The sequence below is a fragment of the Fusobacterium sp. FSA-380-WT-3A genome, from assembly GCF_012843705.1.
Classification (GTDB): domain Bacteria; phylum Fusobacteriota; class Fusobacteriia; order Fusobacteriales; family Fusobacteriaceae; genus Fusobacterium_B.
The window spans coordinates 1-57671 of record NZ_JABAFQ010000004.1 but is presented as its reverse complement, the minus strand read 5'-3'; the positions used below and the strand labels follow the sequence as shown (position 1 = coordinate 57671).

Annotated in this window: 50 protein-coding genes and 2 pseudogenes (1 of these 52 running past the window's edge); 11 read left to right on the top strand and 41 right to left on the bottom strand. The window is 26.7% G+C overall.

Annotated elements, in window-relative coordinates:
- Window positions 1-95 carry the beginning of an L-lactate dehydrogenase gene (locus HF862_RS04175; protein ID WP_170186671.1) on the bottom strand. It extends 859 nt beyond the left edge of the window, so the window shows 95 of its 954 coding nt (coding positions 1-95); it begins with the start codon at window positions 93-95; the stop codon falls past the left edge of the window.
- 500 nt (window positions 96-595) lie between these two features.
- Here HF862_RS04175 and HF862_RS04170 point away from each other — a divergent pair, with 500 nt between their 5' ends.
- Together HF862_RS04170 and glpQ are read left to right on the top strand one after the other, a co-directional pair.
- Window positions 596-2101, top strand: coding sequence for an L-lactate permease (locus HF862_RS04170; RefSeq protein WP_170186670.1), 1506 nt, complete (start codon window positions 596-598; stop codon window positions 2099-2101).
- Window positions 2102-2560: 459 nt separating this feature from the next.
- A complete protein-coding gene (gene glpQ / locus HF862_RS04165) occupies window positions 2561-3601 on the top strand; it encodes a glycerophosphodiester phosphodiesterase (RefSeq protein ID WP_240934781.1) in 1041 nt (346 codons plus the stop codon).
- Window positions 3602-3686: 85 nt separating this feature from the next.
- Here the strand turns inward: glpQ and HF862_RS04160 are convergent, their stop codons facing one another.
- From HF862_RS04160 to HF862_RS10010, 9 genes and pseudogenes are all read right to left on the bottom strand, one after another.
- On the bottom strand, window positions 3687-4451 hold the full coding sequence (locus tag HF862_RS04160) for an amino acid ABC transporter substrate-binding protein (RefSeq protein WP_170186668.1): 765 nt from the start codon (window positions 4449-4451) through the stop codon (window positions 3687-3689).
- Between the two features lie 23 nt (window positions 4452-4474).
- A complete protein-coding gene (locus tag HF862_RS04155) occupies window positions 4475-5125 on the bottom strand; it encodes an amino acid ABC transporter ATP-binding protein (RefSeq protein ID WP_170186667.1) in 651 nt (216 codons plus the stop codon).
- Window positions 5125-5751: an amino acid ABC transporter permease gene (locus HF862_RS04150; RefSeq protein ID WP_170186666.1), complete on the bottom strand. Its 627-nt coding sequence runs from the start codon at window positions 5749-5751 to the stop codon at window positions 5125-5127. The genes HF862_RS04155 and HF862_RS04150 overlap by 1 nt, the downstream gene beginning before the upstream one ends.
- A gap of 28 nt (window positions 5752-5779) precedes the next feature.
- Complete coding sequence (locus HF862_RS04145) at window positions 5780-6541, bottom strand: amino acid ABC transporter substrate-binding protein (protein ID WP_170186665.1); 762 nt, start codon at window positions 6539-6541, stop codon at window positions 5780-5782.
- Window positions 6542-6720: 179 nt separating this feature from the next.
- A pseudogene (locus HF862_RS04140) lies at window positions 6721-7328 on the bottom strand (copper homeostasis protein CutC).
- A gap of 18 nt (window positions 7329-7346) precedes the next feature.
- The gene (locus HF862_RS04135; protein WP_170186664.1) at window positions 7347-8915 is read right to left on the bottom strand and encodes a ClC family H(+)/Cl(-) exchange transporter; all 1569 of its coding nucleotides are present in this window, start codon (window positions 8913-8915) and stop codon (window positions 7347-7349) included.
- 111 nt (window positions 8916-9026) lie between these two features.
- Window positions 9027-11609 (bottom strand): single-stranded-DNA-specific exonuclease RecJ, encoded by a 2583-nt coding sequence (recJ, locus tag HF862_RS04130; protein WP_304205961.1) that lies wholly within the window; start codon window positions 11607-11609, stop codon window positions 9027-9029.
- Between the two features lie 13 nt (window positions 11610-11622).
- Window positions 11623-12300, bottom strand: coding sequence for a Fic family protein (locus HF862_RS04125; protein WP_240934780.1), 678 nt, complete (start codon window positions 12298-12300; stop codon window positions 11623-11625).
- Between the two features lie 54 nt (window positions 12301-12354).
- Window positions 12355-12543, bottom strand: a pseudogene (locus tag HF862_RS10010) (helix-turn-helix domain-containing protein); the annotation flags it as partial.
- 169 nt (window positions 12544-12712) lie between these two features.
- On the opposite strand from HF862_RS10010, the gene HF862_RS04120 reads away from it, so the two are divergent.
- Complete coding sequence (locus HF862_RS04120) at window positions 12713-14080, top strand: ATP-binding protein (protein ID WP_170186661.1); 1368 nt, start codon at window positions 12713-12715, stop codon at window positions 14078-14080.
- Window positions 14081-14164: 84 nt separating this feature from the next.
- On the opposite strand, the gene lysS is transcribed toward HF862_RS04120, so the two are convergent.
- The 6 genes from lysS to mutL are packed head-to-tail and all read right to left on the bottom strand — an operon-like array spanning window position 14165 to window position 20272.
- Window positions 14165-15661, bottom strand: a complete 1497-nt coding sequence (lysS, locus tag HF862_RS04115; RefSeq protein WP_170186660.1) for a lysine--tRNA ligase — start codon at window positions 15659-15661, stop codon at window positions 14165-14167.
- A gap of 53 nt (window positions 15662-15714) precedes the next feature.
- The gene (locus HF862_RS04110) at window positions 15715-17172 is read right to left on the bottom strand and encodes a tol-pal system YbgF family protein (protein ID WP_170186659.1); all 1458 of its coding nucleotides are present in this window, start codon (window positions 17170-17172) and stop codon (window positions 15715-15717) included.
- Between the two features lie 8 nt (window positions 17173-17180).
- On the bottom strand, window positions 17181-17549 hold the full coding sequence (locus tag HF862_RS04105; RefSeq protein ID WP_170186658.1) for a DUF1934 family protein: 369 nt from the start codon (window positions 17547-17549) through the stop codon (window positions 17181-17183).
- Window positions 17549-17887: a DUF1292 domain-containing protein gene (locus HF862_RS04100; RefSeq protein ID WP_170186657.1), complete on the bottom strand. Its 339-nt coding sequence runs from the start codon at window positions 17885-17887 to the stop codon at window positions 17549-17551. Before HF862_RS04100 ends, HF862_RS04105 begins: the two co-directional genes overlap by 1 nt.
- Before the next feature lie 24 nt (window positions 17888-17911).
- Window positions 17912-18379, bottom strand: a complete 468-nt coding sequence (rlmH, locus tag HF862_RS04095; RefSeq protein WP_170186656.1) for a 23S rRNA (pseudouridine(1915)-N(3))-methyltransferase RlmH — start codon at window positions 18377-18379, stop codon at window positions 17912-17914.
- Window positions 18380-18388: 9 nt separating this feature from the next.
- Window positions 18389-20272, bottom strand: coding sequence for a DNA mismatch repair endonuclease MutL (mutL, locus tag HF862_RS04090; RefSeq protein WP_170186754.1), 1884 nt, complete (start codon window positions 20270-20272; stop codon window positions 18389-18391).
- Window positions 20273-20407: 135 nt separating this feature from the next.
- Between mutL and HF862_RS04085 the strand changes: the two genes are divergently transcribed.
- The 5 genes from HF862_RS04085 (at window position 20408) to HF862_RS04065 (ending at window position 24885) form a co-directional block, all read left to right on the top strand.
- Entirely contained in the window at window positions 20408-21058 is a 651-nt protein-coding gene (locus tag HF862_RS04085) for a toxin-antitoxin system YwqK family antitoxin (protein ID WP_170186655.1), read from the top strand.
- A 67-nt stretch (window positions 21059-21125) separates the two neighbouring features.
- The gene (locus HF862_RS04080; RefSeq protein WP_170186654.1) at window positions 21126-21983 is read left to right on the top strand and encodes a KH domain-containing protein; all 858 of its coding nucleotides are present in this window, start codon (window positions 21126-21128) and stop codon (window positions 21981-21983) included.
- Window positions 21970-22392: an HD domain-containing protein gene (locus HF862_RS04075; protein WP_170186653.1), complete on the top strand. Its 423-nt coding sequence runs from the start codon at window positions 21970-21972 to the stop codon at window positions 22390-22392. Before HF862_RS04080 ends, HF862_RS04075 begins: the two co-directional genes overlap by 14 nt.
- A gap of 15 nt (window positions 22393-22407) precedes the next feature.
- Window positions 22408-24186, top strand: a complete 1779-nt coding sequence (locus tag HF862_RS04070) for a TIGR03960 family B12-binding radical SAM protein (protein WP_170186652.1) — start codon at window positions 22408-22410, stop codon at window positions 24184-24186.
- 24 nt (window positions 24187-24210) lie between these two features.
- Window positions 24211-24885, top strand: a complete 675-nt coding sequence (locus tag HF862_RS04065) for a uracil-DNA glycosylase (RefSeq protein ID WP_170186753.1) — start codon at window positions 24211-24213, stop codon at window positions 24883-24885.
- 155 nt (window positions 24886-25040) lie between these two features.
- Here the strand turns inward: HF862_RS04065 and HF862_RS04060 are convergent, their stop codons facing one another.
- Complete coding sequence (locus tag HF862_RS04060) at window positions 25041-25889, bottom strand: LysR family transcriptional regulator (RefSeq protein WP_170186651.1); 849 nt, start codon at window positions 25887-25889, stop codon at window positions 25041-25043.
- Between the two features lie 108 nt (window positions 25890-25997).
- On the opposite strand from HF862_RS04060, the gene HF862_RS04055 reads away from it, so the two are divergent.
- Window positions 25998-27020, top strand: coding sequence for a YeiH family protein (locus HF862_RS04055; RefSeq protein ID WP_170186650.1), 1023 nt, complete (start codon window positions 25998-26000; stop codon window positions 27018-27020).
- A gap of 51 nt (window positions 27021-27071) precedes the next feature.
- On the opposite strand, the gene HF862_RS04050 is transcribed toward HF862_RS04055, so the two are convergent.
- The 8 genes from HF862_RS04050 to HF862_RS04015 all read right to left on the bottom strand — a co-directional run bounded on the left by HF862_RS04050 (window position 27072) and on the right by HF862_RS04015 (window position 36020).
- Window positions 27072-27746, bottom strand: a complete 675-nt coding sequence (locus tag HF862_RS04050; protein WP_170186649.1) for a lipopolysaccharide kinase InaA family protein — start codon at window positions 27744-27746, stop codon at window positions 27072-27074.
- A 102-nt stretch (window positions 27747-27848) separates the two neighbouring features.
- Window positions 27849-28352 carry a TetR/AcrR family transcriptional regulator gene (locus HF862_RS04045; RefSeq protein ID WP_170186648.1) on the bottom strand — a complete coding sequence of 168 codons (504 nt, stop codon included), beginning with the start codon at window positions 28350-28352 and terminating at the stop codon, window positions 27849-27851.
- The gene (locus HF862_RS04040) at window positions 28345-31440 is read right to left on the bottom strand and encodes an efflux RND transporter permease subunit (protein ID WP_170186647.1); all 3096 of its coding nucleotides are present in this window, start codon (window positions 31438-31440) and stop codon (window positions 28345-28347) included. The genes HF862_RS04045 and HF862_RS04040 overlap by 8 nt, the downstream gene beginning before the upstream one ends.
- 9 nt (window positions 31441-31449) lie before the next feature.
- Complete coding sequence (locus HF862_RS04035) at window positions 31450-32574, bottom strand: efflux RND transporter periplasmic adaptor subunit (RefSeq protein ID WP_170186646.1); 1125 nt, start codon at window positions 32572-32574, stop codon at window positions 31450-31452.
- Window positions 32574-33977, bottom strand: coding sequence for a TolC family protein (locus HF862_RS04030; protein ID WP_170186645.1), 1404 nt, complete (start codon window positions 33975-33977; stop codon window positions 32574-32576). Before HF862_RS04030 ends, HF862_RS04035 begins: the two co-directional genes overlap by 1 nt.
- A 230-nt stretch (window positions 33978-34207) precedes the next feature.
- A complete protein-coding gene (locus HF862_RS04025) occupies window positions 34208-34828 on the bottom strand; it encodes a TetR/AcrR family transcriptional regulator (protein ID WP_170186644.1) in 621 nt (206 codons plus the stop codon).
- Window positions 34829-34838: 10 nt separating this feature from the next.
- Window positions 34839-35024, bottom strand: a complete 186-nt coding sequence (locus HF862_RS10005; protein WP_304205970.1) for a VOC family protein — start codon at window positions 35022-35024, stop codon at window positions 34839-34841.
- A 183-nt stretch (window positions 35025-35207) separates the two neighbouring features.
- Window positions 35208-36020, bottom strand: a complete 813-nt coding sequence (locus HF862_RS04015; RefSeq protein WP_170186643.1) for a Cof-type HAD-IIB family hydrolase — start codon at window positions 36018-36020, stop codon at window positions 35208-35210.
- 267 nt (window positions 36021-36287) lie between these two features.
- Between HF862_RS04015 and HF862_RS04010 the strand changes: the two genes are divergently transcribed.
- Complete coding sequence (locus HF862_RS04010; RefSeq protein ID WP_170186642.1) at window positions 36288-36452, top strand: hypothetical protein; 165 nt, start codon at window positions 36288-36290, stop codon at window positions 36450-36452.
- A gap of 43 nt (window positions 36453-36495) precedes the next feature.
- On the opposite strand, the gene HF862_RS04005 is transcribed toward HF862_RS04010, so the two are convergent.
- The 10 genes from HF862_RS04005 to ylxM form a co-directional block, all read right to left on the bottom strand.
- On the bottom strand, window positions 36496-37689 hold the full coding sequence (locus tag HF862_RS04005; protein WP_170186641.1) for a coenzyme F420-0:L-glutamate ligase: 1194 nt from the start codon (window positions 37687-37689) through the stop codon (window positions 36496-36498).
- A 106-nt stretch (window positions 37690-37795) separates the two neighbouring features.
- Window positions 37796-39865, bottom strand: a complete 2070-nt coding sequence (glyS, locus tag HF862_RS04000) for a glycine--tRNA ligase subunit beta (protein WP_170186640.1) — start codon at window positions 39863-39865, stop codon at window positions 37796-37798.
- A 46-nt stretch (window positions 39866-39911) separates the two neighbouring features.
- Window positions 39912-40787, bottom strand: coding sequence for a glycine--tRNA ligase subunit alpha (gene glyQ, locus HF862_RS03995; RefSeq protein ID WP_170186639.1), 876 nt, complete (start codon window positions 40785-40787; stop codon window positions 39912-39914).
- Between the two features lie 29 nt (window positions 40788-40816).
- On the bottom strand, window positions 40817-41281 hold the full coding sequence (gene lspA, locus HF862_RS03990) for a signal peptidase II (RefSeq protein ID WP_370456844.1): 465 nt from the start codon (window positions 41279-41281) through the stop codon (window positions 40817-40819).
- A 12-nt stretch (window positions 41282-41293) separates the two neighbouring features.
- Window positions 41294-44071 (bottom strand): isoleucine--tRNA ligase, encoded by a 2778-nt coding sequence (gene ileS / locus HF862_RS03985; RefSeq protein WP_170186637.1) that lies wholly within the window; start codon window positions 44069-44071, stop codon window positions 41294-41296.
- Window positions 44072-46504, bottom strand: a complete 2433-nt coding sequence (locus tag HF862_RS03980; protein WP_170186636.1) for an ATP-binding protein — start codon at window positions 46502-46504, stop codon at window positions 44072-44074.
- Window positions 46505-46521: 17 nt separating this feature from the next.
- Entirely contained in the window at window positions 46522-48693 is a 2172-nt protein-coding gene (locus HF862_RS03975; protein WP_170186635.1) for a Tex family protein, read from the bottom strand.
- 139 nt (window positions 48694-48832) lie between these two features.
- Window positions 48833-49093 carry a 30S ribosomal protein S16 gene (gene rpsP, locus HF862_RS03970; RefSeq protein WP_170186634.1) on the bottom strand — a complete coding sequence of 87 codons (261 nt, stop codon included), beginning with the start codon at window positions 49091-49093 and terminating at the stop codon, window positions 48833-48835.
- Between the two features lie 64 nt (window positions 49094-49157).
- On the bottom strand, window positions 49158-50510 hold the full coding sequence (ffh, locus tag HF862_RS03965) for a signal recognition particle protein (protein WP_170186633.1): 1353 nt from the start codon (window positions 50508-50510) through the stop codon (window positions 49158-49160).
- A gap of 9 nt (window positions 50511-50519) precedes the next feature.
- Window positions 50520-50831 (bottom strand): YlxM family DNA-binding protein, encoded by a 312-nt coding sequence (ylxM, locus tag HF862_RS03960; protein WP_170186632.1) that lies wholly within the window; start codon window positions 50829-50831, stop codon window positions 50520-50522.
- 140 nt (window positions 50832-50971) lie between these two features.
- On the opposite strand from ylxM, the gene HF862_RS03955 reads away from it, so the two are divergent.
- Entirely contained in the window at window positions 50972-51436 is a 465-nt protein-coding gene (locus HF862_RS03955; protein ID WP_170186631.1) for a CAP domain-containing protein, read from the top strand.
- A 68-nt stretch (window positions 51437-51504) separates the two neighbouring features.
- Here the strand turns inward: HF862_RS03955 and HF862_RS03950 are convergent, their stop codons facing one another.
- The 6 genes from HF862_RS03950 to HF862_RS03925 form a co-directional block, all read right to left on the bottom strand.
- Window positions 51505-52374 carry a YitT family protein gene (locus tag HF862_RS03950; RefSeq protein ID WP_240934774.1) on the bottom strand — a complete coding sequence of 290 codons (870 nt, stop codon included), beginning with the start codon at window positions 52372-52374 and terminating at the stop codon, window positions 51505-51507.
- 22 nt (window positions 52375-52396) lie between these two features.
- A complete protein-coding gene (locus HF862_RS03945) occupies window positions 52397-53437 on the bottom strand; it encodes a sugar phosphate isomerase/epimerase (protein ID WP_170186630.1) in 1041 nt (346 codons plus the stop codon).
- 18 nt (window positions 53438-53455) lie between these two features.
- A complete protein-coding gene (locus HF862_RS03940) occupies window positions 53456-54730 on the bottom strand; it encodes an MFS transporter (protein WP_170186629.1) in 1275 nt (424 codons plus the stop codon).
- A gap of 301 nt (window positions 54731-55031) precedes the next feature.
- Window positions 55032-55799, bottom strand: coding sequence for a DeoR/GlpR family DNA-binding transcription regulator (locus HF862_RS03935; RefSeq protein ID WP_170186628.1), 768 nt, complete (start codon window positions 55797-55799; stop codon window positions 55032-55034).
- Window positions 55789-57153 (bottom strand): sodium:alanine symporter family protein, encoded by a 1365-nt coding sequence (locus tag HF862_RS03930; protein ID WP_170186627.1) that lies wholly within the window; start codon window positions 57151-57153, stop codon window positions 55789-55791. The genes HF862_RS03935 and HF862_RS03930 overlap by 11 nt, the downstream gene beginning before the upstream one ends.
- 170 nt (window positions 57154-57323) lie before the next feature.
- Window positions 57324-57524: an adenine deaminase C-terminal domain-containing protein gene (locus tag HF862_RS03925; protein WP_240934773.1), complete on the bottom strand. Its 201-nt coding sequence runs from the start codon at window positions 57522-57524 to the stop codon at window positions 57324-57326.
- Between the last annotated feature and the right edge of the window lie 147 nt (window positions 57525-57671).

Genomic DNA, 57671 nt, shown 5'->3' with positions numbered 1-57671 from the left:
TCATCACAAGCCCCTTGTGTCACAAGTGAAAATCCTACATGAGAACCTACATGTCCTGCTCCAATAACAACAACTTTTCTACTTTTAATTTCCATAAATCAAGTACCTCCTATTGTAAAAAAAAATTTATTGTATCAATATTATCACTAAATAATTTTAATTTCTAGTGAACAAAGAATTTATTTTTTTGTTCGTATTATTTTTAAAAAAATATTATAAATAAAAGCTTTTATCTTATATTTTTATATTTTTTTGTTCTATAAATTCAATCAATAAAAAAAATCTCTTGTCAAAATAAAAAAAATACTGTATCATTATTTCCAAAGTAAAAATTTTAGGAGGAGACACAGATGTATTTAACTAGCATACTTTTAGCAATAATAATACTAATATTATCAATAATACTGCTAGCACTTATTGATAATAAATTTTTATATGCTAAAAAATATGTTAGGTTTAATAATAAATATTTTCTCAAGATATATAACTCTATAATTCTATAAGTTTATAATAAAAAATACTTTGAGAAATAGAAAAATTATCAGCCTACATAGGCTGTTTTTTTTTACAAATTTTTTTCGGGAGGGATATACCAATGATGTTATTACTTGCAGTTAGTCCAATAGTGGCAATTTTAATAGGAATGGTTATTATGAAAAAATCAGCAATGTATGTAGCTCCTATTGTTACAACATATGCTATTATACTTAGTTTAGTTTTTTTTAAGACAGATATAAATACAGTTATTATCCAAAGTAAATCTGGAATTATTGAGGGAATTAAAATAATTTGTCTTTTGTGGCCTGCTTTTATAATTTTAAAAATTATGGTATTCACAGGAGCCATTGGAAAAGTAAAAGAAGTTTTATCTGGTGTTACTTGTGATAAAAGAGCCCAGCTTATTATTATTTCTTCTATGTTTGTAACTTTTTTAGAGGGAGCTGCTGGAGCTGGAAGTCCTGCTGCTATTGCTGGTCCATTTTTAGTTGGATTAGGTTTTAATCCTGTTATTGCAGCTGCTGCTTCTTTATTAGGAGATTCTACTGCTGCTTCATGGGGAGGAGCTGGTTTAACCACTATTAATGGTTCTTCTGCTTTAATAAAAGCTGGAGTTATGACTGCTGCTCAATCTTCTGCTATGGTTGGAAGAATTCATATATTTGGATTATTTTTAATACCTTATATTTTAATTTATATGGCTTTTGGAAAAAAAGGATTTAAAAATTTTGCTCCATTTTTAATATTTAGTAGTTTATGTACACCTACAATATTATTTTTTATTTCTAATTTTATTGGACCTGAATTATCAAGTTTAGGTACAGGGATTTTATCTATAGCTGCTTCTGTTATATTTTTAAAATTTTATAAATTGGATACTCCAGAAGAATATCGTTATAAAAAGGAGGAGATTCCAAGTGATATAATTAGAGAAAAAATAAATTACAGTAGTTTCCAAGCCTTTGGTCCTTATATTATTCTATCTTTAGCTTTACCTATTGTTAGATACTCTTTTCCATTGAGTATTTTAGCTAAATATGGATATATTATGTGGGTTGCTGCTGTTGTATTTGTTAGTTCTTATTTAGGAGGATTAATTTTAAAATTAAAAACAAGTAGTTATTTAGTCCATGCTAAAAATGCTGCTATAAATGTTTTTCCAGCACTTATTACAATCTCTACTTTATTAGTTTTAAGTAATATTATGAAAGTTTCAGGTATGATAAGTATAATGGCAAATACAATTGCTATGGTCACAAGAGATTTATATCCTGCAATGGCTCCTGTAATTGGTTCTTTAGGAGCATTTATCACAGGAACAGGTTTAGGTTCTAATATAATGTTTGCTCCTATGCACTTAGAAGCTGCTACAAAATTAGGATTAAATCCAATAACAGTTTTTGCTGGACAAAATGCTGGAGCTTCTTTAGGAAATTTAATCTGTACTAATAATATAATTGCTGTTGCTATTACTGTAGATTTAATTGGAAGAGAGGGAGAAATTATGAAAAAAGTATTTAAACCTTTCTTTATAATTGTTTCAACTTATATGGTAGTAACTATGTTATACACTCATATTATTTTCTCAACTTGGGGATTATAAAAATATATTTATATAACAAAATGGAGTTATTATATTTTATAAACTATCAATAAAATATAATAGCTCCATATTTTTTTATTATTTTCAAAAGAATTTTAAATATAATTTTTTTACATTATTTAAGATTTTATCTCATATCTTTCTAATTTATTTTTTTCCTAAATTAAAATATAGAAGAAATAAAAATATTATGGAATATTTACTTCTATTAAATCTATATTGTTGTAAAGATTAAATTATTTTGTAATTTCAAAAAAACATTAATTAAATTTAATTTTTTTTAAATAAAACTTATGTAATATTAATCTTTTTTTATATTTTTATAGAACTTTTTTATTTATTCTTGAAAAAATATTAGGATTATGATACTATTTAAGTATCTGGGAAATCATACTTGAAATCTAGGAGGTAAAAATGAATATTGGCAAAAAATTTTTAATGGTTGGAATTTTAGCAACAATGTCTACACTAGCTTTAGGAGCAACTGCAAAAACAGGAAAAGAAAATGACAGAGTTATAGTTGCTCATCGTGGAGCTAGTGGATATTTACCAGAACACACTTTAGAATCAAAAGCCTTAGCATTTGCTCAAGGAGCAGATTATCTAGAACAAGACCTTGCAATGACAAAAGATGACCACATAGTAGTAATACATGACCATTTTTTAGACCAATTAACAGATGTAGCAAAGAAATTCCCTGATAGAAAAAGAGCCGATGGCCGTTATTATGTTATTGATTTTACTCTTGATGAGATAAAATCTTTAGAGATGACAGAAAATTTTGAAACAAAAGATGGAAAAGAAGTAGCTGTATATCCTGGACGTTTCCCTCTATGGAAATCTCACTTTACAATACACACTTTAGAAGAGGAGATTGAATTTATTCAAGGATTAGAAAAATCAACAGGAAAAAAAGTTGGTATATATCCTGAGATAAAAGCTCCATGGTTCCACCATCAAAATGGAAAAGACATAGCAAAAGCAACTCTTGAAGTACTAAAAAAATATGGATATACTACTAAAGATAGTCCTATTTATTTCCAAACATTTGACTATAATGAATTGATTCGTGTAAAAACTCAATTACTTCCTCAAATGGGAATGGATTTAAAATTAGTTCAATTAATTGCCTATACTGATTGGCACGAAACAGAAGAAAAAAATAAAGATGGTGAATGGGTAAATTATAGTTATGATTGGATGTTTGAACCTGGTGCTATGAAAGAAATTTCTAAATATGCAGATGGAGTTGGACCTGCTTGGTATATGATGATTGATGAAAATAATTCTAAAAAAGGAAATATTGTTATGACTAATATGGTTGAAGATATAAAATCAACTAATATGGAATGTCACCCATATACTATAAGAAAAGATGCTCTACCAGAATTTGTAGAGAATGTAGATGAATTATATGATGTTTTATTATATAAAGCAGGAGCCACAGGATTATTTACAGACTTTCCAGATTTAGGAGTTAAATTTGTAGAGAATAAATAATAACAAAAGCACGATTTTTATCGTGCTTTTTTTTAAAATTTATCTTTTAAAAACTATAAAATTAAAAATATTTGTCCAATTATTTTTATTTACCAAACCATTTTGAATAGATATTTTGGAAAGTTCCATCAGCTTTTATATCATCTAAAGCTTTATCTACAGCTTCTCTCAATTTGTTATCCTCTTTTCTAAAAGCTACTCCAGAAGCATCTCCTTGCATAACAGTTTCTGATGACATTTCCAAATTTTGTTTTTTAGAATTATAATATCCTCCAGCAGTTTGAGCAGCAACTACAGCATCAATTCTTCCAGCCTCTAAGTCCATTATGGATTCTATTAAAGTTCCATATTTTTTAACCTCTTTTATTTTTGAAAATATTGGGGATTTTTGTATAGCAAAATCTCCTGTACTTCCAAGTTGTACTCCTACTATCTTTCCTTCTAATTCTTCTACCTTGTCTATTCTTTTACCTTTTAAAGTAAATATTATCTGTCTTCCCTCTTCATAAGGTTTTGAGAAAGCAGCTTGTTTTTTTCTAGATTCAGTTATAGACATTCCATTCCAAACCATATCCACTTTTTTGCTTTTTAATTCAAATAAAATTCCATCCCATTCACAAGGTTTAAATCTAGCTTCAACTCCCATTCTTTTAGCAACTTCTTTGGCTAAATCTATATCATAACCTACCAATTCTCCATTTTCATCTCTAAAACCAAAAGGAGCAAAAGTATCATCAAGTCCAACTATAAAATATCCCTTTTCCTGAACTTTCTTTAAAGATTTATCAGCTCCAAATACTGATGTTACCAAACAAAATATCAAAGTTAAAATTATCCCCAAACGTTTCATATTTCCCATCCCCTTTTAATATTTTATTTTTTTCTATTTTTACTATTATCTATTATCTCTTTTATTTTTCCTTTCTCAAATACAACTATTCTATCTGAAACTTTATTTACAAAATTCATTTCATGACTTACAATTACCATTGTAATATTGCTTGTTTCTCTTAAATCTTCAATAACATTTAAAACTTCATTTACCATTTCTGGGTCCAAAGCTGATGTTGGCTCATCAAATAGTAAAACTTCTGGATTTTTTGCCATGGCTCTTGCTATTGCCACCCTTTGTTTTTGCCCTCCTGATAAAGTTTTTGGATAAACATCAGCTTTTTCCTTTAATCCAACTCTATCTAAAAGTTCTATAGCTATCTTTCTAGCCTCTTTTTTATCCATTTTATCCACTATTACTAATGATTCCATTATATTTTGTGCTGCTGTTTTATGTGGAAAAAGATTAAAAGATTGAAATACCATTCCCATTTTATTTTTTTCAGGAACATTTATCTCTCCAGAATCAATAGTTTCTAAATCTATAAGACATCTTAAAAAAGTTGATTTTCCTCCACCAGATGCTCCAATTATAGATATTACTTCCCCTTGATTTATATCTAAATCAATCCCTTTTAAAATTTCATCATCACCAAATTTTTTATGTAAATTTTTTACTGAAATATAACTCATTATATCATCACCTTTTGTTCTAATTTTTTAAATAACATTATGATTACTACAGACATTAAGAAATATAAAGCTCCACAAATTGCAAAAGGAATTATAGAGAAATCTCTAGTTACTATCTCCTTTGAATTTCTAAGAATTTCTGCCATTCCTATAGCTGATACTAATGAAGTATCTTTTACTAATGCTATTGCTTCATTTGATAAAGGTGGTAATGCTGTTATAAGAGATTGAGGAATTATTATTCTTCTCATAGTTTGCCAATAACTTAATCCCAATACTTTTGCTGCTTCATATTGTCCTTTTTCAATTCCTAAGATACTTCCTCTAAAAATCTCACAAAAATATGCAGCATAGTTTATTACAAAAGTTATTACAGCAGCTGAAAAAGCTGTTAAAGTAATTCCAACTATTGGAAGTCCATAATATACAAAGAAAAGTTGTAATAATAGAGGTGTACCTCTAAATACAGAGGTGTACACAACTATTATATTATTTATTAATCCCTTATTTTTTAATCTTCCTAATGACAAAATCACACCTAAAGGTAATGAAAATACCATTGTCAATACATATAAATTTACTGTAAGCCCCATACCTTTAAGTATGAATAAAAAATCATTATACATTATTTCTCTCTCCTAATCCTATTTATTTTTATTTTCCAAACCATTTTGCAGATATCTCATCATAAGTTCCATCTTTTTTCATTTCATCTAAAGCTTTTTGAACTTCATTTCTAAATGCTTTATCAGATTTTCTAAAAGCAACTCCATAATATTCAGTTGTTAAAGATTCTGTTGAATAAGCTAGTGCATTTTTCTTAGAATTATAATATTTTCCATTTACAGCATCAACTACAACAGCATCTAATCTTCCAGCCTCTAAGTCCATTAAAGCTTCTACATTAGTTGCATATTTTTTTATCTCTTTTGTTTTTTGAGATATTGGATTTTTTGCTACAGCTACATCAGCTGAACTTCCAAGTTGTAATCCCACTACTTTTCCTTCTAATTCTGCAACTTTATCTATTTTACTATCTTTTCTTGAAAATATCATTTGTCCATCTTCAAAATATGGTTCAGAGAACAATGCTTGTTTTTCTCTAGCTTCTGTTATTGTCATTCCATTCCATACCATATCTATTTTTTTACCTTTTAAATCAAATAGAATCCCGTCCCATTCACAAGGTTTAAATTCAGCTTTAACTCCTAATCTTTTAGCTACTTCATTGGCTAAATCTATATCAAATCCAACAATATTTCCTGCTTCATCTCTAAACCCCATTGGTGCAAAAGTAGCATCTAATCCCACTACCATTTTTCCTTTCTTTTGAATATCCTTTAGAGAATTATCTGCTCCAAAACTACTTGTAAACATTCCTAAAACCAACATTATAACTGCTAATATTTTTTTCATAAGTCCTACCTCCTAAATATTTATATAAATTTTACTTTATTACTTTATTTAGCTAAAGTAAAGTTTTTTAAAAATAAACCATTTAGAATAAACTAAATGGTTATAATTTTTACTTTAGTCTACTAAATTATTTCTATGGATAGATGATATCACTTTAAAAAACTTTTGTCAAGGTTTTTTTAAACAATTTTTCTTCCATGATATTCTGTAGAAACAATCTCTTTTGAAACTTCTTCAAAGTTTGATGTTGTAACTCCACCTGCAACAATTATAGTAATTTTATTACTAGCTTTTTTTATCATTTTATTTAAAATACTTTTTCCATCTAAAGCTTTTGCCTTTGTTCCAGAAGAAAGTATTCTTTTAACTCCAGTTTTTGCTAATTTTGTAACTTCTGGCACAGGATTTTCCAAATCATCAATAGCTTTATGGAAAGTCACTTCCATTGGAGAAGCTAATTCTACTAACTCTTTTAATAAATCATAATCAATTTCATCATTTTTAGTAAGAACTCCTAAAACTACTCCTTTTACACCTAAAGATTTACACATCTCTATATCATTTTTCATTATTTCTATTTCGTTTTTATTATAACAATAATTTCCACCTCTAGGTCTTATCATTACAAAAACTGGTATTTTTATTTTTGATACAGCTTGTTTTATTGTACCGTAAGACGGTGTGGTTCCTCCTACTTCTAAATTATCACAAAGTTTATTCTATCTGCTCCTTTTCTTTCAGCACTCAAAGCCTCTGTAAAAGAGCCTACACAAACTTCCTTTAACATAATCCCCCTTCAATATTTTTATATTCCCTCTCCCATTTTTATAAGAGTATGGGTAAATTTATTGGCATTTTCTTCATCCATAAGTATTACTAACAAATCTCCACTTAATATTTTTGTACTTCCATGTGGAGTTACTCCTCTATCTCCTCTTTCAATCTCTACTATTAGACATCTACAAGTTCCTGGCCATACTATATCTTTTATATAGGTATTATCAAATTCTGAATCTGGCCCTACTGGAACTTTTATTATTACTTTATTTTCATTATCTCCTTTTGTTTCCTGCTCTTTTGGTAACATATTTTCTAATAATAAATCATATATAGGTTTTATTCCTATCAATTCTGATATTAAAAATGTTGTCATACATGCAGTTACAACTGGAAAAAAATGATAGAAAGAACCTGTCATTTCAAGTATAAGTACTGTTCCTGTAAGAGGAGATTTTACAACAGTTGTAAGAAGTGTTGCCATACCTAAGATTATAAAATATACATCATAATTACTTGTTAGGTGAAACATATCTATTACAACCATTCCATAAATTTTACCTATAATTGCTCCTATTACTAGCATTGGTAAAAATATTCCTCCTGGAATTCCTGTTGCATAACAAATCAAAGTAAATAAAAATTTTCCAACCAATAGAATAAATAATGTTTTATAAGTAAAACTTTCATGAATTATTCTCTCTGCTAACCCATGTCCTCCACCTGTAATATCAAATAAAAATATTCCTACTACAATAGTTATTCCTACAACTATCACAGGTTTTATCATTGGGTTCATTTTTATATTTTTATATAATTTTTGAAAATAAAAAATCCCATCACTAAATAATTTTCCTATAAATGTTATTATTACAGCTAAAACTATTATTAACATATAGTGGTTTAGTTGATAAAATTCATCTACATGGATATTAAAGCTTGGAGAAAATCCAAAAAAGTATTTTGAAACAAATTCTGCTGACACAGAAGCAATTAATACACAAGTTACAAGAAGTGGTGACATAAATTTATGTAACTCCTCTATTGCAAAAACTGTTCCTGCTATTGGAGCTCCAAAGGCTGCTGCAAGTCCTGCACTAGCTCCACAAGTTACTAAATATTTTTTTTCATACTCTTTTCTTTTGAATATACTAAAAATTCCACTACCAACCTCTGCTCCTAATTGTACAGAAGGTCCCTCTCTTCCTAATGACATCCCTGCTACAATAGCAAGTACACCACCAAAAAATTTAGCTCCTAATTCTTTTACCCAATTAAAATCCATCTGTCTAGCAATTATCCCTTTTACTTGAGGAATTCCACTACCTTTAACCATAGGAATTTTTACGATTATCCATCCTAAAATTAAAGAAATTATCACTCCTCCAACTACTAAACCTAAAAAGACTCCAATTCCAAAATTTTCTCTTGCATAAGTATAGACATCTCTTCTAAAAATTTCTGCTAAACTTAAAGATGCTCTATAGGCTACTGCCACTGCTCCTGAAAAAATTCCAACTAGAAAAGCTAAAAAATATAAATCCATATGAGATTTCATATGAAACTTTAAGGCACTATACCCCGTTTCTTTTTTCATATATGCTCTCCTTGTCTTTTATTTGCATCATATTATTATATAATATTTATAAAAAAAAAGCAAGGTCAATTATTTATCTAAATATTTAACCTTATCTTTTTTTATTTATAACTATAACAATACAACTATATCCTCTGTTCCATAAACTTTTTCACCTTTTTTCAAAAGATTATAAATATATTCTTTATTTTTTAAGGATAATTTTTTTGACCAAGAATTTTGATGATTTATAATTTCCCTTTCATCAACTATCTCTATATTTTTTGGAGCAACATATCTATCTTCAACTATTTTTATATTTTTATTAGATTTTATTTTTTCACCCTCTTTTATAAAAATCAAATAATTATCTATTTTACTTTTTGGATAGTCATTTAGGAAAATATAAAAATTATATCCCTCTTCTATTTTGTGAGATATATCTAAAAAGTTTTCTAAATTTTTATCAATTATATTTTCAGTTACTAATAACACTTTTTTTCCAATACTTTTATAATAAAGTCCTATGGTTTTTATAATTACTCCAACTCCTCTATTTTCTTTATAAATTCCTATGGTATTATTTTTCTCTCTAAATATTGAAGCTAAAATATTCTTTTGAAAAGAGTTATAATTTAATTGCCCTATAAGATATTCTTTTATCTCCTTAAAGACTTCACTATCTTTTATTTTATAAGATTCAAAAGAAAAATCTCTGTATATATTTATATAAACATTAAAGTTTTCAGAAGTTTCTTTTATTTCCTCCACTTCACAAGAGAAATTATAAGCAAATCTATTTTTTAAATTTGAAATTAAGTAAGAAGTTGTATCATCTAACTCCCCAACTATTATTTTATTTTCCAAAATATAAACTTTATTATCATAAAAATTAAAAGTTAAATTATCTTTTATTTTCTTTCTTGTATAAAATACAGTTTTAATTGGAAAAACAGTATCATAAAGCTCTATATCATCATATAAAGCTATATTTTTATAAGAATTTTCCTTTTCACTTGGTTTTATGTCTTCAATAAAAATTTTATATTGATATTTTTCTCTAAATATTTCAGTTTTTAATTTAAAAGCTATATCAATGGTTTCTAACTCTTCTATCTCATTATATAAATCTGCACTGTTCCACCAAACACAATTTCTAATCTCTACACCATTTTTTATTATATTTAACATAAGATGAGTTAAATCTTTTCCTATTTTTCTAAAATTTGTAAATTTACAATTTTTCATAGCAAAAATTGGTGTGGAGTTTCCAAAACCAAAAGGCTCCATTTTAGATATTTCATGTAAAAAATCAAAGGATATTTTTTGTACTTGAATTTCCTTATCTATTTTTATAGGTCTTAGATAGTCCTCTTCCTCTAATTTTGTTTTTACATACTCATCTAATCTCTCTTTTAATTCATCTATTTTTTCAATAGGAATTGTAAATCCAGCTGCCCCTGAATGTCCTCCATATTTTACAAATACATCTCTTACATGATTAAGGGCTTCAATTATATTAAAACTTTCTATACTTCTACAAGAAGCTACCCCTACACCCTCATCTTTTTTTATATCGATTATAATTGTAGGTTTGTAATATCTATCTAAAACTTTTGAAGCTACTATTCCAATTACTCCACTGTGAAGTTTTTCTTTAGCTATAATAAGTATTCCTTTTGTGTCTAATTTCTTTTCCTCAATCTCTTCTACAACTAAATCAAAAATCTCTTTTTGAATATCTTTTCTATCTTCATTTTGATTTATAAGCTCATAAGAGATTATATCCAAAATTTTATTATCTTCATTTATTAAAAGTTCCACACTTTTTTTTGCATCTTCTAATCTTCCAGCAGCATTAAAAATAGGAGCTATTATAAATCCAATATCATAAGTATCATAAGTTTTCTCTGAAAAATCTGGAAAAAGTTTTCTCTCCAATACTTTTAAACCTTTCCAATTTGTTCTTTTTAATTGTTCTAACCCCTTTTTTACTATTATTCTATTGTCTTCTATTAAAGGAACTAAGTCAGCCACAGTTCCAATAGCTGCAATATCAAGATATTTATAGGCTTTTTCTTCTGAATTTAATTTTCTAAAAAGTCCTAAGGCCAACATAAAAGCTGTTCCAGCTCCTGAAAGTCCTTTAAAATTAAAATCATTATCCTCTCTTTTTACATTTACAACACAAAGAGCCTTTGGTAAATCATTATTTATTTCATGGTGGTCTGTTATTATCATGTCCATTCCAATAGAGTTTGCAAAATCAACTTCCTCAACAGAGGATATTCCACAGTCAACAGTTATTATTAAATCTCCACCATCAGCTTTTATTTTTTCTATTGCCTCTTTATTAAGTCCATACCCCTCATCTCTTAAGGGAATATAATAATTTACATCTATTCCAATCTCTTTAAAAACTCTATAAAGAATACTTGTTGCTGTTATACCGTCAACATCATAATCTCCATATATCCAAACATTCTTTTGCTTTTCTCTAGCTTCTAATAAAATATCTATAGTTTTTTCTAAATCTTTAATATCAAAAGGATTTCTTAAATTTTCTATATTTCCATATAAAAATCTCTCTATCTCATCATCTGTTTTTACATCTCTTGCTTCTAAAATAGAGATTAAATCCTTACTGTATCTACTATTTTTCTTGTTATTTTGGGTAGTTTTATAAATCCATCTTGTATTTCTCAAAGTATTCACCTACTATTATTTTTTATTCTTCATCAAATATTTTCAACATTTTTTGAAAATCATCTTGTGCTGAAAGACAGGTATCCCTTAAATATCCCTTTTCATTTTCATATTCTCTTAGACCTCTATAATAAAAAAGTTTATGTTTTTCATCAATTATAAAAGGAATTATATTATGTCTTAAGCATTCTTTAAACATTATAAGTCTACCTACTCTTCCATTTCCATCTTGAAATGGATGTATATTTTCAAATTTATGATGAAAATCCAATATATCTTCAAAGGTTATATTTTCTTTTTTATTATAACTTTCTAATAAATTTTGCATTTCTATTTTTACTTTTTTAGGTGGAGTAGTTTTTTTATCCCCGACTATATTAGCCTTTAATTTATAATCACCAACTTTAAACCATTCCTTTAAACTATCAGAAGTATTAGTTTTTAAAATTTTATGTAACTCTTTTATCAATTCCTCATTTAAAATATTCACATTATCTAAAATATAATCAAAACATCTAAAATGGTTTAAAGTTTCATTCACATCATTTAAAGATACAACTTCATCTTTATCAGAAATAAAAGAATGAGTTTCATAAATATATCTAGTTTGCTCTTCTGAAAGAGTACTTCCTTCTATATGATTAGAGTTATAAGCAAATTTTACTTGAATTAAATGATATATTCCACCTTTTAATTTCATCTCTTTTTCTTCTAAAAGCTCTTTTAATAATTTATTTTCTATATCATTTTTAAAATCTACTATATCTCCAATTTTACAATTTAGATAACTACAAATCTTCTCCAATACATCTAAAGATAAGTTTTCATTTTTAGAAAGTTTTGCAATAGTTCTTGAAGATAGCCCTATATTTTTTTGTAAATCTATTTTTTTTATATTTTTACTATCTAAAATTTTAAATAATTTTTCATATAATATTGCCATACTTCCTCCAAAAAAATATTTATTTATATAAATATTATATAATTTTTCTTTATTAAAGTAAATATTAAAAAATTTAAAAATTATATAGAATATATAACATAATTTAAATTATGATAATTTGAATTATATTTTTTTATATGCTATAATATTAAAAAAGGGAGGTAAAAGTATGAAATTTATAAATAGAAAAAGAGAGTTATCTACTCTTGAAAAAGAATATAAAAAAGAAAAAAGTTTTGTTGTATTATATGGTAGAAGAAGAACTGGAAAAACTACTCTTATAAAAGAATTTATAAAAGATAAAAATGCTTTTTACTTCTTTGCTGACAAACAAAATGAAAATATCCAAATTAAAAGGTTTAAAAATCAATTAGCCGAACAATTTAATGATGATTTTTTTAAAAAAATAGATATTCCTGATTGGGATACTCTTTTTGATTATTTTTTAAATAAAGTTAATAATGAAAAATTTATTTTAGTTATAGATGAATTTCAATATTTATGTCTTATAAACAAAAAGTTTTCTTCCATCTTTCAAAGAATATATGATGAAAAAATTAGCAATAAAAACATTATGATTATATTATGTGGTTCATTAATATCTATGATGTATTCAGAAGTTTTATCATATAATAGCCCTCTATATGGAAGAAGAACTTCTCAAATTAAATTACAACCTATTAGCTTTGACTATTATAAAGAGTTTTTTAAAGAAAAAACCACAAAAGAATTAATAGAATTTTATTCTATAACTGGTGGAGTTCCTAAATATATTTTAGAATTCGATAGAGAGGAAACTCCATTATGGAATATAGAAAATAATATATTTAATAAAGATAATTTTCTTTATTCAGAACCTAAATTTTTACTACAAGAAGAAATAAATGATTTATCAAGATATTTTTCTATACTCAATTCAATAGCCTTAGGAAATACAAAATTATCTTCTATATGTTCTCAGTTAGGTATAAACTCAAGTGGTATAACTTCGTATATAACAAAGATGATAGATTTAGAAATATTAGAAAAAGAAGTTCCTATTACTGAAAGTATAGAAAATGGAAAAAAAGGATTATATAAGATAAAAGATAACTATTTAAAATTCTGGTTTAGTTATGTATATCCTTATCAAAGTTATTTAGAAATTGAAAATTTAATGTATCCATTAGAAAAAATAAAAACTGAATTTAATTTATGGGTGTCTAAAACTTACGAAGATTTAGCAAGAGAAAGTATTTTTACTAATAACAATATTCCTTTTCTTATAAAAAAACTTGGTAGATGGTGGGATAATAATGAAGAAATAGACATTGTTGGTATAGGAGAAAAAGAAATTCTTTTCGGAGAATGTAAATGGTCTACTAAAAAAGTTGGATTAAGTGTTTTATTAGCTTTAAAAGAAAAAAGTAAAAAAGTAAAATGGAATAATAATATCAGAGAAGAATATTTTATATTATTTTCAAAAGAGGGATTTAGTGAAGATTTAATAGAATTAAGTAAAAAAGAAAAGAATATAATTCTCTCTGATTTTAGATAAAAACTCAAGATATTTTCTTAAGTTTTCATCAAAAAAATAAAAAGGAGTTTTAACAACTCCTTTTATTTTTATAATAATATTTAATTATTTAAGATTTTTTAAAGTAGGGAATAAGATTACATCTTTAATTGTAGGGCTTCCTGTTAAAAGCATTACAAGTCTATCAATTCCTATTCCAAGTCCTCCTGTAGGTGGTAAAGCTGCTTCTAGAGCTTCGATAAATGTATCATCAATTTCTGGAGTAGCTTCATCATTTCCAAGTTCTGCTTCTTCTATTTGAGCTTCAAATCTTCCTCTTTGGTCAGCTGGGTCGTTTAACTCAGAGAAAGCGTTTGCATATTCTCTTGAATCAATAAATAACTCAAATCTTTCTGTAAATCTTGGGTCATTAGGGAATCTTTTTGAAAGTGGAGATATTTCTACTGGATGTCCATAAATAAATGTTGGTTGAGTAACTTTGTCTTCACATTTTTCTTCAAAGAATTGGTTTATAATATGTCCTACACCAGTCATATGAGGTAAAACTTCTACATTGTGCTCTTTAGCAATAGCTTTAGCCTCTTCAAAAGTCATCTCTTTCCAGAAGTCAACTCCTGTAACCTCTTTTATCATATCTACCATATGAACTCTGTGGAATTTAGATAAATCTAAATCTTTTCCATTGTATTGAACTTGTAAAGTTCCTAAAACTTTCATAGCAACATGTTTAATAATATCTTCTGTTAAATCCATCATAGATTCATAATCAGCATAAGCCATATATAATTCTATTGATGTAAATTCTGGATTGTGTCTTGTAGAAATTCCTTCATTTCTAAAACATCTATTGATTTCATATACTCTATCAAATCCACCAACTATTAATTTTTTTAAGTATAACTCAGGAGCTATTCTTAAATATAGTGGCATATCTAAAGCATTGTGATGAGTTATAAATGGTTTTGCAGCTGCTCCACCTACGATTGGGTGTAACATTGGAGTTTCAACTTCTAAGAAATTTTTAGCATTTAAGAAGTTTCTAATCTCACTTATAATTCTAGTTCTTTTTATAAATGTATCTTTAACTTCTCTATTCATTATTAAGTCTACATGTCTTTTTCTATATCTAGTTTCAATATCTGTTAAACCGTGAAATTTTTCAGGTAAAGCTTTTACATTTTTAGAAAGTAAAGTAAATTTACTAACTCTTAAAGTTTTTTCTCCTGTTTTTGTAACAAATAGAGTTCCTTCTATTCCTACAATATCTCCTACACCACATTTTTTTATTAATTCCCATACTTTTTCATCTTCAAAAGCATCTTTTCTAGCATAGAATTGTATTCTTCCTGTTTGGTCCTCTAAATGAGCAAATCCTGCTTTTCCTTGAATTCTATATCCCATTATTCTTCCAGCTGTTCTATAAACTGGTTTTACCTCTGCATCTTCTGCTGGAACTTCTTTATCTAATATTTCCCCTATCATAAATTCTTTATCAAATTTCTTTCCAAATGGGTCAAATCCTAATTCTTTTATTTCAGCAATTTTTTGCCATTGTTCTGCTAAAAGACGGTCTTCAGCAACAAAATCAGCATATCTTTTCATTAACTTTTCTCCTTTTATATTAAATTTTATTTTAATCCTTAATCATTCAATAACTATTTTAAACTTCTTAAATATATAATACTTTTTCTACCCCACACTGTAGAGTTATAGTTTTTACTTACATCTTCAAAAGTTTTAATAGCTTTTGCTCTCTCACCTTTTTTGAAATATACATCTCCTAACTTATATTGAGCTTCTGGATATTTATTATTCTCTAAAGTTACTTTCTCTAAATACTCTCTAGCCTTATCTTGATTTCCTGTAACATAATAAGAGTTTCCAAGCAAGAAATATAAATCTTGTGTCTCTTTATATTCTACTTTTGCTTGAGGAATAATCTTTTCTAAAACTAAAATTGCTTCTGCATAATCCTCATTATTGTAATAAGTCAAACCTTTGTCATAATCAGATATAAAAGTATTGTACTCTAAATTTTGATTTTCTTCTACTGGTGTAGTTGTTTCTGTAGTATTTTCTGGAGTTTCTGTAGTATTTCCTCCTGTTGTACTATTTATTATAGTTTCAGTAAAATCATTTTTTAAAGGTGCTGGTAATAAGCCACCTTTATTTTCTGAATAGTGAGTTCCCTTTGAAATATTTCCACTTCTAAAATAGAAAACTCCTAAAGAGTTAGCTAATTCTCTACTAGGTTTTATTGCATAATATTCCTCTAAAAATCTTAACTCTTCAGCTGTTGGTCTTCCTCTTTTTATTATATCATTTTTTACAACTTCATTTAACTCTATAGTATTTTCTTTAAAGTTAAAATAAATTTTTGATAAACTGTAGTCATTATTTAAAACTTTCTCTCTACCTAATAAAACTTTTATTTTTTCTTCAGAAGATAATTTGCAATTTTCCTCTAAGAAAGTAGCCTCACTAGATACAACTTGTCTATCATTATTTGTTACCCCTTGATTAAATAGAGCAAAACTTGCATCTTTTACTCTTGAACTTTCTGGGAATAAAATTTTAAAAGCTTGGACACTATTTTTTAATTTTCCTATATCTTTCTCTTCAACATTTTTATTTATAACATTATTTAAATCAAAAGCTGAAATTTGGTAACGAGCTTTGTTATTGATAACAATAGTTTGAGGATTTTCTCCATATTTTTCTAAAACAAAACCAAATTTTCCTTGATATAAACTTCTAAAATAAAATACTCCACCTCTTATGAAAGCATCATAAGAATTTACATTAGGTGTTGCAATAACTGTAAAATTATAAGCAGTAGTAGGTATTGCTATATATTCTCCCAAATATAAATCAAAAGCATTTCCATCCATATATGTTCTAGTTGTGTTATTTCTTATATTACTAGATACTATATCTAAGAAATAAGCAATTCCAGAATCACTTAAGAAAAACTTTTCTTGTGAAAGCATCTTATCTTTTTCAACTTGCATATTAAGTTCAGGTATTCTTCCATAACCTCCATTTAAAGAAGTTAAATTTTGACAACTATAAAAAAGGTTTACTAAAATAGCAATAAATATAAATTTTTTCATTAATCCTCCTATATTTCTTCTATAGAAATAAAGATTTTATTAATTTCTTCTTTTCCTTGATAGATTGTATATTCTGTCACAAAACCCTTTGGATGAATCTCTAGTTTTCTAGTGAATAAACTTAATTCTACATTTAGATATTGATTTATATATCTAAATTTTGTTTCCAAATTCTTTTTTAATATCAGAGAAGTTTTAGTATTTCCAACCCTCTCTATTATAACAGAATCCTCAAAAAGCTTTATAATATTTCTTCCAAGTTCATCTATATAAATGTATTCTATTTGATTGCCATCAATTTTTTTTAAAGCTTTTATCTCTTTTTCAATTAAACTTTGTTGATTTTCCAAAGTCTTTAGTTTTAAAAGAACTTTCATTAATAATCCTCTTCATCATGGTAATCTTCATTATCAAATCTTTCTCTTGAATTACGAGTATCTTCTCTATCATAATACTCATCATCTTCCCAATCTCCGATATCTTCTTTCTCATCACCATACTCTTCTTCCCAGTATTCTAAGATTTCTTCAACTTGGTCTTCGTCATCAATATGCTCTAAATCTTCTTCATCATTTGCTAAAAAGACATATTTTTCTTCGTCACTACTTTCTGCAATTACATAATCATCATTTTCATAAGTTAATGTAGCTACAATTTCAAATTCAATCTCATCTCCCAGAACCCTTCCTGTAAAGTAATCTCCAGGTAAAAACATAAAAATCCCTCCTAAGTTAAACTTTTATTTATGATATTTTGTATTATTAATTATGCTAAACCATCTGTAAATTTGTTCAGACAATATAAGACGCATCAGTTGATGTGGAAAAGTCATTTTTGAAAAACTCAATCTAAAATCTGCTTCTTTTCTTAATTCATCAGATACTCCATAAGAACCACCTATTATAAAATTAATGGTACTATATCCCTTTATACAAATATTTTCTATCTCCTTAGCCATATCTTCAGAAGATATATTTTTTCCCTGTATATCTAGTAATATATTATAACCTTTATTTTTTTCTAAAGTTTCAAATATACTTTTAGATTCCTTTTCTATAGAACCACCTCTGTCAGAGTCATTTCCAAACTCTTTTAACTCAATTATTTTAAACTTCCCAAAAGCTTGCATTCTCTTAGAAAATTCCCCTATTCCATCTAAAATATATTTTTCCTTTACTTTTCCTACACAAATAATGTTTATATTCAAAGTAGCTCCTTATTTACTCCCTAATCTTCCAAAATGTTTTTCTATATCTTTTAAAGAAAGTTTCAATAAAATTGGACGTCCATGAGGACAAGTGTATTCTTCAATCTCAAATAGTTTATCTAAAAGGATTTCCATCTCTTCAAAAGATAATTTTTGATTTGCTTTTATTGCCCCTTTGCATGATGTCATTATTATACTTTCCTCTAAAAGAGAATTTTTAATTCTTGAGTTTTTTAAATCTTCTATAATATTTTTTACTAACTCTTCAACACTACATAAAATTTTGAAATTTGGTATCCCTCTTACAAGAATATCATTTTTTTCAAAAAAATCAATATCAAATCCAAAACTTTTTAAAATTTCTATATTTTCTTCTACAATTTCTCTCTCTTTATTAGAAACTTTAAATTTTATAGGTACTAAAAGATGTTGAATTGATATCTCCTTGTTATAATAAGCCTTTTTATATTTCTCATACAATATTCTTTCATGAATTATATGTTGGTCATATATTTCTAGGTTATTATCCCTTTCTATCAAAATGTATGTATCATTTAATTGACCTATTATTTTGTAATGTTTCCTTTGAATTTTTTCTACAGATTTTTCCTTTTCTCTACCTTCTAGTGTATCAATTTTTTCGTTATTTGGAAAGATTTTTTTTAAATTTTTTTCTTTTTTTTCAAAATCTTTATTTATTTCCAAAGTTTTTTCTTCTGTAATATTTTGAATTTTTGGTTCAGCAATAGGTTCTCTAACACTAAATTTTTCCTCTTTAAAGCTCTCCTGAAAATCTTCTTTTTCTCTTTTTTCTTCTTTTGGTTTTGAAAGGTCTAGAGATATTTTTTCAGCTTGAATTACCTCCTTTTGAAAATCTTTTATATTTAAAAAATTCTCATTAGTTTCTGGTTTTATTACTGGAGCTATAAAATCATCATCACCAAAAAGTTTTTTGTTTACCTCATCATAAACATAATTATATATATACTCTTCATCAGAAAATTTAACTATTTTTTTAGTAGGATGCACATTTACATCTACATCTTTTGGGTCTAACTCCAAAAATAAAATTGCAAAAGGGTATCTCCCCTTCATAAGTTTTGTATAATATCCATCAATCAAAGCATTTTCTATAATTTGTGATTTTACAGGTCTATTATTTATAAAAATAAATATAAAATCTTTGTTAGAACGATTAAGAGATATATTTCCTAAAAATCCCAATGGAAAAGATACTAAATTTTCTAAAGTAGATTTTCCAAAAATTTCAAGGATTGTATTTTTCATCCCTCTTCCACTTGTTCTTAATACTTCTTTTCCTTCATTTAAAAGAGTTATTGAAACATTTGGATTTGCTAAAGCCTCTAACAACACCACATCTTTTATGGCTCTAAACTCTGTAACCTCTTTTTTCAAAAATTTAAGTCTTGCTGGAGTATTGAAAAATAAATCTTTAACCTCTATTTCTGTTCCTACACCTCTTGAAATTTCTTGAATATTAGTTATCTTCCCTCCTAAAGAAGTTAACATAGTTCCCATTTCACTATCTTTATCTTTTGAAGAAATAGTCATTTTTGAAACTGAACTTATTGAAGAAAGTGCTTCTCCCCTAAACCCATAAGTCATTATATTAAATAAATCCTCTTTGGTAGAAATTTTACTTGTTGCATGTCTTTCAATGCAAAGTAATAAATCTTCCTTAGACATTCCTATCCCATTATCACTTATTTTTACATATCTGTTATCATTTTTTATGTTGATTGAAATCTCTGTACTTTTAGCATCTATAGAGTTTTCTAAAAGCTCCTTTATCATATTAGCTGGTCTTTCTACCACTTCACCAGCAGCTATCATATTTGAAACTTTTTCATCTAAAATATTTATAGTCCTAATTTTTTTACCTCCTATAAAAGAATTCTAGTGATATCAAATTATACTTCATATACAGAAATTTTTCTATATTATTTTTTTATTTTTCTAAATTTTATGTTATAATATTCTAAAAATATTAAAGTATAGGGAGATTTTATGAAAAAATTTTTACTTTTAATTATCCTTTCATTAGTTGTAGGATGTACATCTACTAATAGAGTAAATAATCTAAAAACAAATACAGAAATTGTTTTACAATCTGAAAAAGAATTAAATAAATCCTTAAGAGAAGTGAATATTGAAAAAAAAGTTTATAAGGGAAAATTAGCTTATGTAGCTGGAGAAACTACTCCTTTTACTGGAGTCTTTACAAGTAGATATATAGGTCACCTTCTATATTTTGAAGAATATAAAAATGGACTTCTTGATGGAGCTCAAATTTGGTTTGGAGATGATGGAAATATTGGAATGAGAAAATATTTCTTAGCTGGAAAACAAGTAGGCGACCAAATTACATATTATCCTAATGGAAATATCCGTTCTATTTTTCCCTTTAAAGATGGAAAATTAGATGGAAATATTGAGTGGTATAACAAAAATGGACTTCTTTTTGATACAAGTGAAATTATAGATGGTACTGGAAGATATATTGTCTATTGGAACAATGGAAAAATTAAAGAGGTTGGAAATCTTACTAAGCATAAAAAGACTGGTATATGGAAAGAATTTAATCAAGAGGGAGAAATAGAAAAAGAGATTCAATACTCTAATAAAGGAACAATTTTGAAACAAAAATGGTATAAATAATCTTGTGAAATCAAAGATTTTATGCTATAATTTAATGCATGTGTATTTTATTTTGAAAGAGAGAAATATGGATATAAGAGCTTTAGAAAAAACTAATAAAATCGGTTATATATTTGATATTTTTTATCAAGGGAAGTATTTCGACTCTTTTGATGAAGTTACAAATAAAAAAAGTGTAAAAGGTCAGTTTAAAAATCTTATGAACTCTTTAGGCTTTACATGGGCTAAAGGTATCCAACAAGGAGGAAGGACAGATGCTAAAGTTTCCGGAAGTAATTGTCTTTATGTTAGTAGTACTTTCAGCAGAGATATTCAGAAAATAATATCTGAATTCAACAACTTAGCTAAGGGGGAAATGAAAATAACTCGTTATCGAAAAACTTTTCCAAATCTCGTTTTCCCTGATTATGTAAAACAACGAAAATATATATATCAATATCCTAAAAAATTAATAACTCGTTCTGAAGAGGAGATTAAAAATCTTTGTAGTGAATACAGTGGTACTTATGATGTAAGTATATTTACTGATTCTAAAGGGGAAAATCTTAAAGAACACATTAGAACTGTGGAGATTACTTATGAAAATGGGCAACTTATTTTTTTAGGAGATTCATTTATGCCAAAACAGGTTAGAATAACAAGTGGGTTTATTCTTACAGGAGACAAAACTCCACTACCTGGAAAATATCTAAAACTTCACAGTATAATTTTAGAAGATGAATTATTAAATAATATTTTTACAGAAGTTGATGATTTAAAAATTGATAATGTAGAAAAGATTGAAAAAAATTCTTTAGGAGATACTTATCTTCTATATGTTAATCCTTCTAAAAAAGGTGAAGTTATAGGTAAAAATGGTTCTAATATCAAAAAATTAAAAAAATCTCTTGGAAATGTTATTGTGAGGGAATATGATTTTATCTAGAGTGAAGCAAGTTTATACATACTTATTTTGCAAATATGATGAAAAAAATAATCTTTTAGTAAAAGAAATTTTAACTTCAGAAGAGTTTGAAATTTTTAACAAAATGAGTAGGTATGAAAAAATTCACTCTTTTAATTTACTCAAATTAATTTTAAAAAATGAAATATTAAGAAATAATAAAGATTATCAAAAACTTGCTCTTCTTCACGATTGTGGAAAGAAAAATTTTTCTTTATTTAAAAGAATAAAAAAAGTTTTAGTAGGAGATAAGGAGCTAGAGAATCATCCTAACCTCTCCTACGAAAAATTAAAAAATATAAACTTAAATGTTGGGATATTAGCAAAACATCATCACGATAAATATTATGATGAAAATATGAAAATTTTCCAACAATTAGATGATAAATAATATAAAGAGGTAATAATGAAAGTAAATATAAGTAAATATCTTTTATCAGTTGAAAAACCAGCTCAATATCTTGGAAATGAAATAAACAGTTGTCACAAAGATACATGGACAAGTAATATGTGTCTTGTGTTTCCAGATATATATGAAGTTGGAATGTCAAATCTAGGAATTAAAATTTTATATACTCTTATGAATAAAGTTCCTGGTTTCTATTTAGAAAGAGGTTTCATGCCTATGGATGATATGGAAGATATTATGAGAAAAAATAATATCCCTATGTTTTCTCTAGAAACTAAAAGTGAGCTTAGAGATTTTGATGTAGTTGGATTTTCTCTTTCTTATGAAATGTGTTATCCAAATATGTTAAATGCTCTTTCTCTTGGAGGAATTCCTTTAAGAAGAGAGGAAAGAGGAGAGGAATATCCTCTTATAATGGCTGGAGGTACTTGTGTTATGAACCCAGCTCCTCTTGAAAAATTTGTAGACTTTCTAATGGTTGGTGACGGCGAGGAAAATATGCCTGAACTTGCTAGAATTTTAGTGGCTACAAAAGGAAAAACAAAGGCTGAAAAATTACAAGCTCTTTCTAATCTTCAAGGAATTTATATTCCTAGTTTACATGATAAAAATAAAAAAGTTCAAAGAGCTATTGTAAGAGATTTAAATAAATGTGATTTATATGATGAACAACTTATACCTTATATGGCAATAGTTCACGATAGAGCTACTGCTGAAATTCAAAGAGGTTGTACAAGAGGTTGTAGATTCTGTCAAGCTGGAATTGTATATAGACCTGTTAGAGAAAGAAGTTTAGAAAAAAACATAGAACTTGTTTCAAAATTAATAGAAAATACAGGACATTCAGAAATCTCTCTTTCTTCTTTAAGTAGTAGTGACTATACAAATATTGATTCTCTTATCAGTGGTATAAAATCAAAATATTCTTGTGATAGTGTTGGAGTTTCTCTTCCATCTCTTAGAATGAATCCTCATTCTGTTAAAGTTGCTGAAATTATAAGTGGAGGAAAAAGAACAGGATTTACTTTTGCTCCAGAAGCTGGAAGTCAAAGAATGAGAGATATTATAAATAAAGGTGTTACTGAAGATGAAATTATGGCAACTGCTGAAGCTGCTGTAAGAGCTGGTTGGATGTCATTAAAATTCTATTTTATGATTGGACTTCCTTTTGAAACTATGGAAGATGTACAAGGAATTTATGAGCTTGTTAAAAAAGTTTCTCAAATGTGTAGAAGTATAGATAAAAGAATAAATATTACTGCTAGTGTTTCTAACTTTGTACCAAAACCTCATACTCCTTTTGAATGGTGTAAACAAATGTCTATGGATGAAATGGTAGAAAAACATAATTTCTTAAAAGGATTATTTACAGGTTTAAAAGGTGTAGCTTTAAAAATTCATCCACCTAAAAAATCTTTATTAGAGGGATTAATCTCTAGAGGGGATAGTAAAACTGGTGATTTAATAGAATTAGCTTTCAAAAAAGGTGTTAAATTAGATGATTATAGAGATAACTACAATTTATGGATGGAAGCTTTAAATGAACTTGGATTAAGTGTTGATTATTATCTTGGAGAAAGAAGTTTTGATGAAACTCTTCCTTGGGATATTATTGATATTGGAGTTTCAAAGGAATTTTTAAGAAGAGAATATGAAAGAGCTAAGGCTCAAACATTATCACATGACTGTAGACTTGGTTGCTTAGGTTGTGGAATGAAAAAAATAATTCCAGAGTGTGGAAATATTGTAGATACTAAAAAAGATTTTTCTCTATAAAATTTTATGAAAGGTTGTGATTTTGTGATAAATATTGGAAATGATTGGGATGAATTATTAAAACCTGAATTTGAAAAAGAGTATTATCAAAAATTAAGAAGTTTTTTAGTAAATGAATATAAAACTCAAACTATCTATCCTAATATGAATGATATTTTTTCAGCTCTAAAACTTTCTAGTTACAAAGACACAAAAGTTTTATTATTAGGGCAAGACCCCTATCATGGAGAGGGACAAGCCCATGGACTTGCTTTTTCTGTAAAACCTGGCATCACTCCACCACCATCATTAAAAAATATGTATAAAGAGATTGAAAATGAGTTGGGAATAAAACCTCCAAATAATGGTTATTTGGTTTCTTGGGCTAAACAAGGTATCCTTATGATAAATACTGTTTTAACAGTTCGTGAGGGACAAGCAAATTCTCATAAAGGACAAGGTTGGGAGATTTTTACAGATAGAATTATTGAACTTCTAAACGAAAAAGATTCTCCTGTGATTTTCATCCTTTGGGGAAATAATGCAAAATCTAAGAAAAAACTTATTACAAATAAAAAACATTTTATAATTGAGGGAGTTCATCCAAGTCCTCTTTCTGCTAGCCGTGGATTTTTTGGTTGTGGCCACTTTAAAAAAGTTAATGAAATCTTAAAATCTTTAGGAGAAAAGGAAATTGATTGGAGCATTCCTAATCTTTAAAAAAGGGGGTAAATTATGAGTCCTTTAGCTATTGCTAACCTTGCAATGTTACCTGTTAGTATAGGAATTATTGTATGGTTTGTTATAAGAGTTAATAGAAAAAATAAGAAAAAATAAACATATAAGAGGGTTCATATAACAACCCTCTTTTTTATTTATATATTCTTAAAAATTTCTATATAATTTTTTGCAAAAGTATTTTTCAAAGTTACATAATTATATTCCCTCTCTATTTTTTCTTTTAAAAAGAATCTTCCTATATCTTTATATTTTTTTGTAAATGATTCATAGACAAAAGATATCCCTAAATTTTCTTGTACAAACTCCCCTATCAAAGAAAAATTACTTATAGAAATTTGTTTTTTAAAAGAATTCAATGAAAAATTTTTATTTTCTAAAATTTGTTCTAAAATAGCTCTAGTTCCAGAGCCCTTTTCTCTTATTATAATATTTTCATCAAATAATTCTTCTATCTTCACTTCTTTATTAAAAAATCTATGCTTTTTACTACAAATTCCTATAAATTCATCTTTTTTATAAAGCTCATATTCATATTTATTTTTATCAAAAATTCCCTCTACCAAAACAAAATCTAATTGATTTTTTTCTAAAAGTTCCAATAATTTTTTTGTGTTATCAATTACTAAAGAAAAATCATAATTAATATTTTCAAACATCTTTCTTATTTTCTCATTTATTACAAATTCCCCTATTGTTTTTGTTACTCCCATTCTTATTTTTATTTTTTTCTCAGAATTTATAATCTCCTTTATTTTTATATGATTATAATAAGCTGATTTTGCATACTCTTCTAATATAAGACAACTCTCTGTCTTTTCTAACTTCTTTTTGTCATAATTAAAAAGTTTACAATTATACTCCTCTTCTAAATAATGAATATGTTGAGTGACTGCTGGCTGTGTCATATGTAACTCCTCTGCTGTCAATCTATAATTCATTTTTTCACATAGTTTTAAAAAAGTTATCATTCTATAATCTAACATCTTCATCACCATTAATAAAATTTTATTATCAATATATAATAAATGATTATTAGATTTTATCATTTTTCTATGTTAAAATCAATCTATAAAAAATATCAGGAGGAACTTATGAAAAATATCACAAAAATATTACCAGGATTTATTTTTTCTTTAATAATTGCAGGGGTTTCTAAATATTTAGAAGACTTATTACCTATCCACTTAGTAGGAGCTTCAGTTATTGCTCTTTTTATAGGAATGGCTATCAATCATTTTTATCAACCAACTGAATTAATTCAAGTAGGTTTAAAATTTACTTCTAAGAAAATTTTAAAATTTGCCATTATATTATTAGGAGCTTCTTTAAGTATTGGAACTGTTGTTAATATTGGAAAAATGTCTTTAACTATAATGTTATTTACTTTGTTTACATGTTTTGGTGGAGGATATGTAATTGGAAAATTATTAGGACTAAATTGGAAACTTTCTAATCTTATTTCAGCAGGAACTGGTATATGTGGTGGTTCAGCTATTGCTGCTATATCTCCTGTTATAGATGCAAAAGATAGTGATATTGCTTATGCTATGTCAGCTACATTTATTTTCGATATGGTTATGATTATTTTATTCCCTATAATTGGAAAATGGATGGGATTATCTGATATTGCCTATGGTTTATGGGCTGGTACTGCTGTTAATGATACTTCTAGTGTTGTGGCTGCTGGATATGCTTTTAGTGAAGCTGCTGGAGATTTTGCTACAATGGTAAAACTTACTAGAACTTTATCTATAATTCCTGTTGTTATTATTTTTGCTGTTATCAATATGCGTTTAAAACAAAAAGAAAATGTTAATGCTGAAGCTAGTGTAAAAACAAAATCATATGTTTTAACTATTTTCCCTTGGTTTATTTTTGGATTTATAGGTTTAGCTATTATAAATAGTTTTGGAATAATTCCTTCTTCACTTTCAAATTTTCTTAAAGAATCAAGTAAATTTTTAATGGTTGCTGCTCTTGCTTCTATTGGACTTAATACAAGCTTTAGAGAAATGAGAAAGTCTGGTACTTCTCCTATGATACATGGATTTATTGTATCTTTATTAGTTGTAATTGTAGCATTATTTGTAGAATATGCCATTGGACTTATATAAATTTTAATAAAAAAAGCACGAAATAATCGTGCTTTTTTTATTTTATTCAATTTATAATACTTTTTTCCAAAAATCATTTTTTCTTCTAAAAATATCTCTTCTATAAATTAATAAGATAGCTATATAGTATAAAAAATGTCTTTTGTATTTTCTAAAATATTTATTTAAATCCAAACTATTGTCTGAAAATCTTTGTAATCTCAAAACATCTTTATACATTCCAAGCTTACTAAAAATAGCTCTTCTAAATTTACTATCTATCATTACCATTTTTCCATCTTCAGTCTTTACAAAATTCTCTGGTTTACAATCCCCATGGTAATGTCCCAATTCATGTAATTTAACTATAAGTTGCATTACCTCTTCAAAATCCTCTTTACTTTTAGGGGTATCTCCTTTTATATAGTCAGTAACATAGTATATATTTTTAAGAAATGGATGTACTTTTTCTTCTGCTATTACTTTTACATTATAAGTATTCTCAAATCCCTTTTCTCTTAATTTTTTTATATTTTTATACATCATTTTTATTTTATTTTTTAGTGCAAAAGGTCCTTTAAAAACTTCTTTTTTTAAAACATAATCAGTATTATCTATTTTTAATAGATATACCTCCCTATTATATTTTTTAGTAAAAACTTTTTCTTCTTTATACTTATCTTCGATTAGCTCTCCAAGAATAATTTTATTCTCAGTGTTTTCATCAAAAAATAATTTCAATTCCATATATTTCCTCTTACCCCTTTAAAATATATTTCATAATTTCCCCAAATATGTAAAAATTAGTTGTAAAGAGTAATTATATTCTACTATAAAAAATAGAAAAAATCAATTAATTTCATTTTTCTTTAAAATAATATTTTGATTTGTTATTAAAGTATTTTTTATTTCGTCTAAATCTGGAGATATATATGAATTACCTATAAGTACCGAATATCCATAAACAAAAATCCACCAATTTTCCAAATTATAATTTTCATCTTTTTTAGAAAAATTTAAAATAATATTTTCTAAAAACTCCTTATCTCTATGAATTGATAAAAATATCTTTTTTCTTTCTTTGGCAAATCTACAAAATCCTATACTTTGATTTATATATTCATTTTCTGTGTAGGAATAATCAGTATATTTTTTAATCACCTCAAGCAGATGATTTATCAATTCTTTCTTCAATTCTTCCATTGATTGATAGTAACTATAAATTGGAGTTGTTGAGCAATTCACAATCTTGGCTATATTCCTAGCTGTAACCTTGTCCATTCCCTCTTCTAAAAAAATTTCAAAGGCTTTATTAAAGATTTTCTTTTTATAAAAAACTATTTTTCTAGACATTTTTTCCTCCAAATAATCTTGAATATTTTTTTAATCTTAAATTTGGTTTTATATTATAAACTACACTATAAATAACAGGAAAAATAAATAATGTAAGAATTGTAGAAGCAAAAAGTCCAAATATTATTGTTGCTGCCATATCTTTATATAATGGGTCCCAAAGTAAAGGAATCATACCAAAAATTGTTGTTAGAGCAGCAAGTCCTACTGACCTTATTCTACTTATAGCTGAATCAATAAGAGCTGTGAATTTATCTTTTTTCAATATATCAATTTCATAATTAATCTCATCAACCAATACTATTATATTTTTTATCATCATTCCTGAAAGAGATATAAATCCAACTATGGACATAAATCCAAAAGTTTTTCCTGTTATTATAAGTCCTGGAGCAATTCCTATCATTGCTAGTGGTAAACTCAAGAATATCAAAGTTGCTATTTTCACACTACCAAATAACAATATACAAATTATCAACATCATAAGTGCTGGTACAGGTACAGCTTTCATTAGAGCCATATTATTTTTATCTTGTTCATAATATTCTCCTAGCCAATACATCTTATATCCTTTTGGTAAATCTATTTTTTCAATTTCTTTATTAAACTTACTTCTAACTTCTTCAGCATTAACTCCAATAGGAACATCACATTGAACAATCATAGTTCTCACTCTATTTCTTCTCAATACTTGCCCCTCTTCATAAGTTAATTTACTATTTTCAATCACAGAAGATAGAGGTTCAGAAGAAAGATTTAATCCCCAAATTGGTGTTTGTTCTAGATTATCTATTTGATTTTTTTTATTTCCATCATTTTCTTTTAAAACTACTGTTACTAAGTTATCATTTTCTTTTAATTTTCCAATAGGTAATCCATCTGTTGTTCTCATAAGAGAAGTACTGATATCTAAAGGTGAAATATTAGCTCTTTTTCCATTTATTTTTGAATAATCTCCCTCCCAAGTTAAAATTTTATTTCTCCAGTTTGTTTTTATATTGAGAACCTCTGGATATTTTTTCATTATATTTATAGCTTTATTGGAAAGTTCTTTTAAAACTTTTGGGTCTGGACCAGCAAAAGCAATCTCTATTGGATATTGTGTTGGAATTCCATTAGGATATTTTTTTACACTGGTTGTAACTCCTATAATATTTTTTTGAGCATAATCCATAGCTTTTTTTCCTACTATATCAACATCTTTTGTTTTTTCCACATTAATTATTAATTGGGCAAAAGATGGATTTGGCATCTCTGGTAATGTAGCTATATAATATCTTGCTGGAGAAGCTCCAACAGTTATTGTTATATCTTTTACCCTTTCATCTGTTCTTAAATACTCACTTAACTCTTTAGCTTTCTCTTCAACAACTTCTACTTTACTTCCCTCAGGTGCCCACATATTAATAGTAAATCCTTTTTTATCAGAGTCTGGGAAAAATGTTCTAGGTATTCCAAAAAACATTATACAAGAAACTACAAAAGCCCCTAATAATATTGTTAAAGTTGTTTTTCTTGTTCTCAATAAAGCATACAATAATCTATGACATTTTTTATAAAATCTTTTTTCTTTTTTACTTTCTTTTTTTATAGGTTCATTTTCTAAATATAATTTACAATATACAGGTGTTTGAGTAAGACATAAAAACCAACTTAACATAAGAGAAATTCCTATTATTAAAAAGGCTGAGCTCACATATTCTCCAGCATATGTTGGCATAAAATATGATGGCATAAAAGCTATAGCAGCTATAATTGTAGCTCCTAAAAGTGGAAGAGCTGGTTTATAACAAGCTTCTTTTAAGGCATCTTCCATTTCCATTCCCTTATTTCTATTTACCAATACACCATCTACAATAACTATTGAGTTATCTACTAACATTCCCATTGCTATAATAAAAGAACCTAATGAAACTCTTTGCATATCTATTTTTAAAATATACATAAAAATTAAAGTTCCCAATATTGAGAGAACTAATCCACTTCCTATTATAAGTCCACTTTTCATTCCCATTGTAAGAAGTAATACTCCTACAACTGTTATTACTGACATTATAAGATTTAATACAAAATTATTTATTGCAGAAGTTACTAAATCTGGTTGATAATAAATTTTTTCTATATTAATTCCCACAGGTAATTTTTCTTTTAACTCTTCTATTTTTTCATCAATTAATTTTCCAGTTTCTACAACATTTGTTCCTGTAACAGGAGAAAGAGAAATTCCCATTGCCATTTTATCATTGTAATACATCTTTTGATTTATAGGTCTTACATAATCTCTTTTTAACTGTGCTATATCCTTTAATCTTACAATTTCATCTGTTCCATTTGGTAATTTTTTAGAAAAAATTACTAACTCACCAAGTTCTTCCATTGTTTTTATTTCATTATTTAATCTTAAATTTACTCTCAAATCTCCATAATCAATAGTTCCTCCACCTGTAATAAGATTTTGAGATAAAAGAGTTAAACTTATACTTTTATCACTTATTCCCATTGAATTTATTTTCTCTCTATCTATTATAACTTCAATGGCATCTGTAGGTTTTCCAAATTGGGCCACTTGAGCTATTCCTTTTATAGAATTTAATTCTTTAGTTATATATTCAGTATATCTTTTTAATTCTGAATAAGTATAACCATCACTTGTAACTGCTAAAAACATTCCATAAACAGCCCCATAATCATCTAATACAATACTTGGAACAACTCCTAAAGGTAAATTTAATTGAGCATCAGAAACTTTTCTTCTTACATTATCCCAATATTGTTCTACCTCATCACTATCTATTCCCTCATCTAATTTAATTTTTACCTCTGAATATCCTGGTTTTGAAACACTTTGAAGATAATCTATGTTAGGAATTTTATTTAGTGCTTCCTCTATTTTATCTGTGACATTTAGTTCCACAGTATGAGCATCTGCCTGTGGATAAAGAGTAATTACTAAAGCTTCTTTTATTTTAAATTCTGGGTCTTCTAATTTTCCAAGTTTAATATAAGAAAAAATTCCACCTATAAGCAATACAAAAACTAAAAATCTTATAACTGTTGTATTTTTTATTGAATAATCTGTCATTTTCATATAAATCACCTATAAAACTTTTCCTACATTTGTTTCTGAAAATGATTTTAAAAGTTCAACCTGTTGATTATTACTTAATTCATGAACTCCTCTTGAAACTACTTTATCTCCTATATTTAATCCTTCTACTACTACTTTTCCATCTGAATAAGGAGAAATTATTTTTATATTCTTTTCATTGACAACTCCATTTAAGAAAATCCAAACTTTTGTTTGATTATCTTTTTCAAAAATAGCTTCAATAGGAATTATCATTCCTTTAGTTTTTTCATTTTCAAAATCTACTTTTACTATCCCTTGAGAATCTACAGGAATATCTATATCATCTTCTAAAAATTTAAAAACTACAGGATAACTTAAATTTACAATACCTTTAACTTTTCCAATTTCAGCAATTTCTATATCTTTCTCTGTCCCATTATACAAAAATTTCCCATTAGTTATTTTTGAAAATTCCTTTATCTCTTTTTCTGATATATTTATTTTTATTCTTTTCTTCTCTAAAGATGAAATTTTTACAATAGGATGTCCTGCTCCTACTACTGAGCCTTCATCACAAAATTTACTACTTATATATCCATCATAAGGGGCTATCAACACTGTATCTTTAAGTTGATTTTTAGCATTTTCCAATCCTTTTAATGCTTCTTTATATTGAGCAAAAGAGGCTTTTTCTCCAGCTATTGCTGATTTTACTTTAGCTACTGCTTCGTCATAAGATTTTTTAGGTAAATTTTTTGTCTTATAAAGTTTTTCTATTCTTTCAAATTGTTGTTTTGCATTTTTACTAATAGCTTTTGAAGAGTTGTATCCACTTTCAGCCATTATCACCTTATTTTTGTAAATCTCCTCTTGTAATATATAATCTCTTTTATCCAATTTCCCTATTATATCCCCTCTTTTTACAAAACTCCCAACTTCTACATTTAGTTTTTCAAGAGGACCAGAAATTTTAAAAGCCAATGAAGTTTCATTTTTTGCTGACACAATTCCTGGATATTCTTTCACTATTTCATTGGATATACTTTCTACATTGTAAACTTCTACAGGTCTTATCAAAGGTTTACTTTCCCTTTCCTCACACCCTAACATAAAAATTAATAAAAATCCTATTAATAAAAATTTCTTTTTCATTATTTTACTTCCTCCTCAAAAGGATTTTCTCCCATAACTATTTTTAATGTTCCTACTGCCATTTCATATTGATATTTTGCTTTTTCTCTATCACTAAAAGCTTTTTCATAATCAGCTAAAGCTTTGTAATATTCCTCATTATCTATTAAATCAACATTTTTTTCTGTTTTTTTCTGTTTTAATTTTCCTTTTTCAGAATTAAAATTCATATTGGCTATTTTTAAAATTTCTTGAGCATTTTCTACATTTTTATAAGCTTTTGCAGTTTCTAAAATAGTTGTCATATACTCTTTTTCTAATTTTAATTCTCCTATTTTTTGATTTCTTACTGCTTTTTTATATTCATTAATATTTCTAAATCCATTAAATATACTTACAATTCCTGAAACATTTCCATATAAAAAATCTGAATCCATTAAAATTTCATTACTATTATTTCCATATCCTCCACCTAAAATAATCTTAGGTAAAAAATTTGATATGGCTATTTTCTTAATATCTTCTCCAATATTTTTTTGTTCCTCTATGATTATCAATTTTTCATTTTGATTTATAGCTTTATATATACACTCATCTAAAGAGGATAATTTTTTTATATTTGTATCTATATTTTGTAGTCTTATATCTGTTGACATATCCATATTTAAAGTTCTTTTTAAACTCATCTTTGCTATTTCTAAATCTCTTTTATTTTTATCCAATAAAAATTCTTTAGTCGCCACTAAAGTTTTTGATTTTTCTAACTCCCAAGGTAATACACTGCCAACTTTTAATGAAACTTCTACTTTTCTTTGAAGTTCTTTAGCTGATTTTAATTGATTTTCTAAAGTTTCTCTTTCTGATTCTAAAGCAAGTATATAATAATATTCTCCCATAACTTGTAACTGTAACATCTTATCTGCTAACTCCTCCACAATCTGTGAAATATTTTCTCCTTTTTTTCTAGCACTATATAAATACCAAGTAGATGGAACAAATATAGGAACTTGAGCATTTATGCTATAAGTATAGAAAGATTTATCCACTGCTCTCATTCCTAAAATATCAGGTAATCCAAAAGAACTACCTAGTCCGTAAGTATTTACCCCAATATTTATATCGTCATCTAATTTTGTATATCCTCCACCAAAATTAATTGAGGGTAAAAAATTACTGAAAGCTATTTTTCTATCTAAAGTTGAAATTTCACTTTCTAGTCTTTTAATTTCTAAATCTAAATTTCTTTCTCTAGCTGTTAATATAGCTTCAGCAACAGAAATATCTTGTATATAAATTTTGGGATTTTTTGTACTTTTATTTTCTATTTTAGGTTTATTTTTTTCTAATTCCATATTTTTTACAGGCTGATTATTGGTACATCCCACAACAAAAATAAAAGATAACATCAATAAAAATTTCATCATTTTTTCTCCTTTTTTTATAAACTACTTAGTCTATTTTTAACAAGCTTAATATACTACTTTTTTTTATTTTTGTCAATTTATTTTTGTTTATTTTAATGATTTAAGTCATTAAAACTTTTTATTTTAATTTTTATTTTCTAAACTAATAAGTCTAAAAATTAAAAGACAAAAATAAAGACTATTACAAAATCTGTAATAGTCTTTAAGAACTTTTATTATTTAATTTTATTTTAATCATTTTTTACAATTCCATATAATAATATATCCAACCATTTTTCTATATTTTCATCATATTCTTCAAATACTTTTTCTATATCTCCTGTTTCCTGTACTTTTTTATGTAGTTTTTCATTTAAACCATTTTGAGTAAATTCAATAAAAGCTATAATATCTTCAACTTCTAAATTTTCTCTAATTTTCATCTTTAATATATTTTTTCTAGCAAAGTTAAAAGTAAATTCATCAAATTCTTTTTTTATATTAGCTATTTCATTAACAAGATGTTTTGGTTCCCCTATTAAAGTATTAAAAAATATTTTTTGCATATTTGGATATTTAGTAAAAAATTTATATCTTATTTCTAAGAAAGTTTTTATCCCTCTTCTCCAACCTAAATCCTCGTTTAAGTTTTCTTTATAGTAATCTACCATCAAATCAAAACAATACTTTACACATAAAAGATAAAGCTCATCTTTCTCTTTAAAATAATGATACATCACTCCTTTTGATATTTTTCCAATTTCACAAATCCTATTTATAGAAGATTTATCATAACTATAGTTTCCAAATTCTTCCAAAGCAGCCTGAAATATTTTATACTGTGATATTGTATTTTTTTCTTTTTGTCTCATAAATATTCTCCTAATTATTTTTAGTTATCCAACTAATTCTATTTCCATCTGGGTCTAAAATTATGCTTTCATAGCATCCATCTCCTGTAGTTCTATTTTCACCAACTATTTTATACCCATTTTTTCTAAAGTTTTCTGTCATCTCATCTACTTTCTCTTTTCTATCAACTTTAAAAGCTAGATGTGTAAATCCTATTCTCTTTCTTCCTCCTCCTTTATATCAACTCTTTTCATAAGTTCTAACCTACAACCACTTTCAAAAGAAAGTAAGATTCAAATTTTTTTATCTTATTTACATACTTTTCATTACTTTCTCCATTAAAAAATTTACAATAAAAATCTTTTAACTCCTCTAATTTTTCTGCCCATATGGCTCATATTATTCTCCCAAAAATATTTTTCTTAGATATTTTGCTTCTCCATCTTCATCTGTTGTTAGTATTACTTCATTATTAGGTAAAGCTCTTTTTAATTTATCACTTCCATTACCCATAATCAATCCTTTTCCTACAATACTTAACATCTCTTCATCATTAAGTCCATCTCCAAAAGCAATTGTTTCAGATAATTTAAATCCTCCTCTATCCAATATCTCTTTTAGAGTTTTTCCTTTTGATACATCATTTTTCATAATCTCTAAACATATATCTAAAGAAGCTGTAATAGTTATCTCACCTTTAAGTATCGGATTTTTTCTTATTTGATTTTCTAATTTTTCTATTTTTTTCACATCATCAGCTATAAAACAAAATTTTAATACATCTTTTTTATTAAAGTTTTTAAAGTCTACTACATTAGGAGAAAATCCAGATTCTTTATGATATTTTTCAAACTCAGAAAAATATTTTTCTACATACCAACCATCATTTGTGAAGATATTTACAGAAATATCCTCTTCAACTTTTAAATTTAATAACTCTTTTACTATTTTTTCATCCATTATATGCTCAACTAAAATCTCTCCTTTTTCATTGTGAGCATTAGTTCCATTAGAAGATATTAAATAAGATTCAGCTCCTAATTGTTTCATAAAACAAGAGGCATCTATAAAATGTCTACCTGTGGCTATAATAAATTTTATACCTTTTTTTTCAATTATTTCCCTTATAGTTTCCTTTGTGTAAGCTGAAATTTCATGATTTGAATTTAATAAAGTTCCATCTAAATCACTTACCACTACTTTATATTTCATACTTCTCTCCTTTTCATTTTCCCATTATAATTATATATTAGAATAAAAAATAATTCAATAATTAAAATATTCATAAAAATTTTATGATATAATATATAAAAAGTTATAAAGGAGGTAAATGTGAAAATAGAAATTACTGAAAGAGTATCAAAATACATTAAGAAAAATGATATTATTGGTATTTGTTTAAAAAGAGAAACATTGGCCTTTGGCTGAGCTGGATGTCGTGATGTAATTCAGGGTGAATTCGTTAAACATATTTCTGATATGGAAAAAAGAGAGATTGAATATATCAACGAAGATGTTGACGGAATAAAAGTGTTTATTCCAGTATATTTAAAAAATTTAAAATATATTAAGATAAGTTGTAACTTTGTAAGTGTTTTTACATCTGGAATGGTTTTAGATGTAGAAGGATATGAAAAAATATAAATAAAAAAGGCTATTGTACATTTACAATAGCCTATCTTTTTTATTAGTCATCTATGTAGTTATCAAAATATCCTTGAATTAAAATAATTGGTGTTCCTTTATCTCCACTTCCAGAAGTTAAGTCACATAATGAACCAATTAAATCTGTTAATCTTCTTGGAGTAGTTCCTTGAGTTATCATTTGTCCTTTAAGGTCAGAATCTTTTCCTTTTATTGCTTCAGCAACAGCTTTTTGTAACTCTTCACCTTTCAATCCAGCTAAATCATTATCAGCTAAATATTTTAATTTAATTTCGTTTGGAGTTCCTTCTAATCCATCTGTATATCCAGGAGATACTACAGGGTCAGCAAGTTCCCAAATTTTTCCAACTGGGTCTTTGAAAGCTCCGTCTCCATAAACCATAACTTCTATATGTTTTCCAGTTTTTTCTTCTAACATTTTTTGAATTTTTACAACTAACTCTTTACAGTCACGAGGGAATAATTTTACAGAAGTTTCTGTAGCTTTATTAGAACCTAATAATCCATAATCAGCATTATATCCACTTCCATTAACTGATTCAGTTAATATTTCATCCATTCCATAAACTAATTTAGCACCAGCTTTTTTTAATAATTTTTTAGTTCTCATACGAGTATGAATATCACAGTTTAACACACAGTCTGTATATTTTAAGATAGCTGTTGGATTATTAGCAAAAACAACTTCTACTTCTGCACCTTGCTCTCTTATTAATTCTGAATAATATTCTATATAGTTTACTCCTGTAAATACATGGATAGGATTTCCAAATTTTTCAGTAAATTCTTTTTCTGTTAAAACATCTGTCCAAGGATTTACACCTTTTTCATCTAATAAATCATAATCAATAAAGTGGTTTCCAACTTCATCAGAAGGATAACTAAACATTAAAACTATTTTTTTAGCTCCTTTTGCTATTCCTTTTAAACATACAGAAAATCTATTACGACTTAATATTGGGAATATAAGTCCTATTGTATTTTCTCCATATTTTGCTTTAACGTCTGCTGCTATATCATCTATTGTAGCATAGTTTCCTTGAGCTCTTCCTACAACTGATTCTGTTATAGCTACCACATCTCTATTTCTTAATGTAATATTTTCACTTTCACAAGCAGCTAATACAGCATCAACTGTAAAAGTTGTAATGTCATCACCTTGTTTTATAATTGGTGCACGAAGTCCTCTTGAAATAGTTCCTACTAATCTTCCCATACATCTTCTCCTTTTACATTGATTTTATTTTTAACATTTAATTATAATATTTTTTAGCTACTTTTGTCAAATAAAAAATAAAAGAGCAGTAAAAACTGCTCTTTTTCTATCCCTCAATTAGATTTAAATCTGCCATTTTTTCATAAATGTCATTTAATTTTTTCATTTGAGATAATCTATTATTTTTTATAGCTTCATCTTTATCATTTATCATTACACTATTAAAGTAATTATTTACTACCTCTTCACCTTTTAATACTTCATTTAAGTATCCTTTATAATTTTTTGAAGAAAGTAAAGAATCTACTTCTTTATTTAATGATTCAACATAATTATGTAATGATTTTTCTGCATCTTCACTAAATAAATTAACATCAATAGAAGAATCTTTATGGGATTTAACAATATTTCCAACTCTTTTTACAATTCCTACTAAGTTTTTAAAACTTTCTTCTTGAACTGTACTTTCTAATACTTCTATAGCTGCTTTTGTATCAATAACATTATCCCAAGCTACTGCTACTACTGATAATATTACATCTCTTCTGTATCCCATATCTGTAAATACATTGATTACTCTTTGCTTTAAGAACTCTAATACTTCTTTCTTAAGTTCTACTTTATCTCTTTTTAATACTCCGTCAGCTTCTAAAATTTCTATACTTCTATCAACTAACTCTTCTAAAGATACATTTAAGTTTGAATTTATAATAACATTTACAATTCCTAAAGCTGCTCTTCTTAAAGCAAATGGGTCTTTAGAACCTGTAACTTGTACTCCAACTCCTAAACATCCTACTAAAGTATCCATTCTATCACAGATTCCTGCAACAATTCCCTCTTTAGTTGTTGGAAGTTTATCCCCTTTAAATCTTGGGAAGTAATGCTCTTGAATTCCTAAAGAAACTGTTTCTTTTTCTCCAGATTTTAAAGCATAGTCAGCTCCCATTAATCCTTGAAGTTCTGTAAACTCTTTTTCGTTTATCATATTTGTTACAAGGTCAGCTTTACATAAAGTGATAGTTCTTTGGATATCTCCTCTTACATCACTATATCCTAATCTATCAATTAAAGTATCAGCAAGTTTTGATACTCTTCTGATTTTAGCAGCTATTGTTCCTAAATCTTTTTGGAATACTACTGTTTCTAATTTTTTAACATTTTCTACTAAAGATTGTTTTAAATCTTCTTGATAGAAAAATCTTGCATCAGCAAGTCTTGCTGATAAAACTTTTTCATTTCCAGCTTTAACTTTATCAGAATATTCAATACCATTTCTTATTACAACAAATTTTGGTAATAATTTTCCATTTTTATCTAAAATTGGGAAATATCTTTGGTGAACTTCCATAGATATAATTAAAACTTCTTGTGGTACTTCTAAGAAATCTGAATTAAATGTACCAACTATTGGATAAGGATATTCTACTAAGTTTGTAACTTCATCTAAAAGATTTTCATGGATTAAAACTACTTCGTTTTCTCCAGTACAATTTTTAGCTATCATATCTCTTATCATTTGTTTTCTCTCTGCTATATCAATGATAACATTATTTTCTCTTATTTTTGTAAAATATTCATCAACATTTGATACTGTAAATCTTCCACCAAAGAATCTATGTCCTCTTGATTCTAATCCACTTTCAATTCCTTCAATTTCAAATTTTACAAGTTCATTATCAACTATAGCTAAAAACCATTGAATAGGTCTTGCAAATCTAAATTTTCTGTCTGCCCATTTCATTGATTTTGGAAATTCTAATTCTAATACAAGATTTTTTAGAATATCAGATAATAGAGATTTTGTTTCAACCCCTTTAGAGAATTTTCTAACAGCAATATATTCTCCTTTTGGTGTTTCAACTATTTCTAAATCTTTTGCTTCTACTCCTTGAGATTTTGCAAATCCAAGTCCTGCTTTTGATAAAGAACCATCTTCACCATAAGCCACTCTTTTTGCTGGTCCCATATTTAATTCATTTAAGTCCTCTTGTCTTTCTGCTAATCCTTCTACTAAAATAACTAATCTTCTAGGAGTTCCAAAAGTTTTTATCTCTTCATATTTTATTCTTTCATCTTTGAATTTTTTTGATAAATTATTTTTTAAGTCATTTAAAGCATTAACTAGGAATCTAGCTGGATTTTCTTCCATTCCTATTTCAAATAATAACCTCATGTTTTTATCTCCTTTTTATCTCAATTATATTTCCATTATTAACTGACTAGATTTTTTTCTTTAATAATGGATATCCTAAATTCTTTCTGTTTTCTACATAGATTTCAGCACATCTTTTTGCTAAATCTCTTACTCTTAAAATATAAGCCATTCTTTCTGTAGTAGAAATTGCCCCTCTTGAATCTAGAACATTAAATGTATGAGAACATTTTAAAACATAGTCATATGCTGGTAATACAAGTCCTGCATCTAAGATTTTCTTAGCTTCTGCTTCATATTCATCAAACCATTTAAAATGAGATTCTAAATTTGCTAATTCAAATGAATATTTTGAATTTTCATATTCATATTGATATCTCATATCTCCATATTTAACTTCTTCTGTCCAGTCTAAATCATAAACATTTGATTTATTTTGAATGTAAAGAGCTATTCTCTCTAATCCATATGTTATTTCTACTGGAACTATATCAAGTTCTAATCCTCCAACTTGTTGGAAATATGTAAATTGTGTTATTTCCATTCCGTCTAACCATACTTCCCAACCAAGTCCCCAAGCTCCAAGAGTTGGTGATTCCCAGTCATCTTCAACAAATCTTATATCATGTTCTTCTGGAATTATTCCTAAAAGTCTTAAACTTTCTAAGTATAATTCTTGAATATTATCTGGAGAAGGTTTCATTATAACTTGAAATTGATGATGTTGATAAACTCTATTTGGGTTTTCTCCATATCTTCCATCTTTTGGTCTTCTTGATGGTTCTACATATGCAGTTTTCCAAGGTTCTGGTCCTAAAGCCATTAAGAAAGTGTTAGGGTTAAATGTCCCTGCTCCTGTTTCTATGTCATATGGATTTCCTAAAACACAACCTTTTGACCCCCAATATCTTTGAAGAGTTGTTATTATCTCTTGAAATGTCATTTTCATTCCTCCACTTTAAATTTAAAATTTTACTTTTTTTCTTTTAAATCTTTTTTAGCTTTGATAAACATATCTAAAAGTATCACAGCTACACCTATATTTATATAGACATCAGCCATATTAAATACAAAAGACCAAATTCCTCTGAAGTCAATCATATCTACAACATAACCTCTAAAAATTCTGTCTATCATATTTCCAATAGCTCCAGAAATTATTAACATATAAGCTAACTTTTCTAAAAAACTAGATTTTTTAAAAGTTTTTAGAAAATAATATATAATTCCTATAATAGCTATTACTGTAAATACACTTATCAAATTTATTTTTCCTTGAAAAATTCCAAAAGCTATTCCTCTATTTTGAACATAAGTAATATGAAAAAAATCTTGGATTATTGCTAAAGAATCTCCAATAAAAAAATTATTTTCTATTTGAATTTTAGTCAGTTGGTCTAAAAAGACCAACCCGACTATTCCTATTAAATAATAAATCATAGTATCTACCTATTTTAAAACTGCAGCACATCTTGGGCAAAGAGAAGTTTCGTGGTCTAACTCTGTTGTATATTTCCAACATCTTTCACATTTCTCTCCATCAGCATGAGCAACTTTAACTTTTATTTCCATCTCTTCATCTGCTACAAATTCATCTGTAACTTCATCTGTATATTCTAATTGAGAAACTATAAATACCATTTCTAATAAATCTTTATTTGCAGTTATAAATTCTTTTAATTCTGCATCAGTTGTATTTAATACTACTTTAGCATCAAGAGCATTTCCGATTATTCTATTTTCTCCTTGTCTTGCTTTTTCTAGGTATTTATTTACAACTTTTCTTAATTTAATTACAGTATTCCATTTGTTTGCTAATTCTTCATTTAAATATTCATCATTAAATTCAAACCAATTTGTTAAATGAACTGATTCTCCATCTCTATCTTTTTCAGGTAATCTTCCCCAAATTTCTTCAGCAGTAAATGAAAGAATTGGAGCTATCATCTTTACAAGACAAACTAAAACTTCATTCATTACTGTTTGAGCTGACCTTCTAGCTTTAGAATCTTGTTTTTCAGTATATAATCTATCTTTTATAATATCTAAATAGAAAGCTGACATATCTATTCCAGAGAAATAATGAATTGCTTGGAATAAGTTATAGAATTCATATTTATCATAGCTTTCTGTAACTTCTCTTTTTAATACTTCTAATTTATGTAATGCCCATTTATCAATTTCTTCTAATTCTGCATATGGAACAGCATCTTTAGTTGGGTCAAAATCAAAAGTATTTCCTAATATATATCTAGCTGTATTTCTTACTCTTCTGTAAGCTTCAGCCATTTGTTTTAAAATATTGTCAGAAATTTTTACGTCATCTCTATAATCAACAGAAGCACACCAAAGTCTTAAAATATCTGCTCCGTAAACTTTAATTACATCTTCTGGAGAAACTGTATTTCCTAAAGATTTAGACATTTTTCTTCCTTGTCCATCATTTACGAATCCGTGTGTTAATATTTTTTTGTATGGAGCATCAAATGTAGAACCAATTGATGTTAATAAAGATGTTTGGAACCATCCTCTATGTTGGTCAGAACCTTCTAAGTATAAATCAGCTGGTCTGTGTAATAATGTTCCTCTAGTTTCAAGAACTGATCTGTGAGAAACTCCAGAGTCAAACCAAACGTCCATTATGTTAGTTTCTTTTGTAATTTCTTTTCCTTTTAAGTTATATTTTACTAATAACTCTTCTCCGATTAATTCTTCAGCTGAATATTTTACCCAAGCTGCAGAACCTTCTTTTTTAACAATTTCTACTACTCTTTCTAAAATTTCTTGATTAAATACTACTTCTTCATCTACATAGAATACAGGAATTGGTACTCCCCAAGCTCTTTGTCTAGAGATACACCAGTCAGGTCTTTTCTCTAACATAGAACCTATTCTGTTTCTTCCCCAATCAGGTACAAATTCTACTCCATCTAAAGCTTTTAATGCTCTTTCTCTTAAATCAGAACCTTCAGCTTTTACGAACCATTGAGCAGTTGCTCTAACGATTATTGGAGTTTTTGACCTCCAGTCATGTGGATATGAGTGAACAAACTCATTATAAGATAACATTATTCCTCTTTCTAATAGAGTTTCACAAATTACTTTATTAGCTTTTTCATAGAATAAACCAGCAAATTCTCCAGCTTCTTCTGTTAAAACACCTTTATAGTTAATAGGTGAAAGAATTGGTAATCCATATCTTACACCAACAACATAGTCATCTTGTCCATGTCCAGGAGCTGTGTGTACACAACCTGTTCCTGCATCAGCTGTAACGTGGTCACCTAAAATAATTGTTCCTGTTCTTTCAATAAATGGATGTTGATAAGTTAATCTTTCTAAATCTTGACCTTTAAATTCTTTTATTAATTCACATTCTTTGATTCCTATTTCTTCCATAGCTTTTTCAGCTAATACTTTGGCAAAAATTAGGTTTCCTTTTTCTGTTTTGTAAACTCCATATTCAAACTCAGCATTTAAACAAATTCCTACGTTTGCTGGTAAAGTCCAAGGAGTTGTTGTCCAAATTACTATATAAGTTTCTTCAGTCATTCCAATTTTATCTAATACATCTTGATTAGCTTTCATTTTTACATAAACTGAAGGAGATTTTATATCTTTATATTCAATTTCAGCTTCAGCTAAAGCTGTTTCAGTTACTGGAGACCAATATATTGGTTTAGAACCTTTGAAAATATATCCATTTCTATATAATTCTCCAAAAACTTCTAATTGTTTTGCTTCATATTCTGGATTTAAAGTTAAATAAGGATTTTCCCAATCTCCTAAAATTCCAAGTCTTATAAATTGGTCTCTTTGGATTCCAACCCATTTTTTAGCATATTTTGTACATTTTTCTCTGATTTCTAAAGGAGACATCTCTTTCATTTTCTCCCCTAACTCTTCACTTACTTTTAATTCAATTGGTAGACCATGTGTATCCCATCCTGGAATATATGGTGCATTGTACCCTCTTAATCTTTTATATTTTAAAATTATATCTTTTAAAACTTTATTTAAAGCATGTCCTATATGAATATTTCCATTTGCATATGGAGGTCCATCATGTAGTATAAAACTTGGTTTAGTTTCATCTATACTTTTTTCATATATTTTTTGTTTTGTCCAATCCTTAACCATTAAAGGTTCTTTGTTTGGTAAGTTAGCTTTCATTTGAAAACTTGTTTTTGGTAGATTCAGTGTTTTTCCATAATCCTTATCTTCCATTTAATTATCCTCCTTAAATATATTTAAAGTTATTTTTACTTCTGTTCCTTGATTTGGAGTTGAATAAATTTTTATAACTCCTTTACAATCTTTAATTACTCTTTCAGCTAATGGAATTCCTAACCCTGGAGTATCTCCTTTATAAGTCATAAATGGCTGGAACACATCTTTTAATTGCTCTTCACTCATTCCTATTCCATTATCTTTTATATCTATTTTTATTTTATTAGCAAGCTTATCTCTAATTACAATTATTGTTATTTTTTTATCTGTTCTTCCATTTTCTAGAACAGCATCATAAGCATTTTTCAATATTTCTATAAATGCTCTCCTCAATCTTTCTCTGTTTCCTAAAACATCTCCAGTATAACTTATAAAAGAAGCTATATTTATTTTATCTTCATTTCTATCTTCTCTGACTATACCTCTAAACTCTTCTATAACCTCTACTATAAAATGTTCTATATTAACAGGTTCTAATTTTTTTCTATTTAAAGGGTTAGAATACTGTTTCAAAATTTTATTAGAATATTTTATATTCTTAACTTTTTCTTTAAATTCTTTGATTTCTTCTTCTATTTCAGTTAAATTATCACTTTTATTTTCCTGAACTAATCCAACTAATTTATTTAAAGCTTCTTCCCTTGTTGTTAAAAATCTTTCGGTTATATTATTTATAGTTCTATTTCTTTCAAAGTCTATTCTTTCTTTTTCTTCAACTTTATTTTTTAATTTTGTAGCAACATTCATTATTAAGATTTTAATAAGTTCTACATCTTCCTCTGTTATTTGTTTTTCTTTTGTATAATAATCAAATAACATTACTCCTGTATAATAATCAATATTATAAATAGGAATTGCTATAAAATTTTTAAGTCCTATACTATTAAAAAGGTCATTTCCTAGATTATGTTTATAACCCTTATCATTTACATACAAAATTTTTCTTTCTTTAAGTGATGTAGTAATCAAGTTTTCACTTGAAAAAGGTATTTTTATCAATTTAATTACATCTTCTAATTGATTTATCTGAAAATCAAAACCATTTTTTCTTTCTTTTAATATATCATTTCTTATTTCAGTTATATGGGAGTTAAGTATACACATCTCACCAATTAATGCATCTCTTTCACGACTATATCTAAAAAACATAGCTCTTGAAAATCCTAATTCAGATTCAGAAACAAAAGTTTTCATTATTTTTTTTACTGTGTCAACTATACTGTCCTCTATCTCTATACCTAAAATAAGTTTTTCTATAACTTTCATTTTATTTAAGTTTTCTTTTAAAATTTTATTTCTTATTTTTAAAGTTCTCTGATTTTCTTCAAGTCTTTTTAACATTCCTTTCAAGGAATTTTCTAAAACTTTTATTTCACCTTTTCCATTAAAATCTATAACAGTATCATATTTTCCATTACTTATATCCTCTGCTGCATCTGAAATCTCTTTAAGAGGTAATAATATTTCTCTCAATAATTTACTAAAACATGTAGTTGCTATAGTCACAAAAGATAATACCATGATTCCTATAAAAATAGCAATAATTATTTTAGTTTTAAGAAAATTTTCTCTTGAAATTCCAATTCCAAAATATCCTAAATTTTTATCTCCTGTTATATTTTTTAAAGCTGTAGTTGTTATATAATAAGATTTCTCATTTATTTCAAGAGTTTTAAAGAAATATTGAGCATCTTTTACTATTTTACTATTTTTTCTTTTAAATAACCCTTTTCCTTTTACATCAAAATTAAAATCTCCATAAATATATTCTTCATTTGAAAGAATAAAAATTCTATCTGATGGAGAAAGCTCTATATAATCTCTTATATATTCCAAAATATTATTGTCTAATGGAGTAGATATAATCAAATATCCATTTATATCTTTTTCTCTACTTATGGAAATTGATAAAATACTTCTAGAATATACCTTGGAATTATAATTGGCTATATAATATATTTTATCTCTAGCAATCTCTTTTATTTGTTGAAGAGAAACATTTTGCTCATCATCAAATATATTTCTATCTCCACTATATCCTAAAATTTTACCATTTTCATTCAAAAAAGCAATCTCTGTCTTATAATATTTTTTAAAATTTTCCCTTATAAGTTCATTCTTAAGTATTTCACACAATTTTTTGTAATTTTTATCCACTTCAGCTTTCGATATTTTTTGAAAGTAATTTTCTTTAAGTAAAACTTGATTTACATCAGTCATAAAGCTATACATATAATTCATATTAGCCTTTTCCAATATAAATACCTTTTCTTTTGCAGTATTTAATAATTTACTTTCCATATCTTTGAATGTAATAAAAGTTATTATTGTAGCCACAAATATAGATGAAATTACTATAGCTATGTTTGTATAAAATATTATTTTAAGAACTATAGAATCTTTATTTATCCTCAATTTAAAATTTTTCAAGATAACCTCACTCTTTTTTATTTGGTAGTTCTTCTAGTTAATCCTACTCTTTGTCTTTCTTTATCAATATCTTTTACCTTAACTTTTATTATTTGACCAACAGATAATACTTCACTTGGGTCTTTTACAAATTTATCAGAAATTTCTGATATATGTAATAGGGCATCATTTTTTAATCCTATATCTATAAAAGCTCCAAATTTTACAACATTTCTAACTGTTCCTTCTAATTCCATTCCAGGTTGTAAATTTTCAATATTTAATATATCTGATTTTAAAAGAGGTCTTTCAAGTTCATCTCTTGGGTCTCTTCTATCTCTTATTAAAGCTTCATATATATCTTTTACAGTTTCTTTTCCATATCCCTTTTCATCAGCAAATTTTTCAAAATTAAATGATTTTAATTTTTCTCTACTATCTTTTAAGTTTTCTCTATATTCTTTTAGAGATATATTATTTACTGTTAAAATTTCTTCTGCTATTTCATATGATTCAGGGTGGATAATTGTATTGTCTAAAATGTTTTCTCCATTTTCGATTATTAAAAATCCTGCCATTTGTTCGTAAGCTTTATTTCCAAGTCCTTTTACTTTTAATAAAGATTTTCTATTTTTAAAGTTTCCATTTTCTTTTCTGTATTCTACAATATTTTTAGCAATATTTTTTTTAATTCCTGATACATGTTCAAGTAATGCCCAAGAAGCTGTATTTACATTTATTCCAACACTGTTAACTACTGAAGCAATTACTTCTTCTAAAGATTCAGCCAATCTTTTTTGGTCAACATCATGTTGATACATTCCAACTCCTATTGATTTTGGGTCTATTTTTACAAGCTCTCCTAATGGGTCTTGTATTCTTCTAGCTATTGAAATAGCTCCTCTTACTGTAACATCTAAGTCTGGAAACTCCTCATTTGCTAATTTTGAAGCTGAATATACTGAAGCTCCAGCCTCATTTGTTATTACATATTTTGCTTGTTTATTATTTTCTCTTATAGTTTTTGCTACAAAACTTTCTGTCTCTCTTGAAGCAGTTCCATTTCCTATTGAAACTATATCTATCTCATATTTATCTAAATATTTTAATAATTTTTCACGAGATATTTCAAGTTGTTTTGGACTGTCCATTCCTTCAACTAAATGGAATACATCATTTGTTACATAGAATCCATTTTTATCTACTACTGCAACTTTACAACCTGTTCTATATCCAGGGTCTAATCCTAAAATATTTTTTTCTTTTAAAGGTGGTTGTAAAAGAAGATTTTTTAAATTTTCTTTAAATATTCCTATAGCTTCTTCTTCACTTTTTTCTGTTAAAATATTTCTTACTTCTCTCTCTATTGACGGAAGTATTAATCTATCTAAAGAGTCTTTTATAATTTCTAAAAGAAATTCTTCAATCTCATAATTTTTAAATTCTTTCTTTAAAATATATTTTTCTATTCTATCTCTTACAACATCTTCTATTTTTAAAGAAACATTTAAAATTTCCTCTTTTTCTCCTCTGTTTAAAGCTAAAACCCTATGAGAAAGTATTGTTTTTATAGTTTCACTATACTCATAATAATCACCATAAACTTTTTTCTCATCTAATTCTAAAGCTTTTTTAGTATTTTTTGAAGTTACAATAGCATCTTTTAAATAAACATTTCTTAAATATTCTCTGTATTGAGCATTTTCAGAAATTTTTTGAGCTACTATTAATTTTGCCCCTTCAATAGCCTCTTCAAAAGTTCCAACTTCTTCAGTTATATATTTTTTTGCTTCTTTTTCAATACTTTCCATTGTTTTTGCTAAATATATAAATTGAGATAAAGGTTCTAATCCTTTTTCAATAGCTATATCAGCTTTTGTTTTTCTTCTTTTTTTATAAGGTAAATATAAATCTTCTACCTCTTGTAGCTTTGTTGCTTCTAATATATTTTTCTTTAATTCATCTGTAAGTTTTCCTTGTTCTTCAATAAGATTTATAACTTCCTCTTTTCTCTTTTCAAGGTTTCTAATATAAGTTACAGATTTTAAAATATCTCCAATTTGATTTTCATCAAGATTTCCAGTTGCTTCTTTTCTATATCTAGATATAAAAGGTACTGTAGAGCCTTCATCTAAAAGTTTTACTGTATTTTCTATTTGTTTTATTCCTATTTTAAGTTCTTCACTTATTATTTCAAAAATATTTTTCATCTCTTCCTCCACAATATACTTTTATAAACTCTTATATTATAACATATTTTCATAAAGATTTCCATCTTATGAACACACTACCTTTAATAAAAAAGGCAACCTTAAGGCTGCCTTATTCTTGTTTAAATAATCTTCTCAATTATTTTTTTAATTCTTCGAATTTTGCCCAAACTCCAGCTTTAACTAATAAAGATTTTACAGTTCTTGTAGGTTGAGCTCCATTTTTTAAGAAGTTTAAGATTTCTTCTTCTTTTAATTCTACTTTAGAATCTTCTAATGGATAGTAGTTTCCTAAATAAGCTACTGCTTTACCATCTCTTTTTGATAAGTTTTCCATTGCAGCTAATCTGTAAACTGGTCTTTTTGTGCTTCCTAATCTAGTTAATCTTAATTTTAACATTTAATCACTTCTCCTTATAATTTCTATTTATTTTTATTTTATTTATTAACTTTGTTGTTTACTACTAAAAAAATCTTTTTCCATTTCTACCCATTGGCATTTTTGGGAATCCTGCTCCAAAATTAGGCATCTTTCCAGAGCTAAGCATCTTCATCATTCCCTTCATTTGTTCAAATTGTTTAAGAAGTTTATTGACATCAGATACATCAGTTCCACTTCCTTTTGCAATTCTTAATTTTCTTTCAGCCTTAAGGATTTCTGGTTTTTTTCTCTCTTGCTTTGTCATAGATTGAATAATAGCTTCAACTTTTTTCATCTCTTTTTCAGCAGGAGCTAAGTCACCAATCTCTCCCATTCCTGGTATCATCTTTAAGATACTTCCTAGTGGCCCCATTCTCTTTATAGCTTGTAATTGTTTTAAGAAATCTTCTAAATCAAATTTTTGAGTTTTTATTTTTTCCTCTAAAGATTTCATATCATCAGCATTTATACTTTCTTGAGCCTTTTCAACTAATGATACAACATCTCCCATTCCTAAAATCCTTGAAGCTAATCTTTCAGGGTGGAATAACTCTAAATCTTCAATTTTTTCTCCAACTCCTACAAATTTTATTGGTTTTCCTACTACTGATTTTATTGAAAGTGCAGCTCCACCTCTAGTATCTCCATCAAATTTCGTAAGAATTACACCATCTATACTCAACTTATCATTAAAGTTTTTAGCTAAATTTACAGCATCTTGTCCTATCATAGCATCTACTACTAATAATATTTCTTGAGGTCTTACAGTTTTCTTTATATCAGCTAATTCATCCATTAAAGTCTCATCAACATGTAATCTTCCTGCTGTATCTATTATCATATATGTATAATCTTGAGTTTTTGCATTTGCCCAAGCTCTTCTACAAATATCTACTGCATCTCTATTTGTTTCATCTATATAAGCTGGAACTTTTATTTGGTTAGCTAAAACTTCTAATTGTTTCATAGCAGCTGGTCTATAAACGTCAGCAGCTACTAAGTATGGTCTTTCTCCATCTTTCTTTAATTTATTAGCTAATTTTGCAGCAAATGTAGTTTTTCCAGCCCCCTGAAGTCCTGCTAACATTATAACTGTAGGATTTTTTACTCCCTTAGTTAATCTTGAATTTGTTCCTCCAAGAAGTTCTATTAATTCATCATTAACTATTTTTATAAATTGTTGTCCTGGATTTACTCCAATTAAAACTTCAGTTCCAATAGCTTTTTCTTGTATTTTATTTATAAAATCCTTTACAACTTTATAGTTTACATCAGCTTCTAATAATGACATTTTAACTTCTTTTAAAGCTTCTTTTATATTGCTTTCAGTAAGTTTACTTTGTCCTCTTACTTTTTTAAAAATACTTTGGAATCTATTTCCTAAATTTTCTAACATAATTGCTCCCTAACTTAATTTTTTTATAATTTCATCAAGTTTTTCCATTGTAAAATTATTTTTTAATTCTAATAAATCCTTTTGAAGTTCTTTATCTCTTTCATAAAATTTTAATTTTTCTTCATAATTTTTTAAAATTTTTATTCCTCTTTTAATATTATCGTAGACAGCTTGTCTACTTATTCCATAATTTTCAGCAATCTCTGTAAGTGATAAATCTTCTTCAAAATATTCTATTAAATATCTACTTTGTTTTTCTGTTAAAAGAACCTTATAATAATCTAGTAAAATACCAATTTCTATCATTTCTTTTAGTTCCATTTATATCACCAAGATATTATATTAAAATTTCTAAAATTTGTCAAGTATTTTTTCTTTACTTTTATTTTTTTATAATTTCTAGAAATTTTCTAAAAAAAATCTTATAATATATTATAATTATTTTATTTTTTGGAGGTTCTATGAAAAAATTATTAAATTATTTACTTATTATTTTTACCTTTATAATTTTTTCTATAATTTCTTATGGAGAAAATTATCAACAAGAGATTTTAGATATTATAAATAATGAAAGGGTTGAAAATAATCTTTCACCATTAGAAGAAAAAGAAATTTTAAATGAAATGGCAATAAAAAAAGCTTCTTTAGTAGCTAAGGAGGGGAAACTTGACCATTATGCTGGTGGATATTCTTCTTTAGGAGAATTTTTTAAAGAATATGAGATTTCTTATTTGGCTATTGCTGAAAATCTAGCTAGAAATTCAAATGGACCAAAAGATGTGGCTAAAAGTTGGATTGAATCTAAAGGTCATAGAGCTAATCTTTTAAATCCTCAATATACATACACAGGTATAGGAAAGTTTACTGATGAAAATAATAATACCTATTGGGTTCAATTATTTTTAAAAGAGAGAAGTCAAAAATAAAAATATATTTTTTGATAATATAAAAGAGAAGATATTAAAAAATTTACAATATCTTCTCTTTATTTTTATTAATTCTCTTTTAATTTTTGTAATCCATCTTCTCTTCCCCAAGCTGCTATTGTTGGTACTATATTTACAAAGGCATTTTCATCTATTTTTGTTATAAATTCCTTTATTAGCATAGCTTCTCTTAGAGAACATACAGATATTATTTTTTCTCTTTTTACTTTATTTTGTCCACCTACTACTGTTCCTATACTAAATCCTCTATGAATTGTATTCTTCATAAAATTAGATATTTTTACTATTTGGTCACTTATAATTACAACTTTTACAAGCGATGAACCAAATCCAAATAGTACTGTACTTATTGTTTTACTATATATCATTTGCATTATAATAGCATAAAGCACTGCTGTTTTTCCAAAAACAACTCCTGATATAAGAAGGATTGTTATATCTAGACCTAATAAAACTTGACTTATTCCCATAAAAGGAAATAATTTTTTATGTAAAATTTTTGCAACTGTATCTGAACTTCCTTGAGAAAATCCTTTTTTTAATACCAATCCTGTTCCTATACCCATAAATATTCCATAGTAAATACATATAAGTAATTTTTCTGGAGTATCAGAAAGAAAATTAAATTTTATTTGATTCATTCCAATAAGAATTAAAGGATAGGTAGTTGAAAGAAGAACTATTTTTTTTACCTCTCTTGTTCCTAGAAAAATTTTTGCACAAACTAATATTAAAAGACATATACTGTAATAAATATATGTATAATTAAAATTAAATATCTTTCCTAAAGTTAAAGATAATCCTGTAATTCCTCCAACTGTAAGGCCATTAGGTTTTAATATACATGTTATAGAAAAGGCCTGTATTATACACCCAATATAGACTATAATATAATCCATCCATTTTTTCTTCAACATAAATCCCTCTTTTCAAAATATTTTATTTTCCAAAATAATTATCTCTTAATTTTTTCAAATATTTAAAACTTTTTTCTACACCTTTCATTTGTTTTTCTAATAATTCTTCTAAAAGTTCATTTGATACTTCTTGTGGATAATAATATTGACGAGGTCTCATTACATTATAATCATATAATGGTTTTTCTACTTTGAATGTTCCCTCTCCAACTTTTTCTACTCCACCTGTTCCTGGTGTTCTTTTAAATTGAGCACAATAAGGATAGCACATTTCAACATTTATTCTTGTTAAACCTGATTTTTCCATCATAATTGCAAATGTTTTTTCTAAATCTATATTCCCTTCTCCAGCTGGAACTCCACAAACTACATATCCATATTTATCACTTGGGTCTTCTATTATTATATGGTCTTTAAAATGTGTTGTTAAAGTATAAGGAGCCATATTTTCTGCTGCTTTTACAGGTTCTTCCCAAACCATCATAGAATTTCCAAAATCATAATGAAGTCCAACCCATTTAGAATTTAATTTTTTTACTACATCTACTAATTCTTCTGAAGTTTCATACTCATGATTTTCAAGAGCAAGTTTTATTCTATATTTTTGTAAAACAGGAATTAATTTTTTTACTTTTTCTATTCCTTCATCAAAAGAGTTTGGGTCAAAGTCACAACGAACTTTGGCAAAGTCATAAGCTCCATCTTCTCCAGATAATGCTTCAGCTTTTAATGGTTTTATAGGAATATAAGACCTTATTATTTCTGCTCCTAATTTATCAGCAACTTTTATAACTTCTACTAAATGGTCATACTCTAAATTTCTTGTATCAATTTCTACATAAAGATTATATTTATCTATTAATTCTTTTACTTTTTTTAAATGTTCATCTGAATTTCCACCTAAAGCTCCCCAAACAGGGTCAAGATTATAATCTGGAACCACATTAATTTGTACACCATCAAATCCTAATTCATGAGCTTTTTCAATAAATCCAAAAATATCCATTCTTTTATTTTGAAACCATAAATGTAAGCTTTCACTTTCTAACCCTAATTTTAACATTTTTATCCTCCCATAAAATTAATCTGCTACAACTTCATTTTGTTTTCTTTTTATCATTTTTAATAATACTGTAGTTATAACTACTCCTAAAACTGCAAATCCTATCATTGTTGTAAATACCATTTTATATCCTGCCATTCCAGGATGTTTGTCTAACATACTTCCATATAATGTGAAAGCAAACATTTGTGGACAATAACCAAAGATACATACTATTGACATTGCTGCTCCACTTATATTTCTAGGAATTTTTATCTCATCAACTGGAGCAAAGAAAACAGCTCTCATTGAGAAAATTATAGCTCCAAATCCTAAAGTACACGCCATTCCAACATAAACATTCATTGACTCATGTGGTAAATTCATAAATCCAAACATTGCTACTATTGATACTAAAAGAGCTACTCTCATAAATTTAGTAGCTGATTTAAATTTTTTGTCTGCAAGCATTCCACCTACAGGTCCTCCAACCATTTTTAATCCATATTGGTTAATAATTCCATAAGCTCCAACTAAAGTTACAGGCATTCCATATATATCTTTTAAAAATGGTATAAAATATGTAAGTCCACAATAAACTGAATATATAGATGCAATTGTTAGTGATACAACCCAGATTTCTGGAGTTTTTACAGCTTGCATAACTCCATTCCAAGCAACTTTATTTTTACTTAACTCATTTCCATCTTTATCAACAGTTTCAATTGTATCATCTTCTATAAAGAAATAAGAAATAACTCCAATAGCAATTACAACTCCTGCAAAGAATAAAATTCCTCCTCTTAATGCTGCTGACCCTTTACCAAGTAAAGCAAATATTCCTAAAGCAGAAAAAGCTACTATTGTATCTACTACTCCTCTTCCAGCTTCTAAGAATCCAAAAAGTCTTCCTTGCTCTGTTTCATCTCCTAAAAGTCTAACTGCTTTTAATAGAACTGGCCAATATACAACTTCTCCAAAGAATGATAATAATCCCCATGCTAATAAAATTCCCATATATCCAGGGAAAGTAGAAATATAAATTCCTACAAGTCCAACACAAACTAGAGAAACTGAAATCATTATTCTCTTAGAAAATCTGTCAGATATATAAATAGAAGCAAAGTTCCCTATTGTTTGAACCAATCCATAAACAGAAAGAGCTGCTCCAATCTGAGTGTGTGATAATCCCATAAATTCTTGCATAGGAACATAAAAAGCATCTTTTAAAGATGATAATTTAAATACTGTTCCTGCTCCTATTACCAAAATAATAAATCTTAGCCATTTTTTTAATCCTGTTGCTTTTTCCATCCATATTCTCCTTTCCTAACTTTTAATTTTTTGTTTTATTTTAATATCTTCAAAAGAATAATAACACATTTTTCAAAAAAAATCAATACTTTTTTTGTTATTTTGTTGTTTTTTGTTTTATTTTTTTGTTTTTTATTTGCAAAAAGTGTTTTTTAGATTAAAAACACAGAAAATATAAATTAATTAAAAATTTTAATACTGAAAAATATTTTAAAAAAGCTTTTCTACAAAAAAATAAAATAGAACTACTGCTTTCTTTACAATAGTTCTACTTTTTTTATCTTTTATATTATAAATTTACTTATGAATTTCTTATATCCATTCCTTTTTTTAAATATAATTTTTTTATTTCTTCATCAAGATTTGAATCTGTTATTATAAAATTTATGTCCTCCATATCACAAATTTTTATAAGAGAATTATTTTCTATTTTACTTGAATCAGCTAATATTATAACCTCTTCACTTATATCAATCATTTTTTTCTGAACTACTACCTCATCAATTAGATAATCAGTAATTCCTCTTTTTAAAGAAACTCCTCCTACAGCTATAAAAGATTTATCAACAGTAAAATTATTTAAAAATTTTTCTGTCTGAATTCCAAGAAAAGAAAATTCTGATTTATTATAAATTCCACCAGCAAGAATTAAGTTTATTCCTTTAGAATCCTCAAGCTCCTCTACTATCTTTAATGAATTAGTTACAACAGTAAGAACGTTATATTTATCTTTTATAAGTTTTGCTATCTCAATATTTGTAGTTCCTCCATTTAAAGCTATTGTTTCCCCTTCATTTATATATTTTATAGCCATAGTTGCTATTTCTCTTTTTTGGTCTTTATTTTTTGTTTCTCTAAATGAATAACTTAAATTTGTATTATTTTCTTTATCTTTTAAAATTGCTCCACCATAAACTTTTTCAGCTATTCCTTTTTTCTCTAAAACATCTAAATCTCTTCTTACTGTTTCCAATGACACATCAAAAAGAGTAACTAAATTGGACACTTTTACACTTCCATCTCTTTCTAAGATTTCAATTATTTTATTTTGTCTATCATTAGCCAACATAATTTTTTTTCTCCTTTTTTAAATAATCTAAAAATTCTTTTGTTGCTTTCTTTACTTTTCCACTCAAAAGAAGGATTCCAACAAGATTTGGTATTATCATAAGTCCTAAAACAGTATCTTGTAATGCCCATACAATTTTTAAAGTACTAACAGAACCAACTAAAGTTAAACATACAAATATATATTTAAAATATGAAGCGACTTTTGAGTTAAATATGTATGTAAGAGTGACATTTCCAAAATACCATTGAGATAAAACTGTAGAAAAAGCAAAAAGTACCATACTTATTCCTATAATATATCTAAATAAATAATGAATTCCTCCAAAAGCTGTAATTACATAAACAGCTGGAGAAATATTTTGTTCTGTTACTCCAGAAGTTAAAACTATAAAAGCTGTTAAACTACATATTACTACAGTATCAATAAATACCTCTAATATTCCATAAAGTCCTTGTCTTGCTGGAAAATCTGTAATAGCTGCTGAGTGAAGTACTGGGGCACTTCCTTCTCCAGCTTCATTTGAATATAATCCCCTAGCAATTCCATATCTCATAGCTTCTTTTATTGTATATCCTAAAACTCCCCCACCAACTGATTCTGTATTAAAAGCACTAGATATAATATTCATTATAGCATAAGGGATATGATTTATGTTAGAAATAATTATTATAATTCCACCAAAAAAATAAATAGATGTCATTATAGGAATTAATTTTTCTGCTACTGCTCCTAACCTTTTTACTCCACCAACTACAACTATTGTAACTACCATTCCCATCATTATTCCACCTATAATAGGTTTTATTCCAAATATATCATTTAATACAATAGCTACAGCATTAGATTGAATTAAAGCTCCTCCACTTATTTGAATAAGCATTAAAAATGCAAAAATTACCCCTATTCTTTTCCAACCAAGTCCTTTTGAAAGATAATACATTGGTCCTCCAACATAATTTCCCTCATCAGTTTTTTCTCTATATATCATTCCTATTACTATTTCAGCATATTTAGTGGCCATTCCTAGAATACCAGCAACCCACATCCAAAATACTGCTCCTGGTCCTCCACTGGCAATGGCTGTGGCTACTCCAACTATATTTCCATTACCAACACAACTACTTAAAGCTGTACAAAGAGCTTGAAATGATGAAAGTGTCCCTTCACCCTTCACTTGATTTTTTCCTTTAATAGATTGTATTAATTCTTTAATTGCCAAAGGAAATCCTTTTATTTGAATTCCACCTGTAATTATAGTAAAAAATACTCCAACCCCCATTAAAGTTACCATTAAATAATTTCCCCAAATAATATTAGATATTTTTTCTAAAATAAATTCTAGCCTCTCCATATACCCTCCTAAACAATAAAATTATTTTATATAATTATAACATATTTATGAGTTTTTTTGAAGTGTTTTGTTTATTTTTTATAGTTTTTTGTTGTTTTATATGGTTTTTTATATTTTTTTTATAAAAAAAAGAGATTGTAAAATAATACAATATCTCTTTTTATTATTTATTAATCTACTAATAAATTTACTATTTTTGAATTGCTAACATCTATTAAACCTTTATCAGTTATTTTTAAAGCTGGAGAAACAGGTAGTGATAAAGTACATAAAGACATTATAGGATTATAATGTTTATATCCTTGTCTTCTCATTTCAAATCTTAATTTTTCAATTTCTTTTCCCAACTCTAATATTTTTAATTTTTTCATTATAACATAAGCTTTATTTTTTTAAATAAAGATTTTATTAGAAAAATATTAAATAACATAATCTTCAAAATAAAAAAAGCTGAGTAACATTTTAAAAAAAATGTTTTACTCAGCTCTCTTTTTTGTATAATATAGTCACCACAACAA

What these genes read in the sequence shown, in the direction of transcription:
- HF862_RS04170 (WP_170186670.1), top strand. Translation starts at nt 596, where the DNA reads ATGATGTTATTACTTGCAGTTAGTCCAATAGTGGCAATTTTAATAGGA.
- glpQ (WP_240934781.1), top strand. Translation starts at nt 2,561, where the DNA reads ATGTCTACACTAGCTTTAGGAGCAACTGCAAAAACAGGAAAAGAAAAT.
- HF862_RS04160 (WP_170186668.1), bottom strand. Translation starts at nt 4,451, where the DNA reads ATGAAACGTTTGGGGATAATTTTAACTTTGATATTTTGTTTGGTAACA.
- HF862_RS04155 (WP_170186667.1), bottom strand. Translation starts at nt 5,125, where the DNA reads ATGAGTTATATTTCAGTAAAAAATTTACATAAAAAATTTGGTGATGAT.
- HF862_RS04150 (WP_170186666.1), bottom strand. Translation starts at nt 5,751, where the DNA reads ATGTATAATGATTTTTTATTCATACTTAAAGGTATGGGGCTTACAGTA.
- HF862_RS04145 (WP_170186665.1), bottom strand. Translation starts at nt 6,541, where the DNA reads ATGAAAAAAATATTAGCAGTTATAATGTTGGTTTTAGGAATGTTTACA.
- HF862_RS04135 (WP_170186664.1), bottom strand. Translation starts at nt 8,915, where the DNA reads ATGAAAAAAGAAACGGGGTATAGTGCCTTAAAGTTTCATATGAAATCT.
- HF862_RS04125 (WP_240934780.1), bottom strand. Translation starts at nt 12,300, where the DNA reads ATGAAATTAAAAGGTGGAATATATCATTTAATTCAAGTAAAATTTGCT.
- HF862_RS04120 (WP_170186661.1), top strand. Translation starts at nt 12,713, where the DNA reads ATGAAATTTATAAATAGAAAAAGAGAGTTATCTACTCTTGAAAAAGAA.
- lysS (WP_170186660.1), bottom strand. Translation starts at nt 15,661, where the DNA reads ATGAAAAGATATGCTGATTTTGTTGCTGAAGACCGTCTTTTAGCAGAA.
- HF862_RS04110 (WP_170186659.1), bottom strand. Translation starts at nt 17,172, where the DNA reads ATGAAAAAATTTATATTTATTGCTATTTTAGTAAACCTTTTTTATAGT.
- HF862_RS04105 (WP_170186658.1), bottom strand. Translation starts at nt 17,549, where the DNA reads ATGAAAGTTCTTTTAAAACTAAAGACTTTGGAAAATCAACAAAGTTTA.
- HF862_RS04100 (WP_170186657.1), bottom strand. Translation starts at nt 17,887, where the DNA reads ATGTTTTTACCTGGAGATTACTTTACAGGAAGGGTTCTGGGAGATGAG.
- HF862_RS04085 (WP_170186655.1), top strand. Translation starts at nt 20,408, where the DNA reads ATGAAAAAATTTTTACTTTTAATTATCCTTTCATTAGTTGTAGGATGT.
- HF862_RS04080 (WP_170186654.1), top strand. Translation starts at nt 21,126, where the DNA reads ATGGATATAAGAGCTTTAGAAAAAACTAATAAAATCGGTTATATATTT.
- HF862_RS04075 (WP_170186653.1), top strand. Translation starts at nt 21,970, where the DNA reads ATGATTTTATCTAGAGTGAAGCAAGTTTATACATACTTATTTTGCAAA.
- HF862_RS04070 (WP_170186652.1), top strand. Translation starts at nt 22,408, where the DNA reads ATGAAAGTAAATATAAGTAAATATCTTTTATCAGTTGAAAAACCAGCT.
- HF862_RS04060 (WP_170186651.1), bottom strand. Translation starts at nt 25,889, where the DNA reads ATGTTAGATTATAGAATGATAACTTTTTTAAAACTATGTGAAAAAATG.
- HF862_RS04055 (WP_170186650.1), top strand. Translation starts at nt 25,998, where the DNA reads ATGAAAAATATCACAAAAATATTACCAGGATTTATTTTTTCTTTAATA.
- HF862_RS04050 (WP_170186649.1), bottom strand. Translation starts at nt 27,746, where the DNA reads ATGGAATTGAAATTATTTTTTGATGAAAACACTGAGAATAAAATTATT.
- HF862_RS04045 (WP_170186648.1), bottom strand. Translation starts at nt 28,352, where the DNA reads ATGTCTAGAAAAATAGTTTTTTATAAAAAGAAAATCTTTAATAAAGCC.
- HF862_RS04040 (WP_170186647.1), bottom strand. Translation starts at nt 31,440, where the DNA reads ATGAAAATGACAGATTATTCAATAAAAAATACAACAGTTATAAGATTT.
- HF862_RS04035 (WP_170186646.1), bottom strand. Translation starts at nt 32,574, where the DNA reads ATGAAAAAGAAATTTTTATTAATAGGATTTTTATTAATTTTTATGTTA.
- HF862_RS04030 (WP_170186645.1), bottom strand. Translation starts at nt 33,977, where the DNA reads ATGATGAAATTTTTATTGATGTTATCTTTTATTTTTGTTGTGGGATGT.
- HF862_RS04025 (WP_170186644.1), bottom strand. Translation starts at nt 34,828, where the DNA reads ATGAGACAAAAAGAAAAAAATACAATATCACAGTATAAAATATTTCAG.
- HF862_RS04015 (WP_170186643.1), bottom strand. Translation starts at nt 36,020, where the DNA reads ATGAAATATAAAGTAGTGGTAAGTGATTTAGATGGAACTTTATTAAAT.
- HF862_RS04010 (WP_170186642.1), top strand. Translation starts at nt 36,288, where the DNA reads ATGGAAAAAAGAGAGATTGAATATATCAACGAAGATGTTGACGGAATA.
- HF862_RS04005 (WP_170186641.1), bottom strand. Translation starts at nt 37,689, where the DNA reads ATGGGAAGATTAGTAGGAACTATTTCAAGAGGACTTCGTGCACCAATT.
- glyS (WP_170186640.1), bottom strand. Translation starts at nt 39,865, where the DNA reads ATGAGGTTATTATTTGAAATAGGAATGGAAGAAAATCCAGCTAGATTC.
- glyQ (WP_170186639.1), bottom strand. Translation starts at nt 40,787, where the DNA reads ATGACATTTCAAGAGATAATAACAACTCTTCAAAGATATTGGGGGTCA.
- ileS (WP_170186637.1), bottom strand. Translation starts at nt 44,071, where the DNA reads ATGGAAGATAAGGATTATGGAAAAACACTGAATCTACCAAAAACAAGT.
- HF862_RS03975 (WP_170186635.1), bottom strand. Translation starts at nt 48,693, where the DNA reads ATGAAAAATATTTTTGAAATAATAAGTGAAGAACTTAAAATAGGAATA.
- rpsP (WP_170186634.1), bottom strand. Translation starts at nt 49,093, where the DNA reads ATGTTAAAATTAAGATTAACTAGATTAGGAAGCACAAAAAGACCAGTT.
- ffh (WP_170186633.1), bottom strand. Translation starts at nt 50,510, where the DNA reads ATGTTAGAAAATTTAGGAAATAGATTCCAAAGTATTTTTAAAAAAGTA.
- ylxM (WP_170186632.1), bottom strand. Translation starts at nt 50,831, where the DNA reads ATGGAACTAAAAGAAATGATAGAAATTGGTATTTTACTAGATTATTAT.
- HF862_RS03955 (WP_170186631.1), top strand. Translation starts at nt 50,972, where the DNA reads ATGAAAAAATTATTAAATTATTTACTTATTATTTTTACCTTTATAATT.
- HF862_RS03950 (WP_240934774.1), bottom strand. Translation starts at nt 52,374, where the DNA reads ATGTTGAAGAAAAAATGGATGGATTATATTATAGTCTATATTGGGTGT.
- HF862_RS03945 (WP_170186630.1), bottom strand. Translation starts at nt 53,437, where the DNA reads ATGTTAAAATTAGGGTTAGAAAGTGAAAGCTTACATTTATGGTTTCAA.
- HF862_RS03940 (WP_170186629.1), bottom strand. Translation starts at nt 54,730, where the DNA reads ATGGAAAAAGCAACAGGATTAAAAAAATGGCTAAGATTTATTATTTTG.
- HF862_RS03935 (WP_170186628.1), bottom strand. Translation starts at nt 55,799, where the DNA reads ATGTTGGCTAATGATAGACAAAATAAAATAATTGAAATCTTAGAAAGA.
- HF862_RS03930 (WP_170186627.1), bottom strand. Translation starts at nt 57,153, where the DNA reads ATGGAGAGGCTAGAATTTATTTTAGAAAAAATATCTAATATTATTTGG.
- HF862_RS03925 (WP_240934773.1), bottom strand. Translation starts at nt 57,524, where the DNA reads ATGAAAAAATTAAAAATATTAGAGTTGGGAAAAGAAATTGAAAAATTA.